At 54.1% G+C, this 57,008-nt stretch carries 55 protein-coding genes and 2 pseudogenes (2 of these 57 cut by a window edge); 14 read left to right on the forward strand and 43 right to left on the reverse strand.

Going from position 1 to position 57,008, the window contains the following annotated elements; all coding sequences use genetic code 11:
* Together ACFFSY_RS18270 and ACFFSY_RS18275 are read right to left on the reverse strand one after the other, a co-directional pair.
* Positions 1-1,100 carry the 5' portion of a sensor histidine kinase gene (locus ACFFSY_RS18270; protein ID WP_377496644.1) on the reverse strand. Its footprint begins 508 nt before the window's first position, so the window shows 1,100 of its 1,608 coding nt (coding positions 1-1,100); it begins with the start codon at positions 1,098-1,100; its stop codon lies beyond the left edge, outside the window.
* A 262-nt stretch (positions 1,101-1,362) separates the two neighbouring features.
* Complete coding sequence (locus tag ACFFSY_RS18275; protein ID WP_377496646.1) at positions 1,363-2,709, reverse strand: glycoside hydrolase family 30 protein; 1,347 nt, start codon at positions 2,707-2,709, stop codon at positions 1,363-1,365.
* A gap of 141 nt (positions 2,710-2,850) precedes the next feature.
* On the opposite strand from ACFFSY_RS18275, the gene ACFFSY_RS18280 reads away from it, so the two are divergent.
* Positions 2,851-3,759: an AraC family transcriptional regulator gene (locus ACFFSY_RS18280; RefSeq protein WP_377496648.1), complete on the forward strand. Its 909-nt coding sequence runs from the start codon at positions 2,851-2,853 to the stop codon at positions 3,757-3,759.
* A gap of 109 nt (positions 3,760-3,868) precedes the next feature.
* Here the strand turns inward: ACFFSY_RS18280 and ACFFSY_RS18285 are convergent, their stop codons facing one another.
* A complete protein-coding gene (locus tag ACFFSY_RS18285) occupies positions 3,869-4,954 on the reverse strand; it encodes an NAD(P)H-dependent flavin oxidoreductase (RefSeq protein WP_377496650.1) in 1,086 nt (361 codons plus the stop codon).
* Positions 4,955-5,233: 279 nt separating this feature from the next.
* On the opposite strand from ACFFSY_RS18285, the gene ACFFSY_RS18290 reads away from it, so the two are divergent.
* The gene (locus ACFFSY_RS18290; protein WP_377496652.1) at positions 5,234-5,692 is read left to right on the forward strand and encodes an OsmC family protein; all 459 of its coding nucleotides are present in this window, start codon (positions 5,234-5,236) and stop codon (positions 5,690-5,692) included.
* 69 nt (positions 5,693-5,761) lie between these two features.
* Here the strand turns inward: ACFFSY_RS18290 and ACFFSY_RS18295 are convergent, their stop codons facing one another.
* The 5 genes from ACFFSY_RS18295 to ACFFSY_RS18315 all read right to left on the reverse strand — a co-directional run bounded on the left by ACFFSY_RS18295 (position 5,762) and on the right by ACFFSY_RS18315 (position 10,431).
* Positions 5,762-6,604 carry an ATP-binding cassette domain-containing protein gene (locus tag ACFFSY_RS18295; protein ID WP_377496654.1) on the reverse strand — a complete coding sequence of 281 codons (843 nt, stop codon included), beginning with the start codon at positions 6,602-6,604 and terminating at the stop codon, positions 5,762-5,764.
* Positions 6,574-7,365 carry an aliphatic sulfonate ABC transporter permease SsuC gene (gene ssuC / locus ACFFSY_RS18300; protein ID WP_377496656.1) on the reverse strand — a complete coding sequence of 264 codons (792 nt, stop codon included), beginning with the start codon at positions 7,363-7,365 and terminating at the stop codon, positions 6,574-6,576. The genes ACFFSY_RS18295 and ssuC overlap by 31 nt, the downstream gene beginning before the upstream one ends.
* A gap of 14 nt (positions 7,366-7,379) precedes the next feature.
* On the reverse strand, positions 7,380-8,525 hold the full coding sequence (ssuD, locus tag ACFFSY_RS18305) for an FMNH2-dependent alkanesulfonate monooxygenase (RefSeq protein ID WP_377496658.1): 1,146 nt from the start codon (positions 8,523-8,525) through the stop codon (positions 7,380-7,382).
* 74 nt (positions 8,526-8,599) lie between these two features.
* Positions 8,600-9,619 carry a sulfonate ABC transporter substrate-binding protein gene (locus ACFFSY_RS18310; protein WP_377496660.1) on the reverse strand — a complete coding sequence of 340 codons (1,020 nt, stop codon included), beginning with the start codon at positions 9,617-9,619 and terminating at the stop codon, positions 8,600-8,602.
* A 437-nt stretch (positions 9,620-10,056) separates the two neighbouring features.
* The gene (locus ACFFSY_RS18315) at positions 10,057-10,431 is read right to left on the reverse strand and encodes an ArsR/SmtB family transcription factor (RefSeq protein ID WP_377496662.1); all 375 of its coding nucleotides are present in this window, start codon (positions 10,429-10,431) and stop codon (positions 10,057-10,059) included.
* 145 nt (positions 10,432-10,576) lie between these two features.
* Here ACFFSY_RS18315 and ACFFSY_RS18320 point away from each other — a divergent pair, with 145 nt between their 5' ends.
* Positions 10,577-11,977: an MFS transporter gene (locus tag ACFFSY_RS18320; RefSeq protein ID WP_377496664.1), complete on the forward strand. Its 1,401-nt coding sequence runs from the start codon at positions 10,577-10,579 to the stop codon at positions 11,975-11,977.
* A 73-nt stretch (positions 11,978-12,050) separates the two neighbouring features.
* Here ACFFSY_RS18320 and ACFFSY_RS18325 read toward each other — a convergent pair whose 3' ends face one another.
* Positions 12,051-13,082, reverse strand: coding sequence for a FecCD family ABC transporter permease (locus ACFFSY_RS18325; RefSeq protein WP_377496666.1), 1,032 nt, complete (start codon positions 13,080-13,082; stop codon positions 12,051-12,053).
* Positions 13,079-14,128: a FecCD family ABC transporter permease gene (locus ACFFSY_RS18330; RefSeq protein WP_377496855.1), complete on the reverse strand. Its 1,050-nt coding sequence runs from the start codon at positions 14,126-14,128 to the stop codon at positions 13,079-13,081. Before ACFFSY_RS18330 ends, ACFFSY_RS18325 begins: the two co-directional genes overlap by 4 nt.
* 177 nt (positions 14,129-14,305) lie before the next feature.
* On the opposite strand from ACFFSY_RS18330, the gene ACFFSY_RS18335 reads away from it, so the two are divergent.
* Entirely contained in the window at positions 14,306-15,277 is a 972-nt protein-coding gene (locus ACFFSY_RS18335) for an ABC transporter substrate-binding protein (RefSeq protein WP_377496668.1), read from the forward strand.
* Between the two features lie 182 nt (positions 15,278-15,459).
* Here ACFFSY_RS18335 and ACFFSY_RS18340 read toward each other — a convergent pair whose 3' ends face one another.
* Positions 15,460-16,929, reverse strand: a complete 1,470-nt coding sequence (locus ACFFSY_RS18340; RefSeq protein ID WP_377496670.1) for an arylsulfatase — start codon at positions 16,927-16,929, stop codon at positions 15,460-15,462.
* A gap of 350 nt (positions 16,930-17,279) precedes the next feature.
* On the opposite strand from ACFFSY_RS18340, the gene ACFFSY_RS18345 reads away from it, so the two are divergent.
* On the forward strand, positions 17,280-18,782 hold the full coding sequence (locus ACFFSY_RS18345; RefSeq protein ID WP_377496672.1) for an alpha/beta hydrolase family protein: 1,503 nt from the start codon (positions 17,280-17,282) through the stop codon (positions 18,780-18,782).
* A gap of 158 nt (positions 18,783-18,940) precedes the next feature.
* On the opposite strand, the gene ACFFSY_RS18350 is transcribed toward ACFFSY_RS18345, so the two are convergent.
* On the reverse strand, positions 18,941-19,504 hold the full coding sequence (locus ACFFSY_RS18350; RefSeq protein ID WP_377496674.1) for a GNAT family N-acetyltransferase: 564 nt from the start codon (positions 19,502-19,504) through the stop codon (positions 18,941-18,943).
* 31 nt (positions 19,505-19,535) lie between these two features.
* The gene (locus ACFFSY_RS18355) at positions 19,536-20,069 is read right to left on the reverse strand and encodes a DinB family protein (protein WP_377496676.1); all 534 of its coding nucleotides are present in this window, start codon (positions 20,067-20,069) and stop codon (positions 19,536-19,538) included.
* A 253-nt stretch (positions 20,070-20,322) separates the two neighbouring features.
* Here ACFFSY_RS18355 and ACFFSY_RS18360 point away from each other — a divergent pair, with 253 nt between their 5' ends.
* Positions 20,323-21,186 carry a LysR family transcriptional regulator gene (locus tag ACFFSY_RS18360; protein ID WP_377496678.1) on the forward strand — a complete coding sequence of 288 codons (864 nt, stop codon included), beginning with the start codon at positions 20,323-20,325 and terminating at the stop codon, positions 21,184-21,186.
* A 119-nt stretch (positions 21,187-21,305) separates the two neighbouring features.
* Here ACFFSY_RS18360 and ACFFSY_RS18365 read toward each other — a convergent pair whose 3' ends face one another.
* The 4 genes and pseudogenes from ACFFSY_RS18365 to ACFFSY_RS18380 form a co-directional block, all read right to left on the reverse strand.
* Positions 21,306-22,895, reverse strand: a complete 1,590-nt coding sequence (locus ACFFSY_RS18365) for a hypothetical protein (RefSeq protein WP_377496680.1) — start codon at positions 22,893-22,895, stop codon at positions 21,306-21,308.
* A 2-nt stretch (positions 22,896-22,897) separates the two neighbouring features.
* Positions 22,898-23,413 (reverse strand): sigma-70 family RNA polymerase sigma factor, encoded by a 516-nt coding sequence (locus ACFFSY_RS18370; protein WP_377496682.1) that lies wholly within the window; start codon positions 23,411-23,413, stop codon positions 22,898-22,900.
* A 161-nt stretch (positions 23,414-23,574) separates the two neighbouring features.
* Positions 23,575-25,128, reverse strand: coding sequence for a stalk domain-containing protein (locus ACFFSY_RS18375; protein WP_377496684.1), 1,554 nt, complete (start codon positions 25,126-25,128; stop codon positions 23,575-23,577).
* A gap of 30 nt (positions 25,129-25,158) precedes the next feature.
* Positions 25,159-25,818: pseudogene (locus tag ACFFSY_RS18380) on the reverse strand (HAD hydrolase-like protein).
* Between the two features lie 229 nt (positions 25,819-26,047).
* On the opposite strand from ACFFSY_RS18380, the gene modA reads away from it, so the two are divergent.
* The 3 genes from modA to ACFFSY_RS18395 all read left to right on the forward strand — a co-directional run bounded on the left by modA (position 26,048) and on the right by ACFFSY_RS18395 (position 28,594).
* The gene (gene modA / locus ACFFSY_RS18385) at positions 26,048-26,818 is read left to right on the forward strand and encodes a molybdate ABC transporter substrate-binding protein (RefSeq protein ID WP_377496686.1); all 771 of its coding nucleotides are present in this window, start codon (positions 26,048-26,050) and stop codon (positions 26,816-26,818) included.
* A gap of 24 nt (positions 26,819-26,842) precedes the next feature.
* A complete protein-coding gene (gene modB / locus ACFFSY_RS18390; RefSeq protein ID WP_377496688.1) occupies positions 26,843-27,508 on the forward strand; it encodes a molybdate ABC transporter permease subunit in 666 nt (221 codons plus the stop codon).
* 135 nt (positions 27,509-27,643) lie between these two features.
* The gene (locus ACFFSY_RS18395) at positions 27,644-28,594 is read left to right on the forward strand and encodes a helix-turn-helix transcriptional regulator (RefSeq protein ID WP_377496690.1); all 951 of its coding nucleotides are present in this window, start codon (positions 27,644-27,646) and stop codon (positions 28,592-28,594) included.
* Positions 28,595-28,612: 18 nt separating this feature from the next.
* Here ACFFSY_RS18395 and nudK read toward each other — a convergent pair whose 3' ends face one another.
* The 5 genes from nudK to ACFFSY_RS18420 all read right to left on the reverse strand — a co-directional run bounded on the left by nudK (position 28,613) and on the right by ACFFSY_RS18420 (position 32,951).
* Complete coding sequence (gene nudK / locus ACFFSY_RS18400; RefSeq protein WP_377496692.1) at positions 28,613-29,599, reverse strand: GDP-mannose pyrophosphatase NudK; 987 nt, start codon at positions 29,597-29,599, stop codon at positions 28,613-28,615.
* Positions 29,571-30,791 (reverse strand): MerR family transcriptional regulator, encoded by a 1,221-nt coding sequence (locus ACFFSY_RS18405; RefSeq protein ID WP_377496694.1) that lies wholly within the window; start codon positions 30,789-30,791, stop codon positions 29,571-29,573. The genes nudK and ACFFSY_RS18405 overlap by 29 nt, the downstream gene beginning before the upstream one ends.
* A gap of 221 nt (positions 30,792-31,012) precedes the next feature.
* Positions 31,013-31,879 carry a pentapeptide repeat-containing protein gene (locus ACFFSY_RS18410; protein WP_377496857.1) on the reverse strand — a complete coding sequence of 289 codons (867 nt, stop codon included), beginning with the start codon at positions 31,877-31,879 and terminating at the stop codon, positions 31,013-31,015.
* A gap of 16 nt (positions 31,880-31,895) precedes the next feature.
* A complete protein-coding gene (locus tag ACFFSY_RS18415) occupies positions 31,896-32,225 on the reverse strand; it encodes a PadR family transcriptional regulator (RefSeq protein WP_377496696.1) in 330 nt (109 codons plus the stop codon).
* Positions 32,226-32,489: 264 nt separating this feature from the next.
* A complete protein-coding gene (locus tag ACFFSY_RS18420) occupies positions 32,490-32,951 on the reverse strand; it encodes a VOC family protein (RefSeq protein ID WP_377496698.1) in 462 nt (153 codons plus the stop codon).
* 98 nt (positions 32,952-33,049) lie between these two features.
* On the opposite strand from ACFFSY_RS18420, the gene ACFFSY_RS18425 reads away from it, so the two are divergent.
* Positions 33,050-33,964 carry a helix-turn-helix transcriptional regulator gene (locus ACFFSY_RS18425; protein ID WP_377496699.1) on the forward strand — a complete coding sequence of 305 codons (915 nt, stop codon included), beginning with the start codon at positions 33,050-33,052 and terminating at the stop codon, positions 33,962-33,964.
* A gap of 36 nt (positions 33,965-34,000) precedes the next feature.
* Here the strand turns inward: ACFFSY_RS18425 and ACFFSY_RS18430 are convergent, their stop codons facing one another.
* A complete protein-coding gene (locus ACFFSY_RS18430) occupies positions 34,001-34,582 on the reverse strand; it encodes a TetR family transcriptional regulator (RefSeq protein ID WP_377496701.1) in 582 nt (193 codons plus the stop codon).
* 176 nt (positions 34,583-34,758) lie between these two features.
* Here ACFFSY_RS18430 and ACFFSY_RS18435 point away from each other — a divergent pair, with 176 nt between their 5' ends.
* Positions 34,759-35,631, forward strand: coding sequence for an NmrA family NAD(P)-binding protein (locus ACFFSY_RS18435; protein WP_377496703.1), 873 nt, complete (start codon positions 34,759-34,761; stop codon positions 35,629-35,631).
* A 151-nt stretch (positions 35,632-35,782) separates the two neighbouring features.
* On the opposite strand, the gene ACFFSY_RS18440 is transcribed toward ACFFSY_RS18435, so the two are convergent.
* From ACFFSY_RS18440 to ACFFSY_RS18460, 5 genes are all read right to left on the reverse strand, one after another.
* Positions 35,783-36,142: a hypothetical protein gene (locus ACFFSY_RS18440; protein WP_377496705.1), complete on the reverse strand. Its 360-nt coding sequence runs from the start codon at positions 36,140-36,142 to the stop codon at positions 35,783-35,785.
* Positions 36,143-36,329: 187 nt separating this feature from the next.
* Entirely contained in the window at positions 36,330-36,740 is a 411-nt protein-coding gene (locus tag ACFFSY_RS18445; protein ID WP_377496707.1) for a GNAT family N-acetyltransferase, read from the reverse strand.
* A gap of 218 nt (positions 36,741-36,958) precedes the next feature.
* On the reverse strand, positions 36,959-37,396 hold the full coding sequence (locus tag ACFFSY_RS18450; RefSeq protein WP_377496709.1) for a DUF350 domain-containing protein: 438 nt from the start codon (positions 37,394-37,396) through the stop codon (positions 36,959-36,961).
* Positions 37,397-37,420: 24 nt separating this feature from the next.
* Complete coding sequence (locus tag ACFFSY_RS18455; protein ID WP_377496711.1) at positions 37,421-38,653, reverse strand: glutathionylspermidine synthase family protein; 1,233 nt, start codon at positions 38,651-38,653, stop codon at positions 37,421-37,423.
* A 6-nt stretch (positions 38,654-38,659) separates the two neighbouring features.
* Positions 38,660-39,001, reverse strand: a complete 342-nt coding sequence (locus ACFFSY_RS18460) for an aminotransferase yhxA (protein WP_377496713.1) — start codon at positions 38,999-39,001, stop codon at positions 38,660-38,662.
* Between the two features lie 77 nt (positions 39,002-39,078).
* Between ACFFSY_RS18460 and ACFFSY_RS18465 the strand changes: the two genes are divergently transcribed.
* Positions 39,079-39,537, forward strand: a complete 459-nt coding sequence (locus ACFFSY_RS18465; RefSeq protein WP_377496715.1) for a response regulator — start codon at positions 39,079-39,081, stop codon at positions 39,535-39,537.
* Between the two features lie 203 nt (positions 39,538-39,740).
* Here ACFFSY_RS18465 and ACFFSY_RS18470 read toward each other — a convergent pair whose 3' ends face one another.
* The 3 genes from ACFFSY_RS18470 to ACFFSY_RS18480 are packed head-to-tail and all read right to left on the reverse strand — an operon-like array spanning position 39,741 to position 42,799.
* Entirely contained in the window at positions 39,741-40,706 is a 966-nt protein-coding gene (locus ACFFSY_RS18470; protein ID WP_377496717.1) for a 2,3-diaminopropionate biosynthesis protein SbnB, read from the reverse strand.
* Positions 40,694-41,689 (reverse strand): 2,3-diaminopropionate biosynthesis protein SbnA, encoded by a 996-nt coding sequence (gene sbnA / locus ACFFSY_RS18475; protein ID WP_377496719.1) that lies wholly within the window; start codon positions 41,687-41,689, stop codon positions 40,694-40,696. The genes ACFFSY_RS18470 and sbnA overlap by 13 nt, the downstream gene beginning before the upstream one ends.
* Before the next feature lie 12 nt (positions 41,690-41,701).
* Positions 41,702-42,799 (reverse strand): AMP-binding protein, encoded by a 1,098-nt coding sequence (locus ACFFSY_RS18480; RefSeq protein WP_377496722.1) that lies wholly within the window; start codon positions 42,797-42,799, stop codon positions 41,702-41,704.
* Positions 42,800-43,109: 310 nt separating this feature from the next.
* Here ACFFSY_RS18480 and ACFFSY_RS18485 point away from each other — a divergent pair, with 310 nt between their 5' ends.
* Complete coding sequence (locus ACFFSY_RS18485) at positions 43,110-43,904, forward strand: YheC/YheD family protein (protein WP_377496724.1); 795 nt, start codon at positions 43,110-43,112, stop codon at positions 43,902-43,904.
* A gap of 104 nt (positions 43,905-44,008) precedes the next feature.
* On the opposite strand, the gene ACFFSY_RS18490 is transcribed toward ACFFSY_RS18485, so the two are convergent.
* From ACFFSY_RS18490 to ACFFSY_RS18510, 5 genes and pseudogenes are all read right to left on the reverse strand, one after another.
* Complete coding sequence (locus ACFFSY_RS18490; RefSeq protein ID WP_377496726.1) at positions 44,009-44,635, reverse strand: nitrite reductase; 627 nt, start codon at positions 44,633-44,635, stop codon at positions 44,009-44,011.
* A gap of 35 nt (positions 44,636-44,670) precedes the next feature.
* Positions 44,671-44,922, reverse strand: a complete 252-nt coding sequence (locus ACFFSY_RS18495) for a glutaredoxin family protein (RefSeq protein WP_377496728.1) — start codon at positions 44,920-44,922, stop codon at positions 44,671-44,673.
* A 41-nt stretch (positions 44,923-44,963) separates the two neighbouring features.
* Positions 44,964-45,062 (reverse strand): annotated as a pseudogene (locus ACFFSY_RS18500) (cation transporter); the annotation flags it as partial.
* Positions 45,063-45,320: 258 nt separating this feature from the next.
* Positions 45,321-46,559 (reverse strand): YbfB/YjiJ family MFS transporter, encoded by a 1,239-nt coding sequence (locus ACFFSY_RS18505; RefSeq protein WP_377496730.1) that lies wholly within the window; start codon positions 46,557-46,559, stop codon positions 45,321-45,323.
* Between the two features lie 33 nt (positions 46,560-46,592).
* Complete coding sequence (locus ACFFSY_RS18510) at positions 46,593-47,678, reverse strand: polysaccharide deacetylase family protein (RefSeq protein ID WP_377496732.1); 1,086 nt, start codon at positions 47,676-47,678, stop codon at positions 46,593-46,595.
* Positions 47,679-47,807: 129 nt separating this feature from the next.
* Here ACFFSY_RS18510 and ACFFSY_RS18515 point away from each other — a divergent pair, with 129 nt between their 5' ends.
* Positions 47,808-48,713 (forward strand): LysR family transcriptional regulator, encoded by a 906-nt coding sequence (locus ACFFSY_RS18515; protein ID WP_377496734.1) that lies wholly within the window; start codon positions 47,808-47,810, stop codon positions 48,711-48,713.
* Between the two features lie 170 nt (positions 48,714-48,883).
* Here ACFFSY_RS18515 and ACFFSY_RS18520 read toward each other — a convergent pair whose 3' ends face one another.
* The 7 genes from ACFFSY_RS18520 to ACFFSY_RS18550 all read right to left on the reverse strand — a co-directional run.
* Positions 48,884-49,855 (reverse strand): glycoside hydrolase family 113, encoded by a 972-nt coding sequence (locus ACFFSY_RS18520; RefSeq protein WP_377496736.1) that lies wholly within the window; start codon positions 49,853-49,855, stop codon positions 48,884-48,886.
* A 69-nt stretch (positions 49,856-49,924) separates the two neighbouring features.
* Positions 49,925-50,908 (reverse strand): phytanoyl-CoA dioxygenase family protein, encoded by a 984-nt coding sequence (locus ACFFSY_RS18525; protein WP_377496738.1) that lies wholly within the window; start codon positions 50,906-50,908, stop codon positions 49,925-49,927.
* A gap of 64 nt (positions 50,909-50,972) precedes the next feature.
* Complete coding sequence (locus ACFFSY_RS18530; RefSeq protein WP_377496740.1) at positions 50,973-52,043, reverse strand: glycosyl hydrolase; 1,071 nt, start codon at positions 52,041-52,043, stop codon at positions 50,973-50,975.
* Positions 52,044-52,082: 39 nt separating this feature from the next.
* Complete coding sequence (locus ACFFSY_RS18535; protein ID WP_377496742.1) at positions 52,083-53,078, reverse strand: carbohydrate ABC transporter permease; 996 nt, start codon at positions 53,076-53,078, stop codon at positions 52,083-52,085.
* Between the two features lie 23 nt (positions 53,079-53,101).
* The gene (locus ACFFSY_RS18540; protein ID WP_377496859.1) at positions 53,102-54,001 is read right to left on the reverse strand and encodes a carbohydrate ABC transporter permease; all 900 of its coding nucleotides are present in this window, start codon (positions 53,999-54,001) and stop codon (positions 53,102-53,104) included.
* Positions 54,001-56,574 (reverse strand): DUF5696 domain-containing protein, encoded by a 2,574-nt coding sequence (locus ACFFSY_RS18545; protein WP_377496744.1) that lies wholly within the window; start codon positions 56,572-56,574, stop codon positions 54,001-54,003. Before ACFFSY_RS18545 ends, ACFFSY_RS18540 begins: the two co-directional genes overlap by 1 nt.
* A gap of 14 nt (positions 56,575-56,588) precedes the next feature.
* On the reverse strand, positions 56,589-57,008 hold the 3' portion of the coding sequence (locus tag ACFFSY_RS18550) for a Yip1 family protein (protein ID WP_377496746.1). It continues 201 nt past the right edge of the window; only the last 420 of its 621 coding nucleotides appear in the window; its start codon lies off the right edge, out of view; it ends in the stop codon at positions 56,589-56,591.

Here is a 57,008-nt window from a genome sequence, read left to right on the forward strand (position 1 = left end):
ACCCTAATATGCTCCCGGATCCGCAGAGCCATCTGCTGCAGCCGGTTCTCGAGCAGACCGATCTCGTCGTATCGGCGGACGGGCGTCATCTCCGTATCCCGGATCAAGTTCAAACCGCTCATGGATCGGACCAAAGTTACGATCGGCTTGGCCATCCGCCAGGCAATCAGCACGGCAAGGAGCAGCGACACGGCGGCGGAGATCAATCCGATAATGAAGCCGTAATGCGCCGTCGCACGCGAGCTCTCGTTAATCTCGCTCCTCGGGATGATCGTCACCAGCTTCAAGCCGATCGGATCGATCGCATTCGTGAACACATATGCCCCCGCCGTCTTGACGTAGGCAGGCTCGCTCCCGCTCGCGGCGATCACCCGGATCGCTTCATCGGATACCGGCGTATGCGACGGATGGTACATAATTCGGCCGTCCTTGTCCGCGATCATCACATCCTGCAGGTTGCCGCGTCCGATCAGTTCCATGGTCTTATCGAACAAGCCCCACTGCACGGATAGCGAAATTCCGCCGATTTTCTCCTGATTCTCGAAGCGGTTGATACTTCGCGTCAGCTGGAAGCGGCTTGCATCGTCAACCTGCGTCTCAATCGTGAAGTCCTCATGACGCTCGAACAGCTGCGCATATCTCGGCGGGATGCCTTGGACGGTGTCGATATCGCTCTGACTCGCATTGATCGTAAGGAGCATGCGGCGCTCCTTCATATACAGCTCCACGCCGAGAACATGATTGCCCGCGGAATAGAACAAGCTGGTCAGCGTATCGAGAATCGTCCGCTGTTCCGTGAAATCCAGGGCGTCGTTGTCGTCCGACGATAAATACGCATTCATGCTCGGACTGATCAGCATCGAATAGATCAGATTATTCAGCTGCGCGAACTGGTCGCCCAGATATGTACCTGTCCATTTCATATTGGACAGATTCGTCTTGATCACTTCATCTTCCAACGTCCGCCGGTTGTTCTCGGCCGCCAGCAGCGTCACGGACAAAGTGGGCAGAACGGTCAACAGCACCATGGTGAGAATCAGCCGGTTTCGGATGCTTCGGCGGAACGGATCGATGAGTAGTCGGAACCATTTTGACAACATTATTCCCCCTCTCCCCCTTGGTAAGCTCCTCCCCCTTCCCCCTCCGCTGAGGGGAACCATAGGACTTCGCCCTCTGGACTCCCGTTTTCGAGCAGGTATGCAGAGGTGGTGGACGGCGGGGGGTTCGAACGGAGCACGCTTTTGTCCTGACGGACAAAGCTTACGATTAAAGGGACTCTTCCCCGCAAACCACAACAGGCGGGAGCTTTGCTTCCACCTAGTCAAACAAACGCCGCCGCATTGCGGAGGCGTTTGTTCGTCATTATGATTTAGGCCATTTAATCGTATGGAACGACTCGGGTTCAAGTTCGAAGCGGGCTTCGTCTTCGCCATCCGACAGCGTCAGTACGCGCGTATCCCTGAACGGATTCGCGATGACGACTACCGTCTCGCCATCCGGATTCCGGAACGCCACGGCGTGACCGGCCCATGGCCCGCGCAGTCCGATTCGCTTCGATCCCGGGCGGACGGCGTTCGCGAAATGTTTCATGACATAGAACTCCGGATTATTCACCGCCTGCTTGGACGCCGGGTCGACGGTGATCATGGCATTCTGCTCCCAGCCCCACGTACTTCTGCCTTTCGGCTCGAGCGCCATATTCCAATACACATAGGCGTTGACGCCGTTGGTGAAATAATGCTGGTACAGGTTAAAGACGTACTTCGCATAGTCCCACGTGTTGTTGCCGTCGCCGCATTCGTTCTCCGTCTGCATATACCGCAGCTCCGGATAGCTTTGCACCGTCCGCTGAATCGCGTATTTGCCCGCCCATTGATAGCCGACGCCTTTGACGTATTTGTACGCATCCGGGTCGCTAAGCACGACGGCGGCGAACACGTCGTAATCCGAGGTGGTCTTTTTGGTCAGCTCCTGCCATGGGTCTGGCGCATTGATGGTCCCAAGCCAAATCTCCGTATCCAGCCCATGCTTCTCGAAAGCCGGGCCGAGGTAATCGCGGATAAATTCCTTCAGCTGCTCGCCCGTCCATAGGCAGGAAGGGAATTTCTGGTCGGCCGCAACTTCGTTCTGCACATGGATCTGATGGATCGTGATGCCTTCCTCGCGGTACGCTTGGACGAATTTGACGAAGTAGAGCGCATACGCTTCGAGCACGTCCTTCTCCCAGCGGAGCGTCCCATAGTTGTAGGCTTTCGGGAATTTCATCCACGTCGGCGGACTCCAGGGCGACGCGAATAGCGTAAGGTCCGGGTTCAGCTTCAACGCTTCTTTAATATAAGGAATCAAGTACTTGCGATCCCGCTCGATCGAGAAGTGCTCCATCGCATAATCGCCGTCATGCTCATTGTGGCTGTACCATTCAAGCGCATAGTCGCTGGCGCCGATCGGCAGGCGGCAGATGCTGAAGCGGTGCTCGCCTTCGGGATGGAACAGGGCGTGCAGCACCTCCCCGCGACCCTTGTCCGACAAATGCTGAAGCGCCGCATACCCAAGCTCGTTGAAACAACCGCCAAATCCTTCGACCGTCTGAAACGCCTCCTCCGTCAGCGTCAGATTCGAGCCATCGTTCGCTCCCAAGGGAGCTGCTTGCTTCGAGGTCCATCGTGCGCCTTGCGTACTTGCGGTCCATTGAATCGACGATATATTCATGGTCGTTAACCTCCAGGATGTTCTAGGGTTGGCTATATAGCTGCTTGCGCTATGATGTGCTCTTATTATAAATTGAAGTACATCGGGCAAGCGATTGTCCAAACCACGCAGAATTTACCCAAATCCAAGGCAGGGATGACCATGAACAGACCACCCGCTTATCCCGACTGGCAGCATGACGTGCAGTGGCTGCCGGCGATCGATTGGAACGTGAAGCTGTTCGGCGGACACGAGCAGCAAGTCGGCCGGGATTGGGCGATGCCGCCGGAATCCCATATCGGCTTCGAGATTATCCTTATTCTTGCCGGCAGCCAAGAGACGGTCATGGGCGGCAGACGTTATATCGCGAAGGAAGGCGATATCCTGCTCATTCCCCCCGGCATCTCTCACGTGAACCGATGCCATTCGGCGGACGGGATGCGGTACTTCTGCACGCATTTCAATGTTGACGATCCGCATCTGCGCCAGGAGATGATCAAGCATAACCGGGTCGTATTCGAGCAAGCCACTCCGGAGAACGCGAGCCTTCGCCCTATCTTGGACCAATGGCTGGCTATGGTCCGGCGCGGCGGAGGGCATGCGACCGAAGACCGGTTCCAGCTGCAGATCGGTTTGTTCGAGCTGCTCGGCAAGCTGGCCCAAACTGCCTTGCCCGCCGACAAGCCAACCACGCACGATCCGGTCGCCCCCGCTTCGGTGCAGTATGCCAAAGCGATCGCAGAAGCGATGAAAGCGAATTTCAACCCGCATGCGCCATTCGGCGAACATGACGAAGCGCCGGTGTTTCGGATCGATCGGATCGCCGCCTCCCTTGGGATCAGCACCGGTTATGCGCTCGAGGTGTTTCGGAAGGTATATGGCCTGTCCCCCCGGCAGTATTTGTCGGAATTGAAGCTGCATGAAGCCAAAGTTCTCATCCAGCAGCCAGACTTATCGCTCAAGGCGATCGCCGAGCGGCTCGGCTACGCGCATTTGTCCCACTTCAGCCGCCAATTCAAGCGCTGGACCGGGATGAGTCCGCTGCAGTATCGCAAGCGTCAAGACGAATAGGTCAGTTGGGCTCGCTGCTGCAAGCGACCCATCCGCCATATGTTATACGTTCCGACCGCTGGAGTGCCGACGATGCATAGGCTTCGTTCTTCCCGCGAAGACGCCCCGTTCATTCCTCTACCGTAACCAGACTACCCATGCTTCTGATCAAAAGGATGGCTTGGTCCATGCTCTGTTTCATGATTTCCGCGGCGGTGAGATCTTGGGCTAACCGAAGACCTTGGCCGGCCCACAACGACATGTATTCCGGGTTGCCCGCTTGGGCGGCCGCCCGGCGTATGTCGGTGGTCAAGGCGTGTTGTATTGGATAGTCGGGAACCGTCCCCTCATACTGACGCATCTCCCTCATAAAGTCCGTCAGAATGCCTCTCGCCGCCTTGCCCGAATAGAAAATCGTCACCTCGGTTGAATCTTCGTTGGAGGCAAGAATCTTCTGCTTGTGGAGGGCATGGGCGCCACTCTCGCGGCTAGCCAAAAAAGCGGTGCCCATCTGTACGGCGGAAGCCCCTAGCGCCAGGCTTGCGACAAGCCCGCGCCCATCCATGATGCCGCCCGACGCGATAACGGGCACCGACGTCTGATCCACAATTTGAGGAACTAGCGCCATCGTGCCGATCCGCGCGTCCGCGTCGCTCGTCAAGAACGATCCGCGGTGTCCGCCGGCCTCGCTTCCTTGAGCGGTGATCGCGTCGACTCCGGCGTGCTCTAACGCTATGGCTTCTTCGACGGTCGTGGCCGTGCCGATGACGAATATCCCGTTCCGGCTCATCGCGTTAATCACATTTTGCGACGGAATGCCAAAGGTGAAGCTAAATACGGCGACCTTTTCTTCCAGCACGACCTGTACTTGCTCTTCAAACGTATCCACGAATGCTGGAAGCATAGGATCGGAGGAAATCCCCAATTCCTTGCGATAGCGATCGAGACAACGATTCATGGCGGCAATGCTCTCTTCCGAACGAACAGACGGCTCTGGTACGAACAAGTTAACGCCGAAAGGCTGGTCTGTTCGCTGCTTAATCTCTCTTACTGCGTGTCGGATTTGTTCAGGCGTTAAATATCCCGCACCTAGACTGCCTAACCCTCCGGCATTCGAAACGGCGGCCACCAAGTCCGGCGTCGTCGGACCGCCTGCCATAGGAGCTTGAAGAATCGGATATTGAATCTTGAGTTTACGCGTTAGTTCGGTTTCCATCCTCTCGTACCTCCCTTATTGCTCCCTTATCCATTATCATCGTTCGAAGCGTCGTGAATAGGATATCACAAATTCGGAGCTGTTCACGATCGCAGCTCCCGTGTCGCCGATGAATGCGTAATCGCTTCCCATTTTCATAAAAAAGAATAATTTGACACCTCCGTTCTTTAATCCTACAATACATAGTATATTACTAAGAATAATGACATCACAGAGATTGAGCGTCATGCTTCGCTCAATCCTACACCAATAAATCTAGTACGCGGAGGGAGATGTCCGATGGCAGCGGTGCAAACGTTTAAGGCAACGGCGCATTTGCAAGAAGGCGTCAAAGTCGTCACACGCGCGAGACAGTTCGAATTAATTATCGATGAACCGGCAAGTTTGGGCGGTACGGATACCGGGCTGAATCCGGTCGAGGCGCTGCTCGCTTCGCTTGGCGCGTGCCAATCGATTGTAGCAAGAGTATATGCCCCGAAGTTTGACGTCAAGCTGGACGATTTCCGCGTCGAGGTGGAAGGCGACATCGATCTTGACGGCTTCTTTAACCGCTCGGAGGTTCGGCCGGGATTCTCCGACATTCGCTATTCCTTTCATATCCGAACCGACTCCCCGAGAGATAAAGTCGAGGCATTCATTCAGTTTCTGGAGAGCAAGTGCCCGGTAGGCGACACGATTGCCAACCCGGTCGCGATCAAATTACACAATCTCCACGTGGACAGCTCGATCGAAGTATAACTAAACCATCCGACCGAATGAAAGAAGACCGCTGCAGCCGGCAGGCTGAGCGGTCTTCTTTCTCTCTGTTTAAATCGTATATCCCGTTGCGCTGCCGGCCGACTCTTGTTTGGTCATGACGCGCTCCAAAATGATCCGCTCATAATGACTGAAGCCGCTGTCGCGATCGCGCGGGCGCGATAACGCGACTGGCGCGTCGAGCGTAATGCCGCCTTGTTCGACCAAGACGACCCGATCGGCCAATGCAACCGCCTCGCTCACGTCATGCGTGACGAGAATCGCCGTGAACCCCTTCTCCCGCCATAGACGTTCGATCAGCTGCTGCATCTCGATGCGCGTGAGCGCATCGAGCGCGCCGAGCGGTTCGTCGAACAGCAGCAGCTTGGGGCTGCACGCGAGCGCTCGCGCCAGCGCGACCCGTTGACGTTGACCGCCGGACAAGACCGCCGGCCATTCTTTTGCCCGGTCGGCAAGCCCGACCAGCGCCAGCGCCTCCCGCGCCTCGTCGCGACCGCCGCCCGGAACGCCGATGCGGACGTTATCCAGCACGCTCTTCCAAGGCAGCAGCCGCGCTTCCTGGAACATAATCCGGACATCGCTGCGCAGGCCGGCGGTCGGAGCCCCATCGAAGGCGACGGTGCCGGCCGCTGGCGCCTCCAGCCCGGCGATGAGCCGCAGCAGCGTGCTCTTCCCGCTGCCGCTGCGGCCGACGACCGCCAGAAATTCGCCGGACCGGATTTGGATGTTCAGGTCACGGAGAACCGTTTTGTCGCCGAAGCGAACGGTTCCCCCTTGAATATCGATTGCTGCTCCGAAACGTGAACCTGACGGGGGTTCCACCGCATGATGCGACGGTTGAGCATGCGCCTGATCGCGGCCTTTTAAGATTTCGGCTGGTACTGTGGATGCCATTTGAGCCAGCTCCTTTCCATCAACTTGGCGAGCCAATCGGACAGTTTGCCAAGCAGCGCGTACAACAGAATGCCCAGTACGACGACGTCGAATTGGAAGAACTCCCGCGCGTTCATCGCCATGTAGCCAATACCCGAATCCGCCGAGATCGTCTCTGCCACGATGAGCGTGATCCACATGATGCCAAGGGCGAAGCGGATGCCCACGAGCACCGACGGCAGGGCGCCGGGCAAAATGATTTTGCTGAACAACGCCCAGCCGCTCAAGCCGTAAGTACGTCCCATCTCGATCAAGCCCGCGTCGACGGAGCGGATGCCGTGCAGCGTGTTCAGATAGATCGGGAAAGTAACGCCAAGCGCAACAAGGAATACTTTGGCTTCCTCCCCGATTCCGAACCAAAGCATGACCAGCGGAATGAGCGACAGATGCGGAATCGTCCGGATCATCTGCATGCTCGTGTCGGTCAGCTTCTCGGCCAACGGCACGATGCCGTTCAAGAAGCCTAGCACGAAGCCTATGCTCCCGCCGATCAGGAAGCCGAGCACCGCGCGCTGCGTGCTGACGCCGACGTACTCGAGCAGCTGTCCGTTGCCGATGAGCGTAATGGCCGCCTGAACGACCGCAAGCGGAGTCGGCAGAATGCGATCGCTCATTGCGCCGAAGGTGCCGAGCAGCTGCCAGACGATGACGATAAGCACCGGCAGCAGCCATGGAAGACCATAGGACGACCAGAATGTTTGATAACGAATCGGTCTCTTCATGCCAGCCCCTCCTTCTATTGCGCGGATACAGTCCGCTCGGCCGGTTTAATCTCGTTGGCGATCAGCTCGCCGAACGGGCTTGTCGACGTCGGCCCATGCGCCTGCTTGCGTTCGATCGGCAGCAGCGGGAAGAGCAGATCCGCGACCCGATAAGCTTCCTCCAGATGCGGATAGCCGGAGAAAATGAACGTTTCGATGCCCAAGTCCGCATACTCTTGCATCCGTGCCGCGACCGTCTCCGGATCGCCGACGAGCGCGGTTCCCGCCCCGCCGCGAACGAGACCGACGCCAGCCCATAGATTAGGCGAAATTTCCAAAGCGGAACGGTCGCCGCCATGCAGCTGCGACATCCGCCGCTGCCCTTCCGAATCGAAACGGGCAAATACTTTCTGCGCGGAGGCAATCGTCTCGTCATCGACATATTGAATGAGCTCGTCTGCAGCCTTCCACGCTTCCTCTGCCGTTGGGCGGACAATGACGTGCAGGCGGATTCCGAAACGGACGGTACGACCTTGCTTGGCCGCAAGCTCGCGGACCGCCGCGATTTTCTTCGCTACCTCCGCAGGCGGCTCTCCCCATGTCAGATACACGTCGATATGGTCAGCTGCGACCTGAAGCGCAGCCTGTGACGAGCCGCCGAAATAAAGTGGAGGATACGGCGCCTGCACAGGTGGGTACAACACCTTGCCGCCTTCAATCCGGATATGCTCGCCGGCGAAATCGACGGTCTCGCCCGCCAATTCGCGCCGCCATACGTCCAGGAATTCGTCCGTCACATCGTAACGGGCATCATGGTCCAGGAATAGCCCGTCGCCAGCCAGTTCAACCGGATCGCCGCCGGTCACGACATTGACCAGCAGCCGTCCATGGGACAAGCGGTCGAACGTTGCCGCCATTCGCGCCGCAAGCGTTGGCGACATCAAGCCCGGACGAACGGCAACCAGAAATTTCAGCTTCTTCGTGACCGGAATCAGACTGGAAGCGACGACCCATGCATCCTCGCACGAGCTGCCCGTCGGAATGAGCACGCCGCTGAAACCGAGACGATCGGCAGCCTGCGCGATTTGCTGCGTATAGGAATCATCGACCGCGCGAGCGCCATGGCTCGTGCCCAAATACCGTCCGTCGCCGTGAGTGGGAATAAACCAGAAAACTTCCATGTTATCAACCTCTTTCTTCTATTTAATAAGGATGAGCGTAAAATAAGTGCATTCGCCATGCTGCTATAATGATTTCACTTCAAGACAGATTCCTTAACTTCGATTTCCTTCGGAATCAGCTTTAGATCGAAGAATACGTCAGCGATCTTCTGCTGGGCTTCGAGCACCGCATCGTCGATCGGCTGAAGGCCGTAGTCGCGGCGGCTGGAAGCAAGCTCAAGCGATGGCACATCGATGCCCAGCTGTTCGGACAGCAGCTTCGCAACCTCTGGCTGATTGTCCTTGGACCAGGCATCGATTTTGTCCAGCTCCTCGAGCAGAGCGTCGATAACGGGTTGGTTCTTCTCCGCGAACGGTCTTGCCGCAAGATAGAATTCATGGTTGGAGACGAGTCCTTCCCCATCGACGAGCAGCTTCGCCTGCGTTGCCGTCTGAGCGGCGGCGAGGAATGGATCCCAGATGACCCATGCGTCCACGTTCCCGTTCTCGAACGCGACGCGCGCATCGCCCGGCGGCAGGAACACCGTCTCGATGTCTTCATACTTCAGGCCGGCTTGCTCAAGCGCCTGGACGAGCAAGTAATGGACGTTCGAGCCTTTATTCAGCGCGACCTTCTTCCCTTTCAAATCCGCGACAGAGACGATCTTGGAGTCCTTGGGCACCAGAATGCCTTCGCTCTTCGGGCTGGCCGGCTCATGTCCCAGATAGACGAGCGGCGCTCCGGCTGCTTGGGCGAAGATCGGCGGCGCTTCGCCGGTGTGGCCGATGTCGATGCTGCCCAGATTCAAGGCTTCCAGCAGCTGCGGTCCGCCCGGGAACTCCGTCCAGCTTACGCTGTATCCCTCCGCTTTCAAGCGCTCGTCGAGCGTTCCTTTCGCCTTCACAATGTTCATCGTCCCGTATTTCTGATAGCCGATATGAACTTCTTTTGTTTTGCCGCCGCCGGGTGCTGGTTCATTTTTGCTTGACGATGCCTCATTGCCGCTTCCGCTTGCGGCGGTGTTATTGTTCGAACCGCATCCCGTAAGCGCCGCCGTCAAAAGCAGCATGATCGCGATCAGGGCCATAAAGCCGCGCGTAGACTTGTTTCTCATTAGACTCCACTCCATCTCGTGATTAGTGAAAATAAAAAGAGACCTCCCGCCAATTCCTAAAATACTGGAAAAGGAGGAAGGTCTCCGGTGATCCGGTAGTCCTGCCTGAAGAAGGCCTATTCGTTTCACGACGAAGCGCGCATGTGTGCCGTATCCGCCGTTCGTTTGCTTAAGCAAATGGGATGATGCCAGGTGATCGTTCATTCGATGACCAAGCCGACCTTCTTGATGGAAGGAGTCATGCTCGAATCGTTAGTGTTTAGTATATTCACATAATTCCTATGAGTCAACTGTGAATTTAAGTTTTTTCGAGTCGACAATTGTTCGAACGCGCCGGCGTGTTCGTACCGTCACGACAAAAAGACGCCCGCGGCGGCTCGCATTCTGCGACCGCAGGACGTCTTCTTACTACTGGAAGTTACGTTATGTCAATAATTCTACGCCTTCCCCTGCTGCTTGAGCTCGGCACATCCTTCCGGCAGCGGATAAGCCGCAGCTTCGCCCGTCGAAGCTTCGTAGGCTTGCAGCACGGTATGAAGCAGTCCCGGAAAACGCGCTTCCAGGTCTTCATGCCGGATGCTCTGCATCCGAAGCGTCCCTTGAATCCGCGTTCGGGTAATGCCTGCCTCGCGAAGCGTTCGCATATGATGGGATAACGTAGATTTGACAATGGGCAATTCAAGACTTCCGCAAGACCCTTCCCCCATCTTCACTAATGTAGCCACCAGGCGGATCCGGATAGGATCGCTTAGCGCGTATAGCACCGAGGTGAGTTGAAGGTCCGATCGATCGGGATGATGTAATGCTTTCAAGTAGAGCAGCCCCTTCCGCCGATAAGGTGTAATCGCTGTGCGTGAATAATTTGGAAAAGTAATAATTGCATCGTATCATATTCCATGCTATATTTCTAATGTTCGATTATAATCGAACATTAGAACAAAGGGGAAGAGGGATATTATGCCAACTACAGAGATCACCCATCACGCAAGCGGGGAGAAGGCGCAGATTCATGAAGGCGTCTTAACACTCTTGCTCGGGTTTACTATCGTGCTCGTCATTATGAATACAATGATGTTTAACCTCGCCTTGCCCGATGTCGCGCATGATTTCGGGCTTTCATCCTCCTCGGTATCATGGATCGTGACCGGCTATTCCATCCTGTTCGCCATTTCGTCCATTACGTACAGCCGGCTGTCCGATTTTGTTCCCATCCGAAGATTGTTTGTCGTCGGCCTTGTTTCGTTCGGCGGCGCCGCCATCCTAGGCTTATTTAGCAATAGCTTTATTCCGCTCTTATTCGCGCGTCTCATACAAGCATCTGGCGCAGGCGCGATTCCCGCGCTATCCATGGTCCTTATCGCCAGATATGTGCCCGTGGACAGACGGGGCAAAGCGATGGCCGCCATCATGTCGGCCGCCTCGCTTGGGCTAGGCTTAGGTCCCGTCATCGGAGGGATCATCGTCGAATATTTGGGCTGGCATTATCTATTCGCCGTAACTTCCCTTACCTTGCTGCTCATCCCTTTCTATATTCGGCTGATGCCGAGAGAATTACCAACCAAAGGAAGCTTCGATCTGCTTGGCGCGTTGTTCGCGGGGATTGGTACGACGGGACTGCTGCTCTTCCTGACCAGTCAAGTCTGGTATTGGCTGGTTGCCGGCTTGGCCGCCGTCTTCTTGTTCGTCGTGCGTATCCGCACGGCCCGGGATCCATTCGTCCAACCCGCCCTGTTCCGCAATGCGCGTTATTTGACCGTTAGCGCTGTCGGGATCGGCGCATATCTATGCAGCTTTGCCACCTTGTTCATTCTTCCGCAAATTCTGGTCCATCAATTCGGCCTTACCGCCAGCCAGTCCGGCTTCATTATCTTCCCGGGATCATTGCTGGCCATGATTCTCTCGCGCTTAGTCGGCCGAATCATCGATCGTTACGGCAACCGCGGCATTATCCAATACATTCCGCTGCTCATGCTCGCTTCAGCCTTGTTATTCGCGCTCTTCGCCGCGCAATCGTCTTGGGCGATTCTATTCATCTATATGATCATGAGCGTCGGTTTCACCTTCCTATCCAGCAGCGTCTCGAACGAGCTGTCGCGATTGCTGCCCGCCGCCCAAGTAGGCTCGGGACTCGGATTGTTCCAATTGCTGCAATTTTTCAGCGGCGCATTCGGCATTGCGGCCACGGCTACAGCGCTCGAATGGCAGCATGCCCGTACGCTTGCCGCCGCTTACAGCAGCATCTTCTGGGGCATGGTACTGATCGTTCTGCTCGCCATGGTCTGCTCCTACTTCTATACCCGTCGTGACAAGTCTAGCAGGCAGAATGTGAATTCGTCTGTATCTTCCACGCATTTATAGCTGCTGCACAAGGAGAAGGCCTCCAACGTCATTACGGATGACGTTGGAGGCCTTCTCTCTCCTTCACAGTAACTTACCGCGATCTAGCGAGCAAATATAGGAAATAAGGAGCGCCAATCACGGCGACGACGATTCCGGTCGGTATCTCCGATGGCTGGATCAACCAACGCGCCAAAGTATCGCCTACAATTAGCAGCAGGGCTCCGGCCATTGCTGACAGAGGAAGCAGCAGCTGATGCTTCGGACCGACCAATCTTCGAGCTAGATGAGGGCCGATCAGGCCCACGAAACCGATCCCGCCTCCAACCGCCACGCAAGCGCCTGTAAGTCCGACAGCCGAGGCGACCAGCAGCAACCGTTCTCGCTCCACCTTGGCGCCAACGCCGGCAGCCAGCTGATCGCCAAGATTGAGGATATTGAGCACGCGCGATTTGTAGAACGCGAACGGCAGGAGCACGAGAATCCAAGGCAGAAGCGCTCCAACATAATCCCAGTTGGTTCCCCAGATCGTACCGGAGAGCCAGGTGGAGACGAATTGGAATTGTCTTGGCTCCAGACGAAGCGTAAGCACCGTCATAGCCGCTCCAATACCCGCCCCGACCGCGATCCCCGTCAGGATCAAGCGCGACGGCGTAATGCCCTCCCTCTTTTTGTAGGCGAGAACATACACGAGTGCAGCCGTTCCGCCTGCTCCGATCACGGCGAGGACAGGCAGGAAGAATAGAGAGGCGCCGAAGTGAGGCGCCAGATAAATGACATACAGGATGACCATCACGCCCGCCCCTGCATTAATTCCGAGTATTCCAGGGTCGGCAAGCGCATTGCGGGTAACCCCTTGCATGATGCACCCCGATACGGCAAGCCCCATGCCGACGAGGACGGAAATCACAATTCGCGGGAGGCGGAACTCGAATAGAACCATCCCTTGTCTATCCGTTCCCCCGCCAAACAGCGTGCGTACAACATCGAGCGGCGATAAGCGGGCAAATCCGGTGTTCATGCTGATGATGAAAGTCAGGACGATCAGGACGATGAAAACAGCCGAAATGGTGGCATAACGGACCGCCCAGCCGGAGCGATTGACATGCTGCTGCAGACGATTCATTCCAATTCCCGCCTCCCTTTCCGCGCCAAGAAGAGGAAGAACGGGATTCCAATCAGGGCAATCAAAGCATTAAGCGGCGTTTCGTAAGGAGGGTTCACCATTCTTGCCCCTAGATCAGCCAATACGACGAGCAGTCCACCCATCACTGCTGAGCAAGGGATGATCCAACGATAATCGACGCCAACCAAATACCGTACCACGTGAGGGATAAGAAGTCCGACGAAACCAACCGATCCGATCGCCGATACCGCTGTTCCGGCCAAGATGAGGACGACGATGGTGGCGAGCAATTTAATTCGCGCCGTTCGCTGCCCTAATCCTCTGGCCACCTCTTCCCCGAGACTAAGCATCGTAATCGGCCGCGACAGCACCATTGCGCCAATCAGAGCGGCCGCGACCCAGGGGAACATCCATTGCAGCTGGAACCACTTCGTCCCCGCTAGTCCGCCGGCGTAGTAGAACGCCATATCCTGCGCAACTTGATAATAGTTCGCAATGCCTTCGCTAAGCGCCACGAGCAGCGCGCTCACGGCCGCCCCAGACAGCGCCAAGCGGATCGGCGTCATCCCATTTCGCGCGAAGGCGCCTATGCCGAATACAAGCCCGGACCCGAGTCCCGCCCCCAGGAAAGAAAACAGGATCAAGTAAATATAAGGAAGATCCGGAAAAAAGGCAAAGCAAAGCGCGATTGCGAAAACCGAGCCCGCATTTAGACCAAGAAGACCGGAATCCGCCAATGGATTACGAGTCATCCCTTGCATGAGCGCACCCGCAACGGCGAAACAAGCACCGACGATTGCACCCGCAACAGCGCGAGGCAGACGAAGTTCCCAAATGATTTGATGCGTAGTCAAATTCGGCTTATAGAAGAATACCGCCGCCCATACCGTCGACAGCTCTATATTCGCCGCCCCGACGGAAATCGATAGTCCCAAACCGAAAATAAGCGCAACAATACCGCCGACTAATACGATGCTGGCGGTTATTGGCCTGGAACGGCTCCTAAGCACAGACGTTGCCGACGTTGCTGTTTGTGACAACTTCATCACGATCCTTTCACGCTGACAAGCTTGTAGAATGTAAACTATGGAAATTTTAATTGATAATAATTATCATTGTCAACAAAGTTATTTCTCCAATTGATATTGATTATCATTTTCAAGTGTTGTAAGATCACTTCAGGATTTGAGTCGTCATGATAACCATATAGGGGGATTTTTACGATGTACAAGAAACAACGTCTGGCAGGTATTACGCTTAGCTTTATCATCTCAGCTAGTCTCCTGGCTGGCTGCGGCAATGAATCAAACTCAACCGCATCCACGGCAACCGCCACAACGGCGAATGCTGCTGCCAAACCTTTCGAACGCGTGATCCAGCATGCGGCCGGCGAGACGACGCTGACCAAAGAACCAAGCCGAATCGCCCTTCTCGACTATAGCTATGCGGATTACGTGGCAGCGCTTGACGTAAAGCCGACGGCAACGGTTACTTTCGTCGAGAATGAAATGCCGCCTTATTTGGCTGACCGCCTAACGGATGTCCAATCCATTGGCGCAATTAACGCCATCAATCTGGAAGCGCTCATGGAGACGCAGCCTGATCTCATCATCGGCGTCTCCCCTTCTCAGGAGAAGACCTATGATCAAATGTCGCAAATTGCGGATACGATTCTGCTGGATCAGGCAGCGTTCGACTGGCGGAAATCCCTTACCGAATTCGGCACTATTCTCGGTAAAGAAGAGAAGGCGCAGCAAGTCATAGCCGATTATGACAAGAAAGCGGAAGAAGCACGCGAAGAAGTCGCGCAAGCCGTCGGCGATCAGACGGTCATGTTCCTGCGCGTAACCGCCAAAGAATATCGCGTTTATGGCAATATAAGCCCTTCTGGCTCCGTCCTCTACGGTGACCTCGGATTGAAGGCCGTGCCGGGCGTAGATATGAATCAAAAGCAAGCCGCGATCTCCATGGAGATGCTGCCGGAGCTTAATCCCGATCATATTTTCCTGCTAGCAGGCGACGACAAGAAGATCAAGGAATTGCAAGAGAGCGCCCTCTGGAAAAACTTGAACGCCGTTAAAAACAATCATATTTATCCGGTCGACCAACGGCTATGGATTCAAGGGGAAGGCCCCCTCGCAAGTGAAACGATGCTGGAAGAAGCCGTCCAGGCGCTCACAAACAAATCCGAATAATCGGCGGACGACCGTTGGATTAGCACTCCGATAAGGTCCATACACAGCAACAGGCCATTGCGGACGGGGATTCCCGCCGAGAATGGCCTGTTTGACGCCTTATTCGATGATGCCTTATTCCATGCTGTTCGACCAATGCCTCGACGGCAGTAGCTGCTGGTCCTTAAGATGATACGACTGATTCAAGGCAATATATGGCGAAGGCACGTTACCGGACGCCTTCCAATGACGAGCTTGCCGTCTTGCACATAACCTTCCTCTCGTCCGTCCAGCTCGCGCACGAGGCGGTCGCGCCACATCTGCCTACTTGTTGCGTACGCTTCCTCTCCTGCCCTATTAGTTAGCTCGCTCGGATCACGCTCCAGATCAAACAGCTGCTCTTCCCCCGTCTGCGTAAACCAAATATACTTCTGACGGCCATCGGTCAAGTACTGGTGCGACTGTTCGCCATAAGCATGCTCGCCATGGATATAGGGCCGCCAGCTGCCATCTTGAACTCGCGCCGGCGCGCGCAGCAAGCTCTCGCCGTCCACAACCGGAGGAATGGCCGCGCCGGCGCAATCGAGCAGCGTCGGCATGATGTCTCGCAGTTCAGCGACTGCGTCGACGACCCTCCCTTGACCGACTCCGAATTTGGCGCCAGGATCGGCTACGATTAACGGGACCCGCGCGCTTCCTTCGTATGGGAGCGCTTTGCGGAAGAGATGATGGTCGCCGAGCAGCTCTCCATGATCGGACGTGAAGACGACGATCGTCTTATCCAGCACCCCGAATTCCTCCATCGCGTTCATCAGCCGCCCCAACTGATCGTCGATATGGGAGATGAGCGCGTAGTAGGCGGCCATCGCACGCCGTAAGCGTCTTCGCGGCACGACGCCCGACCGGGTCACGGGATCGAGACCGTTGCGTGCCGGATCGTCCTGCGCCGCCCACTCGCCGACGACCGGATCAGGGAACTCCGCCCCGTCATACCGGTCCCAATACGCTTGAGGCGGATCGAACGGCGGATGCGGCCGAACGAACGAGCTCCAGAGGAAGAAAGGCTTGCGCGGGTCGCGTCGGCGCAAAAAGTCGATCGATTGTGTCACGACCCAGTTCGTCGGGTGAAGCGCCTCCGGCAGATGCCAGGGCCGGGCGACGGTCGAGGCATTGCAGTCGAGGCCAAGATCGAGTAGATCCACACCGGCGCCCGCACGCTCGCGAAGCCACGGCAAATAATCGTCGCAGCTATCGTGCGACTCCGTTACCGTGTTCGCATGCTTGAATCGGTTATGGTGCAAGTAGCCGTCGTGCAGCACGACGTTATGAAAGCCGCACAGACTGCGCGCCGGATCGACGTGCATCTTGCCCACGCACTGCGTATGATAGCCGGCTTTCGCCAATTCGCCCGGCAGCGTATGCTCGTAATTCCATGGCACCTTCTCCTCGTAACCGACGCGTCCATGCGAACGCGGACTCATGCCGGTAAATATAGCCGCCCGTGCCGGTACGCATGTCGGCGTTGACGAATACGCGTTACGGAACAGTATCCCCCTACGAGCCAGCTGATCCAAATTCGGCGTCTCGACGATCGGATGTCCCAGGATGCTCAGACAATCGCCTCTCATTTGATCCACGGTAATCAGCAGCAAATTCGGCCGCGAGTCGGTCATTGTAATCCCTCTCCTCCTTACCTGTTGCAAGCTTCAGCCAGCTCGAGCTAGCACCATTATCCGAATCGCCCGTCCTGTCGTCCATCGCCAAATGGTGCATTTTCTATACCTTTGGGCATCCAATCATCAAGTAACATTGGACAATATGTAGTCGTGGCCGATACAGGCAGCATTGAAATGTTCGAAACCGATGTGCCGGGAAGGACGGGATCGCGCTCTTTTCCTTTACCGCAAGATTGGATGACAAAAATGTAAGGTTAGATGTAAGGCAAATCGATAGCTTAGGCTAGCCTGAAAGAACAATACTGGAATAAGCAAGAAATAGAAATTTTTCTAAAAGGAGAATCGTGATGAGGCTATTTGAACTGTTGCTTTTGTTGTCAAACATCGGCTTATTTGCATTAACAGTCTTATTGAAAAAAGGACGGCGTAGAATTCCAGTGTACGTTGCAAGCGGGATCGCCACGCTTCTACTGGTCATTCATTGGATGGTGGAAGGATACCGAGTTCAGTTATTACTCCCTTATTGCATAACGATCCTTTTTTTAGCCATCTCAGGCTATAGCTATTTTAATAAGAGCGGCTCTCTTAAAATCCCACGATTCCTGTTAGGTTCAGCTTATACTGCTCTAGCGATCATGCTGATCGTAACGGCGGGTCTCCTGTATGCTTTCCCTGTATTTAAACTACCTGAACCGACAGGCGAATTTCAGGTAGGCACGCAAACTTTTCATTTCGTGGATCCGAGAAGGGAAGAGATATTCGACGAAGCCAGCGATGGCAAGCGAGAATTGATGGTTCAGGTGTGGTATCCGGCTCAAGCGGGCGCCGGCAAGTACGCCCCCTTGATTCCCGATCCCCCGATTCTACGTTATATGGCTGCGGACTATGGCCTCCCCGCGTTTACACTTCAACACCTGAAGTACGTATCCAGTCATGCCTATTCGGGGGCTGAAATCTCTTCGGCGCAGACTTCATACCCGCTTATCCTTGCGAATCCCGGCAATGGCTCTTCCAGATTCCTCCACACGTCGCAAGCCGAAAATCTCGCGAGTCACGGCTACATCGTGGCCGTAATCGACCACACCTACAATACATTTGCAACCGCGTTTCCCGACGGGCGGATCACGACCAGCACAACCAACGACTTATTCTCGCCAAACGACGATTACCAGACAAGTCGAGCAAATCGCGACAAGTTGGGGAAAGTGCTAACGGACGATGTGGCGTTTGCGCTGGACCAATTCGAGCTCATCCAATCGGGGCAAATGCCAAGTGATCTCAAAGGGAGGATCGATCTCGATCATGTCGGGGTATTCGGTCATTCCATCGGCGGAGCGACGGCCTATGACGCTTCTTACGATCCGCGAATTACGGTTGGGATAGACCTTGATGGAGGGCTTTATCGATTGCGTGACAGAGAGGATCTGCAGAAGCCGTTTTTGTTCATCAACTCGGCAAGCTATTTCGAACAATTAAAAAGGGTGATGGATAACCGGGTCTACACGGATGCGGAGCTTAACCGCATGGACTCTACAAGAGAGTGGGAGGATCAAGTAACGGAAGACAAAAAGTTGGAGCTTGAACGGATGCGTGAATCGGTCGACGATGGGGGACAGGTCCTCTATATCGAAAATACGGAGCATTTGAATTTTACCGACGTCCAGTTCATTTCTCCGATGTTCAACCGGCTGGGCCTTACAGGAAAGATTGCGCCCGAAAGAGCGAGCTCCGTTATCAATGCCTATATGCTGGATTTCTTTGACCTGCATTTGAAAAATAAAGGCGGAACCTTAATGAAGGGACCGGATAGCCGCTTTCCGGAGGTGAAGTTCGTCGCCTCGCAATTCTAAATGACAATAGACGCACATCATGAAGTCTGAGTAGAACCCTTCAGGGATGATCGCAGGTGACGGTGCAAATAAAAGCGAGAAAGGAGCGCAACTGTAACTTGTGCTCCTTTCTGGCTATTATCCCGTCGCTGCCAATTTCCAATCGAACAGGTTGCAGATCACCGCACGCCATCACGCTTTAGCGAACGCTCCGTGCGACTCATTTCTAGCCATTCTTCTTCTAACATGCTCATTTCCCATACGCTGCAGAATTCGTCGTCCATCTTACGTTTATCTCGGATAAGTCCTTCTTTGACAAAGCCAGCCTTCTCGTAACAAGCAAGAGCCGCATGATTAAAATCCAACACGCCTAAACTGACTTTATGTAATCCTAAATCTTCGAAGGCAATAGCGAGAACCTGTCGGATCATCAATTGCCCGATGCCTTGTCCTCTCCTGCCTCTATCGCCAATCAAAACCTTGCCGATCCGTGCGGATTGATTCATCCGATCGATATGCAAATTGATATGCCCGATGACCTCGTTATTCTCTTCTTGCACGACTCTATAAATTAATGCATGAGCATCATCTGTGTTCGCATCTTCGATGTATTGCTCCAATTGCTGCTCAGTCAATGGATGGCGAAACGACTGACCTCCCCATTGAAATAGAAAACGGGGTGAATCCATCCACGCTATGAGCTGCGTGAAGTCGGCACGTTCGAAAGGTTCCAATCTGATCACGGCAAGTCGCTCCTCTCTCCCACATTTAAGCTTAATGATATTGACCCGTTAGATGCTCGTTCGTATCGATTAACTGTTTGGCTAGCAGGACAATTTGCCCTGCATGGTACCCATAGTGCGCGGCAACCTGAACAAGCAGCCGGCCAATGAATCGGGTATCGCAGGGTTCATGAGCAGAGGAATCGATCCGGTGCATTCGCTTCCAATCCTCCCGATCGTAACGGATGACAACTTCCCGCGATAGATCATCGGAAGACAAGGCCGATAAGACGCGTTCAGACTCGGATCGTGTTCTGCGCAGCAGGCTGATCAGCTCATCCTTGGATAGTCCCCCATCCGTCGTAAATTCGCGGGAGCGCTCTCGGACGAACGGTTCGTTGCCGATGGCGCTCGCGATATTCTGATATTCATTCCCCGCCAAGTGCAAGCAGATATTACCAATGCTATTCATGGAATCTTTCGAACGCTTCCAAACGAGTTCATCGTTCAGCAGATTCAGACTGCGTTCGATTCGATCCAGCTGCTTATTCATGTCTTCCATGACGTCCTTCGCCAGTCCCACCATACGCATCCCTCCAAAAAAGATTGTAGCTCATTTTTACGATAATCGCAGCTCGGTCACAAGTAGTCCGTTGGCAATTTATTGCCTTTGCGTTACGCTTAATTCACCTGCATCCGGCACGACTTTAGCGGGATTGCCTGCTTCATCGCCATGAATCACTCTGATGTCTTTCATGATAGTGAAGTTCTAATTCGAGGTAAAATGAAAATTCACCATGCCCTGCATGAAAAAAAGTTCATGGAAGCGAGGGGCGAACATGACCCTTTTTCAATTCGAAATATTTCTAGCCGTCGTGCAGACGGGCAGTTTCACCCGGGCAGGGGAGCTATTGAACGCAAGCCAATCAGGCGTTAGCCACAGCATTGGCGATTTGGAGAAAGAACTGGGCGTTACTCTTTTTGCGCGTAATCGTAATGGCGCGAAGCTGACGGATGCGGGCGAACAAATCTTGGCGCATGTTCGCGAGATCCTTCATCATACGGAACAGATCAAGCAAGCTGCCGCCGCGTCAAGAGGCGTGAATGGCGGGACGATACGGATCGGCGCTTTCCCCAGTTTCTCGGCGAACGTGCTTCCGGGTATTCTCCAAGCATTTCGCGGTCATTATCCGGGTGTGGAGCTGCTTCTCTTTGAAGGAAGCTATGCGGAGGTGGAAGCCTGGATCAAGGCCGGCGTCGTTGACCTTGGGTTTCTGGCTGATCCAAGCGATGACGTAGACAGCGTGCAGTTGCTTCGCGATCCTTATGTCGCGGTCCTCCCCGCCCTTCATCCGTTGCGGGAGCTCGACATCATCTCCATCGAGCAGCTTGCCCACGAACCCTTTCTCTCGCTGAAGTCTGGATGCGAACGTCTTGTCATGCATGCTTTTCAAGAGAGAGGCGTCAGCCTGAATAAGCAGTTCGAGGTGGCCGAGAATTCGACCATTCTCTCCATGGTCGAGGCCGGTATCGGCGTGTCCGTCGTTCCTTCCATGATTGTGCCGGCCGTGCCAGCCAATATCGCGGTCAGACCGCTGAACCCGCCTCTCCATCGCATAATCGGACTAGCTGTCCGCTCGCAGCACGAGGTCTCGCCGGCCGTAGCCGCCTTTATTCAAGAGGCGAGAAAGCATCTGGCGTAGCGACGGGTTCACCGCAGATATATTCCGCAATTCCCCTTCGTTAAATGACAAGAGGAGCAGCCGAAGTGTTGATGGCAGACTGCTCCTTCGCAAATCCGAAAAAAATTGGATTTGTATGCTTAATGAGAACTAAGCTTAATCGGAATCGATATATCCACATCAACGGGATCGTCGAACCGGACGATGTCCAGCTTGTAGCTGCTTTGCTCAGGCGCCGGCACCCTAATCTCGTATGCGCTCTCGTCATCCGACGGCGCTTCCGTCAGATTCGGCCTAAAGAATCCGAGATGACCGAAGCTTACGTTTGTAAGGGGGACATAAAACTTGTATTCCGGCCGATCCGGCTTCCGGTCCGCCTCGGAGCGCTGGAAATCCTTCCAGTAGTCCGAAGCCATAAGCAAGGTTCCGCCGCTTATCCCCGGTTCGATGCCGGGCTCGTCGACATAAAAAGGCAGCTGCTTGCGGTCTCTCTCAAGCTTCAGCACTAGGCAGCCCTCCTCATAACGTGCACCAAGAATCTTCAGCGGCTCTCCTCGGTAGTCGATCGTTTGCGGGAATGGTCCTTTCATCGAAACCTCGATGGAGCCCGCTATCGGTCCGCTCACCCACACTTTTTGAACATGCAGCGTCAATTCCTTGAAATCGTCAAAATAAACCGATGGGACGAAGATGAGGTCGTCTTTTCCATCCCAGCCCTCGTTAATCTCGTTAACGGGATAACGGTTCCCGTTCTCATCCGTTAAATAAGGGAGTTCCTCCTCGTACGATCTCGTCTGAGATTGAAAGGCTACGCGCCCCGCCGATTCGATATCGAGGCCGGATGTCAGAAAATACGGCCGTCCCGCCTGCTGCTTCACAGCTGTATCCACTACCGCGGTCATGCGCATCGGATCGATCGTAAAGGATTGGAGCGTCGAAGCCGCGATATCGGAATCCGCTCGCTCCAATCCCAAACCGGCATGTACGGCAGCAGCCTTTTCCTTCAGCACGTCCCTTGCTTTGAACGGAACCGCAAGCTCCAGAATCGACTTCACCGTCGGTTCGGTCCTGCCGTATTCGCCCTGTCCGATCTCAAAGGTAAGCCGCGACGGATTGCTTGCAAGGAAAGCGTCCACTTCGTCTTGCCCCAGATTCAACTGTTCTTGAATGACGCGATACACCTTGCCCGTCTCTTCATCCCTTTCTGTCCGTTCGCTTCCCCTTCCGGCTTTCAAACCAAAATCCTTGCTGCGAATTTGAATGAGCGGCTTACCGGGTTCGTTCAGTTTGCCAGCATCCTCCCATGCCTGAATTTCATCGCTCGTGACCGAAGCCGTATAGATCAGCGAACCCTCGAACAAGTATAGATTGTCGAGCGTTATCGCAAAATCGCCTTGCGTCGCCGTCACTGGCTTCATGGGCTCATATCCGCGCTGCTGCGCGTGGTTTAAACCGGCGAAAGCGCCCCACTGCTTCAACTGCCCGGCTACGATGCGAAATCCAGGGATCCTCTCGGCGAACGTCGCGACCGGCGGCAACGCCATCAGCAGCACGCTGACCCCGATAATCGATGCGATGCAGGCAGCCGTAGCAGTACGCAACCTTCTCCTGCGCATTCGCGCTCGCGCGGCTTGCTTGATGGTATCCGAAATCCGATCGTCCAGCTCGACTGGCACCGGGATTTGCTTGAGGCTAAGATGCAGCTCGTTTGATTCCGTATGGTCGTTCACCCTTATCCCTCCCTCGGCTCAAAGGCTACCTTTAATTTCTTGATCGTGCCGTACAGTTTCGTCTTGACCGTCCCTGAAGGAAGATTCGTCATCGTGGCGATCTCCTCGAACGTAAACCCGGCGTAATACTTGAGATGAATCAGCATTCGTTCAAGTGGCAGCAGTCTGCCGAGCTGCTGCTCCAAATCGAGATGATCCTCTAGCGGCGAAGAAGCAGCCTGCAGACCGGCGCCCGGCTCCTCCATGACCTGCTCTCGCCGACGATTTCGCAGCAGGAGATGGCATTCATTGATCACGATGCGGATAAACCATGTCTTGAAATATTCCGTCCGCTTCAGCTTACGAATGCCGGTTAATGCTTTCTCCACGGCGCTGCATACCGCATCCATGCTCGACGGTTCGTCCCGCAAGTACGACCAGGCGATACGGTAGGCGTCATCCTTTAGGGCAGCGATCGCCTCGGCGAAGCTGTCCAGATCCCCGCGCCTGGCTTTGTCGATCAATCCGTCGGTTATCATCGCGCTGCTCCTCCTTTTCCCAGATTAGATACATGAGCGGGCGAAAAAGTTTGAACACCCGAAATTTAATAGCAAAGAAAAAAGACAGTCTGCCTCATTCGACACCCTGCAGAAGCAAGGATATCAAGTGCAGAGCTGTCTTTAGTTATTTTCTGCCCGCGCTAAAAGTTCACGTTCACGCTCATGGGCTCCCGTGAGCTGACGCCACCAAGGGTACCCGCCTTCCGGCTGGCTGAGCCGTCGTTCTTCACCACATAAACCTCGTTGCCGAACGTATAAGAGACATACTCGCCTACCGTCTTCACGTTCAAGATGCGCACCCATCCATAATTAAAATCCAGCGCGGCCTTTGCCAGCTGCCGATTCGCCCCCGTCACCGGGTCCACTTGAATGAGCCATTGGGTCGAACCCCCAAGCTGCTGATCCTCCTCGGTGACAAAGATGCGACCGTTGTCTCCCGCGAAAATACCAGCGCCCGGGTTCGTCAGCTTGAGCACCCCTCTCTGGCTATAGCCGTCTAGCGTCATCTTCCGCAGTGATTGCGTTTTATTATCGATGAAATAGATGGAGTTCTGAACCAGTATGGCTTCCGCGACATCAGCTTCCCGGGATAGCTTCGTCTTCTTGGTGCCGTCCGTCGACATCCGATAGAGCGAATGGCGGTTATTCTCATAATGGGTGTAGTAAATCCAATTGTCCGCGCCGAACTTCAGAAAAGCGTCGTTGCCGGAGATCTTCGTCTTCTTGCCGTCCTGGAGTTTGTAAATCGCGTAGCCTTTGTCGTCGTAATCCGTAAACCAGATGACGCCACCCCGGATATAAACCGCGTCCTTCGTCAGACGGCCTTTCCCGAGAACTTTCTGGCTCGCGCTATCGTCGTTTGCGATCCGAACGATGCTGCCTTTCGTGTTGTAATACTGGTCGCCATCCTGTGCCAGGATGAATTCCATTTGCGAATCCGAGTTGAACTGGAGCTTCTTCGCAATCTCGCCATCGGCCGATACTTTATACAAGCGTTCATAATTGACCGAGAAATTGTCTTCCGAAATGTAGAAATATTCGCCATCCTCGTCGACTGCATGTACCAGCCCCGGACCGACCGAATCGCTAAAGGATTGCTGAGCGCTAGTTCCGTCCCCATACACATAGATAAGGTCCTCTCCGCCGCTGAAGACGACGCGCGGCTTCAGTACGTTCGAAAGTTCGGCCAGCTCGTTCTCGGCAATCGTGGTCGCCTCTTGGCTGATGACGATGATCCCGTTCTTGTAATACAGCTGCTGGTGCAGCAAATCTTCCACCACGTGCCGAAGCGGTAGGAACGTAATGCCCTGCCTCGTCTGACTCGGCACATTCATCGTTATCGTCCGGTCATTGATGCGAAGCGTGCGTTCGCCGACCCGCATCGTGGCGGTCTCGGTGCCCGCCTGCAGCTTGATTTCTTGAGTCTGTGGCGTCCACGTCAGCTTCGCGCCCAGCTTCTCGGATATGAACCGCAGCGGGACGAGCGTCGTCCCTTGGTCCACGAAAGGCGCGGCGGCTTGGCCGCTATCGCCAATGCGGCCCAGTTTCCCGTTCACGTAAACTTTCGAACTGCCTACGCTAAGGATGATGGCCTCATGTAATACGGGGGTAATGGCTTCGGCTGCCACGGCGGGATACGCGGCGCCAAAACTGCTTGTCATCAGCGCTGCCGTCAAAAGTAGTTTCTTTAGCATGGATGATCCTCCTCATTGGGGGGTACTCGATCACGATCGATGTACGATTTCCTGAAGCTCAACCAAGTCATCGATGACGAGATCGGCTTGAGCCAGCTCCGCCGGTTGCGCGAAATCAAAATTACATCCGATCGCAACTAGCCCGTTATCTTTGGCAGCATGGATATCCGAAAGGCGGTCCCCGACGACTGCCCCTTCCGTAATACCGTACTTCTCCACAATCGACTTGACCAGATCGGATTTATGCAACGATTCAATCTGCTGGATACTAAACGTCTCCGTCACCCAACGATCCAACCGATAGTGACTTACAATGGTATTCAAATATTCGGTCAACCCGTTGCTTGCTATGTATATGGAGCAATCATTCTCGATTAAATAGCGGAAAACGTCCTCCACGTGAGGGTACAAAGCTCCTTTTCCATCTCGTATGTTGTCAATTAATCGTTCCAAGAAATATTGATCCGCTCGTTCTCGAATTTCAGCCGAATGGTCGGGCAACAGCGTCTCCCATACTTTCGGCAGCGGTACGCCCATAATTTTGCGATACTGATCGATTGGCGTAGGCGCCTCTTCCTCCCATTGCTTTTGCGCTCTCAAATGATTGAACAAATCTTCAAGGGATAGCTATAAAATTTTATCGGTTTGAAAAAGCGTCCCGTCCATATCAAAGATGAATGACTGAATCATTGGTTGTCCCCCTACGATCTCCAGAAATAAATAAAAGCTTACTTTATCTTACTCAGATCAACCATTCCTGTAAATGTGTGGGGGTTAACTAACTGAAGGTTAATCTACAATTTATAATAGATATAACATAACTAAACATCACTAATTATATCAAAACACTACTAAACCATATTTGGATATGTTACTATAGTTGACATATTGTACATTCATGTATCTGGGGGCGTTGAAGATGAAGAACGGGATCCTTCCTCTAGCTGCCGTGCTCGCTGTCACAACTTTATCGGTGCCGACACAACCGGCTCACGCAGCCAAGAAGACGGAGCTGATTATTTCTGCTGCAGCCAGTCTGAAAGACAGTCTCGAGGAGCTCGAGAAACTTTATGAGAAGAAACATACGGACATTGATCTAACGTTCAACTATGGTTCTTCCGGCACGCTTCAGAAACAGATCGAGCAAGGAGCTCCCGCCGATGTGTTTTTCTCCGCGGGCCAAAAGCAAATGGATGCGCTTGTGAAGCAAGATTTGATCAAGGATAGCAAGAACATTTTGAATAACGATCTGGTCATGGTCATTCCCTCCGATTCCAAGCGCGCCTTCACAACGGTCAAAGAATTAACCGCCAAGGATATCAAGAAAGTCGCGGTAGGCCAACCGGAATCCGTGCCGGCCGGTCAATACGCGAAAGAAACGTTGACCGCGCGCAACGTGTGGGATACGCTTAAGGATAAACTCGTCTATGCGAAGGATGTGCGCCAGGTTCTGACTTATGTCGAAACCGGCAACGTCGATGCGGGATTCGTCTACAAGACGGATGCGCTCACGTCCGATAAAGTGAAGATCGCCATCAACATTCTTCCTAGCGTTCATGCGCCGATCGTCTACCCTGCCGGCGTATTGAAGGAATCGGAACACGCAGCCGAGGCAACCGAATTCTATCAATACCTTCAATCCCAAGAAGCCGACACGGTCTTCAAAAAGTACGGTTTCGCCCTGCGTTAATCTCCATGAGTCAGGAATGATCGCTTGGACTGGACAACATTTTTCGAACCGATCTGGCTTTCCGTGCAGATCTCCATCGCGGCCAGCATTATCGTCTTTATTTGTTCGTTAGCGGTAGCCTATAAGATGTCGCGAACGCGCTTTGTCGGCAAAAGCATCGTGGAGACGATCCTGCTCTTGCCGCTCGTCTTGCCGCCTACCGTCGTCGGCTTTATCCTGCTCGTCTTGCTCGGCCGGCGCAGCTGGATTGGCCAAACCTACGAGGCTATTTTCAACGGGCCTATACTGTTCACTTGGGGTGCTGCGGCGATTGCGGCAGTGGTAGTCGCCTTCCCGCTTGCCTATCGCTCCATGAAAGCCGGCTTCGACAGCATCGATATCGACCTCGAGGATTCCGCCCGGGCTATCGGAGCCAACGATTGGCAGGTATTCCGGTTCATCTCGATCCCATTGGCCAGCCGCTCGCTTACCTCTGCCTATATTCTTAGCTTTTGCCGGGGATTAGGCGAGTTCGGCGCGACGCTTATGATTGCAGGCAACATTCCAGGCAGAACACAGACGATCCCCACGGCTATCTATGTAGCCGCGGATGGCGGAAGCATGCAGATGGCCTGGGCTTGGTCCGGCGTCATGCTGTTGTTATCGTTCGTCATGCTGCTGCTCTCCAACCGAATGACAAGAGATTCCTAATCGAACAGCCCTTTCTCGTCCGCATGCTGCCGGACGGCGAAAGGGCTTTTTGACTGCCTATAAGCGTTTACATTTGGAAGTGTGCTACAATGGAGTGACCTGAATCGATCGTTACCAGCAGCAAGGAGGACTCGGATGACAAGCGAAATATCCTACACGACCGAAGAAATCGCCAAACTTTTGAAAATATCGAAGCTGACCGTCTATGATCTGATCAAAAAAGGAGAGCTGCCCTCCTACCGGGTCGGCAAACAAATGCGCGTGGACGCCTCCGATCTCGAAGCCTACAAACAGCGGGCAAAGGGTCATCATAGAACCGATCTGAGTGCCGCAACCGCTCATGCTGCCCCCGCGAACCGACAAGCGGCGGGTATTAGCGCGTCTACGATTGTGATCACCGGACAAGATATCAGTCTGGATATTCTGTCCAAACATATCGAGCGACATATCCCCGGTTACCGCCCGCTGCGCGCGTATGTCGGCAGCATGGATAGTCTGGTCTCGATGTACCGCGGGGAATCCGATATCGTGAGCACGCATCTTCTGGATGGGGACACCGGAGAGTATAACCTCCCCTATATCCGCAAGTTATTCGTGGGCTCTTCTTATATGGTCGTGAATCTGTTAGCCCGCCATGCAGGCTTCTATGTGCAACAAGGCAATCCGCTCCGTATTCAATCGTGGGAGGACGTAAGTCGGCCTGGAGTTCGCCTTGTCAATCGGGAACGAGGTTCCGGCGCTCGCGTTCTGCTGGACGAGCAGCTCCGATTGCGCGGAATCGCACCGCATCAGCTCGATGGATATGCTAACGAACAAACTAACCATCTCGGCGTTGCCTCTCAAGTGGCTATGGGTGAAGCGGACGTTGGCGTGGGGATCGAGAAGGCCGCCTCCATCGTCGGCCAGGTCGACTTCATTCCGCTCATCCAGGAGCGCTATGATCTCGTTGTGATGAAGAATAACGAGACGCTGGCTTGGCTTCCGGCATTTTTGAATATATTACGCTCCGAAGCGTTCAAGAAAGAGCTTCAGGCCATCTCGGGATATGACCTGTCGCGTACCGGAGAAATTTTATTCGAGACATAGGGCAGGCGGATTTCAAAGCTACGGCAGCCGAACGCATTGAGGGAGATCTTCCAATCGCTCAAAGGTCAGCTTCCCTTTCTCCTTCGCAATGCGCACCATCTCATCTGCGCCTGCGGATGGGCCGCCAACTCGTAATACAGCATCGCAATGCGCGAGCAGTCTTTCGGAGGACGGATGAAATATACGGGTAAACGTCTCGTCTCCGATTGACGTTGAACCTGCCGTAGCGATTAAGGGGAGCGCATACCATTCTCCCAGAACCGGCATATGTCCGGTTTCATAGACCTGCAGTGCAATTTCATTCATGAATCGAACGTTCTGATCGATTCTCTCATGGTCGTCGCCGGTACCCGACCGATAAGGCCCTGCTACAAGAATATGCAGCGGTTTATCGGCGGTTCTGCGGCGAGACGCTCCCTCAAGAAGTCCGTGAAGCGCTGCATATTGGAGCAGCATCACGGTCTTGCCGTCCCGAATCTCCCCGGTCCGGATCATCTCAAGCGCTTCAAGGAAGGGAAGCTCCAACACTTCGATATTTTCCTGCTCTTCTTCGAGTCCCCCTCCCTTGCTTGCGGCCATTGTATCGTCGTACTCGCCGACATAGAAATGAATGAGCTCCGTGACGGAACCTGGGGACATATAGGCTTCGCCGATTTTTTGAACCTCCCGGAGCTTGTACCCCGTCTCTTCCTCCGTCTCGCGAATAATGCTGGCATCCGGCGACTCTTGATCGAGCAAGCCTGCGCAGGTTTCGATCAGCATGCCAGTGGCGTTGTGATTTTTATAGGTAGGCATCCGAAATTGGCGGGTCAACACAACCGTTTGCTTCTCCCGGTTATACAGAAGGATGGTCGCGCCATTGCCGCGGTCGTACACTTCGCGCGACTGCGCCTCCCATTCCCCATTCTCCTTCTGATACTCGAAGGTGACCTTCTTCAGCACATACCAATTGTCCGATAACAGCTCCTCGGTAATGTTACGGAGCCTTGGTTGATTCTTCTCCATTCGAATTCTTCCTCCCTATATACATGCCGTTCTCTTTGGTCACCCATATTGGGCCTTGACGTTCCAGAATGTTCTCGATGTAGACGCGAAATCGTTCCCGTTCCTTACTTTGCAAGATCGACCGTGCATTCATAGGCGTGGAAGTCATGTAATCGATCAACGGCTCTGCCTCGGTGATGAGTAAACGATCCTCATACAAGCAAGATCTCAACTCCTGGAAGTAAGGCAAGAGCAGCTCAGGCGCATTGTCTAGATTGAATCGCTCGATGACCCGGTCCAGCACTTCCATGTCGGGATCGAATGAGGCACCCAGCTGCTCCACCTCCTGCAGATGTCGCAGGCTCATCGTCGTGGTATACAATTCACCGCCATGCTTCAGCACACGGTAGAGTTCATGGATGGCCCGTGGAATGTCCGGCACATGATACAGCATGTTATTCGCGATCACCTTATCGAACATCTCATCATGGAAAGGAATATCCTGAACATCCATCTGGATGAATTTGAACTGAGGTTGGCCTTTGAGCCGGTTCCGCGCTTCCTCCAGCATGCCCATGGATTGATCGGTCAACGTAATGCGCCAGCTCGGCGGAATACGGTCGATATTGCGCAGCCACAAGGAACCGTCGCCACAGCCGACCTCCAGCAGATGTATTCCCTGCTCTTCGCCCAATTGATCCAATACCCAGTTGTGCCATCCCTGCGGATTCGTACTAAATCGATCATAGAGATGGATGCGGGTTTGCAGCCGAGCGGCGCTTCGATACTGCTCTCCCCACCCTTGCTCGATCTGTACGGCTTGAATAATCCGTGCGAGCTGTGACCAAGTCCCGCCGCCCACACCGTCGTCTACATCCAATGCTGTCCGGATCGCCTTGGCAACGTTCTCGGTATGAACCATTTTTTGACGCAAAATGTCCAATTGAGACAGAAGCGAATCGCGAATGGTCCGCTCCGTCTCTGCTTCAGCAGCCAGTAGACCTCTGATCTCGTCGAGCGAAAGACCGACATACTTTAAGGTTTGAATTTGCTGCAGCCGCCTTAGATCGTTCGTGTCATACCGCCTTGCTATTCCTGCTTGGTCCTTCGCCGGAATTAACAATCCGATCTGGTCGTAATATCTCAAGGTACGAAGCGTAAGGCCCGTCAATTTCGCAAGTTCTCCTGTCGTGAAATAGGTCGTTGCTTGCATCGTCCCCTCCTTCCAGCTTGAAAAGCTTCTTCGGGTTCCTAGTATAAAGGGTTACGTAACGTAACCTGCAAGCGGTTATTTTGAGATGGGTTGTACGTAATGGACTCCTGCAATCGTGCTTACCGTAGACAATACCACAAACAGCGCTTGGCTATCATCGTTGTATATAACAAAAAAAGCCGCAGCTAGGCGGCTTTTAAGCAATTATAATCTTGTTACCATTATACGACGGTCACATTCGACAAATTGGCTTCCATGCCTTTGAGCAGCGCGAAGGTTAGTTTATCCATCGTCGCGCCGTCGAAGTCGATGGTCTTGATCGCACGGTAATACTTCTTCGAGAAGATCGACATCGACTGGAAGGATACGTTCTTGAGCGTAGCGCCCTTGAATGACACGCCTTGCAATCCCGATTTGTCAAACTTGACGCCGATGAACGTCTGTCCGTCGAAATTCTGCCCGCTTAGGTCGGAATAGGTGAAGTCCACGCCATCGAATATGCAACCTTCAAAGCTGACTTTTCTAAGATCGGTCGTCGTGAATGTCGCGTCGGTTAGTCGTGCACCCGTGAATTGGGCTCCCTCAAGGCCTGCCGCGCTGAAGTTAGTGCGTACCAGTATCGCCTTCTTGAAGCTTGCCTTCGTCAGGTCCAGAGCCGATAGGCTGCAGTCCGTCAGATTCGCGCCGTCGAAGATCGCTTCGCGCACATCGCTGCCCTTGAACGAACTGCCGGTCAGATCGGCGCCGGAGAAGTCGGAGCCGCGCAGCGCGCTGCCGTTGAACTGTCCTTTGTGGGCTGTCACGCCCGCGAAGTCGCTCTGTGCCAGGTTGCTCCCGCTAAAGTTGGTCACGACTTGCCGTTCCAGCGACCGGGAGAGGTTGGCGACCTCCAGAATCGTTTGCTCGATATCGCCGATGCTTTCGACCGTCAGCTGGAACGCCGTCTCATCGTCCTTGCCCTCGGCACGGAGTTCAAGATACCGCTCCTGTAGATCGGAGAGCAGGTCGGCCTTTAATTCGGTGACGCTCTTCACCCCGTCGTATGGCGTGAACATACGGTTCAGATAGTCCGACAATCTTTGATTCATCATCGCAAACCTCCCCTTATAGTAGGTTTTCTAGCACGCGCTTGGCATACTCCCAGTTGCTCTTGTTGCGGGTGTATGTATCCTTGCCCTTGGCGGTAATCCGAAAATACTTGCGCCGTCCGCCCTGGGATTCATCGCCCCAATACCACTCGATGTCGCCGTCCGCTTCAAGCCGCCGGAAGCTGGAGTACATCGTCGCTTCCTTCAATTCATACTCGCCGCCCGAGCGCTCGGCAATGAGTTTGACAATCTCATAACCGTAGCGATCGGCTTCGGACAAGAGCCGTAACACCATTGTATCCGTATGTCCGCGAAGCAGGTCGGATGTGATCTTGTTCTCGCTCATGTCGTCACCTCCATAGTTGTATAGTACGACTCGGTACTGTGACTGTCAAGGTAATACTCTCGACGAAACACTTTGACTGGCATCTAATAGGCATATGTAACCCATACTTTGCATCCCCCTCATACTAATGGGCATCGTCCTCTTTTAACAAGAATTCACTTCCCTTGCCCCACATAAACCAAAAAAATGACAGCTGCTCTTATTGAGCGACTGTCATGGATAGATTGAAGGCATCATAAATCAAGGCCATTTCTCGTCTAGCTTCTATTTGCTAGCAATAACTTGATCAAGAAAACGATCGGCGTCACGATTAAACTTCCACACTACACCAAACTTATCGACCAACATGCCGAAGCAGGAAGACCAAGGCATTTCGGATAAGGGCATGATCACATACCCACCTTCGGACAAATTAGAGAAGTAATTGCCCAGTGTCTGTTTATCATCCATAACGATGCTAATCAGTATGTTGTTCCCTGTCACCAACTCGCCTGTTACACGCTTCATCGAAGGTAGAATGTCCGACATCATGATTTTCCCGCCAGCGAATTCGATGGAACACTCCATGATCATGTTCAATTCATTCTCTGGCAATGGGTAGTTCGGATCTTGCGGAAAATCGCTGAATTTTACCTTCTTCACCTCGCTTGCTTGTAACGCCTCCGAATAAAATTCAATTGCTTGTTCTGCGATTCCATCCCAATTTAAATATGCAACTGCTGCCATAAAGTAATTCCTCCTTCTTGTGATAAATGAAGTATAATGTATAATCGGTGACATCTTATTGTCACCTTTTAAAACAAAGCACAAAAAAAGGGGAACTTATGGAGAAGGTTGAGCGATTAATATCGATCATTATGATCTTGCTGAAAAAAGATATCGTGACAACAACAGAATTCGCCCAATTATTCAATGTGTCCAAACGAACGATTCTTCGGGATATGGAAACATTGAGTTTATCGAACATTCCGATCTACGCGATCCATGGCATGAATGGCGGCTACGGCATTATGGATGAATACAAGGTGGATAAACGGCTTTTGAGCAGCTCCGACTTGGAGAATATATTGACTGCGCTCGGAGGGTTGGAACAAATTCTAGTTAGCGAAGAAGTTGAAGTGACCCTCAGAAAAATAGAGGCCATGGTGAGCCCCTTGTCTCCAAAAGGTCCAATCCAACTGTCATTTTATGAATGGGAAGGACGGTCGGAGGTTCTTCAAATCTTGAGAATCTGCCAACAATCGATCTTAAAGAGAAGGTTAGTTTCATTCGATTATATCGATCGGAATGGGAGCATGACGAATAGAATCGTCGAGCCCTATCAACTTCATTTTAGTGAATCGAGCTGGTACTTGAAGGGATTCTGCTTACAGCGTCAGCGATATCGAACATTTAAATTATCCAGGATCGATCATCTTCTAATGGATGACAGCACCTTTAACCCTAGAGATGATGGACTAGAGCAAGAGCACGAAACAGGTTATCAACCTCAACTCGTCACGATTAAGGCGTTGATTTCGCCTATCATAGCCGATCACTTCATTGAGCGGCACGGTCGGAAGAGTATTGAACCCTATAGTGCTGACTATTTCTTAGCGACCGTCCATGTTCCACAGAACAGTATTGGCTTTCAATTCTTAGCGAGCTTCGGGACAAATCTGGAAATCGTAGATCCGAAAGCCTACGTTGAAGATTTTCGGGATTATTTGAATCAAATGGTCGAGAAGTATACCCGTTAACGTAGTAAAGCTGCCATCGCGGCAGCTTTCCGTTAGTTACCCTAGCACAGGTGCCAAAGCCGCCGCCACAACCACCAAGACTTCCCGCGCCATGGCTTCCGCCGTTTTATTATGCGGTTGTCTACTCCACTCGAACGCTGCCCCGAATATGCCCCAGCTTGCAATGAGGGCTGTAGTCTCCACCGTTTCTCTTGAAACAGATGAGTCCGTTTGTTTGCTTAACCAGGCTAATAGTTGGTCATACAATTCCTTTTGCATCGCAATCTCAAACAACGGTTCAAACTGACGGTCTCCTACCGTCATATACTGGCGAGTACGGACAAGAAAATCGAAAACGATTAAAATAAGCGCTCGCAGGCTCCCCATATCGGATAAAGCAGCATCTGGCAGCTCATTCATCAGCTTTCTCTGAAATTTCTCTCTCATCCAGCACTCAAGAAATGCATACTTATCTTCAAAATGCGCATAGAACGTAGCCCGATTTACGGTCGCGTGAGCCGTAATATCCTGTACGGTAATGGAATGGATATTTCTCCTTTGTTCAAGCAGCTCCATAAAAGCTTGCATCAACAGTTGGCGTGTCCGTTTTACCCGAGGATCTTTCGCATTGGTCGGCATATTATTGTTCTCACCTCAAAAATTGAATAATCAACACATAGGTACTTATGTTGTCTAAGCTACGAAAGCGTGTGATTGCTGGTTGTGCAGCTTAAGTCGCTATCATAAGATTATCACTGACAGCGTAGTTTAAACAACACTGTTGGTTTTTAGTAATAACAGAAAGGATGAATGGTATGATCGTTATCACCACTCCCACTGGTCAGATTGGACACCAAGTCCTCGACAGCGTCATCGATAGCGGGGAGGCTATCCGCGTAATTGCGCGGGATCCTTCCCGATTGTCGCAGCGCGTGCGCGAGCATGTAGAAGTCTTTCAAGGATCACACAATGACTTCAATGTCCTAACGGAGGCGTTCGCAGGTGCAGACAGCGTGCTCTGGTTGGTACCTCCGAACCCTAGAGTCGAGAATACCAGGGATTATTATGTGGAATTCACCCGGCCAGCTTGTCAAGCAATTAAGCGTCACGGCGTGAAACGAGTTGTAGGCGTGTCCAGCATGGGGCGTGAGTTCGGCCGTAACGCCGGGCTATTATCGGCGGCTTTTGAGATGGACGGCCTACTAGAAAGCTCGGGCGTGAGTTACCGATCGTTGCGCATGCCGTACTTTTTAGAAAATTTGCTTCTCCAACTCAAGACAATCAAAAACCAAGGGATGTTACTTATGCCCAACACCGGAGAACGCAAGCTCGTTACCTGCGCCACCCGAGATATCGCCACCGTGGCTGCCAAGCTTTTGCTCGATAAATCCTGGAGCGGCCAAGACAGCGTCCCGGTGTTTGGTCCCGATTCTTTGTCACCACATGAAATGGCGCAGGTCATGTCTGAAGTGCTAGGCTGGTCTATCCGTTTTCAACAAGTCTCGCTAGCCGACTATAAAGCAACATTAACGCAATTCGGGACGGTGGCATGGGCACAGGACTATATGGATATGGTGCATGCCCAAAACGAGGGTATCTACGACATGGATTGGCAGCAGGCACAGCCTGCCGGCACAAGCTTTCGGCAATGGTGCGAAGAAGTGCTCAAGCCAGTAATTCTAGCTTAAACTCAGGTCTATTCTACGTTATCCGATCAGCTCCTGCGCAGAATCTCTCGGCTAACCGGGCACTCAGGCAAAAAAAGCCGCGATTACGCGACTTTTAGGTATATATGTTTTTGTCATCCGACACTTGCCTTCCCGCCGAATCCGAAGGTCTTCAAACGCGCGCAAGTTTCAACAACCAACAGGAGTTGCGGTCCAATGTGCGGGTATTTTTCGCTTTATTGATGACGGAGATGTTTAGAAAGATCCGGACGCCGTCTCCGGTCTTGTTGTTGAAGAGCACTTTGTTCGGCTGCAAATCACCGGAACCCCCACGAGCAATGAACGTTCCGGTTGAAGGCAATGCCTCCACCTTGAAGACGAATGCATCGTTGGACAACAAGAAGTTCAAACTTTTCAACACGAGCTTTTTTCCGTTAGGCACATCAATCACAATCGTCTGCACATCGATACTTTGTCCGGGCTTTAACTGAATCGGCTTACTCCCGCCGACAATTCCGTTTAGTTGAAGCATACCTACACCTCCAGATCGAATATACGACAGTATATGTCACGCGCATCGGACAAGATTGGATGATTATCCAATGCGTTCGCCAATTTGATGTCAGAATACTATCTATCAATCATGTTGTATCCACGCCGAACAGCAGCCGATCGCGGATCGGCTGCTGTCGTGGGTTCATTATGCTATCGTATTTCATTTAGCTGAACTTCTTGGTAAGCAGTATTTCCATTGGTTGTGAATCAAGTAGTAAGCATCCAGCATCTCGATAACCTAGTTTTCTATAAAAGTGCTGAGCTCCTTCATCTGCCTGAGTGGATGTCATCATCATATTGAAGCCACTCAGTCTCATCTGCTCTTCCCAGAAGAGGACCGCTTGCATTCCCGCACCTTTGCCCCGATATGGTTCATCGATCCAAATCAAGTTCATAAAAGGCGTGTTGTCCCAAAAATATCCATACCTCATCCATCCAATCGTACTTTCGTCTTCATCGCGAAGCATGTATATTTCTTTTCCCATTATTTTCGACCCAATTAAACGCTCAACAATATGACGGTCTCGTTCTCGTATGTACTCATAGTCAGAGTCCGTTGCAAAAACGATCCTCATCTTTATTCCCCCTTGTTTCTATTTATTCGCTAATCGTATATTAACCGAACCTCATTCCACTCGGTCAATAAATAACATCTATATTCGAACGCTACCCCCGTCAGCATAATGCTTGCAGCCAGCCAAAAAGCAAAAAGACCAGATTGGAGCTCCGCTCCTCTGGCCCTTCTCTGCCAAAATGATAGCAATGGCTAGACTAGCCTCAGCCATCCTTCGTGCTAGTGCAATTGCGGATCATACGAGAGACAACCGGCGATCACTAGTCCGACGCTGACCGAGAGCAGCAGGATCATGATTCCGACCGCAATATTATTCTGATCGACCGCCTTCGTAATCGTCACCGGTACGCCGATCGCTCTGCCGAACAGCAGGGCTAATAATTCGGCGAGATAGAACAAGACAATGAGCGAGACGATGCCAATGATCCCCCACAACAGCATATCGGATAACGAGATCGAATTCTCGGCGGCCGCGCGAACGACGATCGCCAGTCCCGCTAGTCGACCGCCAAGCGACAGTCCCGCTGCGGCATTGCCGCTGAAGATCAGCCGGAATTCCTTGTTCTTCGTCGTGAGTTCAAAGAGAATCAAGCCGACGATCAGTATCGCGAATCCGAGCGCCGAATAAGAGATAAAATCCACGTATAAATTGTTCATGACCAGACATTCACCTTTGCTTTCCTATTTTTTCGCTAGACCTGCCGGCAAGAAATACGACAGATTATCGGTAATGGTATTCCCTGCGCGAAGGCCGATCGCCCCCGGCTTGCCGTCGATCAGGAAGCTGCCGATCATATAAGCCCCTTCGCGTTCTCCTTGCACGGTTCGGAACGAAACGGACGGCATATCGAGACAGCGTTGATAGACCGGCAGGTAATGCTCATAGCTAGCCTGCGGATCGGCGAGTTGAAGCTTCCCGTCGCCGTCGTAGATTTTGACCGAATTGCCTTCCCGCCCAAAAGACGGCTTCCTCACGTACCTCTCCATTCGTTCCAGGAACGGATCGGGTTCCAGATAGGTCGGCAAGAAGTGATCTCGGATCCAGCCATGCTCCTCTGCCGAGAAATACGCGCTGCCCTCTTCGTGAAGCCCCCAAATCACGGCCTGCACCGACTTCGCCTGCAGCAAGAACGCTGACAGCGGATTCAACATGGCCACCTTGCCGCCCCGTACCAACTCCAGCAGCCACAGTCCGATCGGACGCCCTTCCGCATCGGTATCCTCGATCATCTGCTCGATCGGATAGGTTTGCCGATACAGGACGTCAATTCGCACACCCTCCTCGTCAAACAAGCCTTCCCCTTGAATGATTTGCAGCTTATGAAGGGGAACGAACCGCGAGGGAAGTCCGGACAGCTCCTGCAGATATAACGCCGTATTCGCATCTTCGACGTTGTCCTCGTGCGCCGTGAATGCAATGACCGGTAACCCTTCCCCTTCAAGCGCCTCCCAGGCAGCGAATATCCTTCTTCTGACGGCAGCCGCCAGCTGCGCGTCCAGCCCGGCATTCGGGTCATGAAGTCCGAATTGTTCACAGACCAGACCGTTAACGTGATACAGCTCTTTAATGAAGGTTGGCGTATCCGCATTGATCTCCATGACCCGATACGTACTGCCCTCCGGGACCAAATCCAACCGGGCAATGACCGGGAGAGTCGAACCGGCGGCTTGAAGATACGGAACCGAGCTTGCAGGAAACCCAAGATCGAGCAGCGTCCGTCCGTCCACCGACTGGAGCAGTTCTGCGACTCTCCGATAAATATGACCGATTCGCGCCGTAGCTTCCCGAATGGCTTCGATCTCCTCGTCCTTCACGATATGGGCATCGAATAGAGAATACTCTTCGCCATAAAGATCCGCCCAATACCGGTCGAGCTGCCCATAAAACAGGCTTCGACGAGCGTCATGTCGCATGGCGTGTCAGCCTCCGCTGCTCGAGCTGCCCGATCCGAAGCCGGAACTGCTTTTGCTCTTGATATACTGGGCATGATAGCTTTGATAATCGCTGTTGCTCTTCAGGGAATTCTTGGTCTTATAGTACTTCCCGTTGTAATAATAAGAGCCATGGTGCGAGGAGGAAGAATCGTCGCATTCGTAGACGCCTTCCGAAGCATCGTAATCCCAATCCAGGCAGCTGCTGTCATTCGGCTTTGGCGGTTTCGCGTACCCCGTGCTGGAGCATCCTGCTGTGGTTGCGGCGAGCGCGGCACCGGAAATGCCCAACATCACCTTTTGTGTTAAACTGATTTTTGAAGACATCATGACCTCCAAGTTGATTTCTACTTCGCGTCTTCCATCTTCCAAGGCGCCGAATTGGCCAAAGAACAGGAGTGAGACGAATGCAATCCTTCACGTACTTCATCGACCGCGGCAATGGCAGGTACGATCCGTTCCTGTCTTACGAGATTGCGCCCGACGAACGCTATGCCCGGCAGCTGTGCACCTATCTCGTCGCCGGAGAACGGCAGTATAAGCTGCTTGCCAACGAGATGGACGGTGATGCCGAGATCCTGGTTATCGAGGAGATGGGCCCGAATGTGAGGTATCCGGACGAGAAGCATTACCGGGGCAAAGGCATATTCATCGAATTCCGCCATCCCAGCCGATCCGGCATGCTGCTAGCCGAGCTGCCCTGCGCGACCCACTTCGACGTCATTCGCTATCTGCTCAAGGACGTCGTCGATGTTACAGGCCAAGGGCAGATGTACACCACCTCCACCGAAGTGGATGAAGATCGTGGCTGCTACGTCATCTACGTCCGCGGTCTGCAAGAACCGGAGCTAGATTCGCACGCGTAAAGCGGCTGCGCGATCCATTTTCTAACAACTTTACCGATATTCATACGCACACCGGAAGCCAAAAGTTGCGGTGCCCGAAGTTGCAAATGCCGCGCCGCTGTTGTCAATACGCCTACTTGAACTTCTATCATCATGAAAACAAAAAAAGCTGCAGCTTCGCAGCTTCTAAGTATACAGGCTCTTGTCCCACGAGCGCACCATAATTATGCAAGCTCGATTCCAATTCCGCTTAACTCCGCCTTGCGCAGGAAGTACGCGGCAATCCCAATATCGAAGGCCGCGAGCCCCATTGGACTAAAAAATACGGTTTCGTCCGTTCCGTAGTCCGCGAGTCTGCCCCGGCATACGACGTCGGTGATCGTCAACACATCCGACTGCTTCAGGCCATGCTCGAGATGAAGCTGCTCAATATCGGTATTCTCCCGGCAGACCTCCTGCCAATCATCAACAACGACGGCGCGTACAGAACGAATGCTCTCCGGCTTATAATCCCGCAGCGAGATATTAAGCAGCAGTTTCCCGGCATCTGGAGTTTCATCGATATAGCGTGATTTAGACACCGTGCTGGTAATGAACACGTCCGACGCCCGGAATGGCGCTTGCCAGCTGGTTTCGACATCGATGAAGGGCCGTAGAGCGGGTTCGATCGTATCGGGATCAACCCCGTTTAAGTCAAACACCGTGATGCGCTCGAGCGCTGTACCGAGCACGTCCTTAGCCATTGCCGCATGCAGCCGGCCGATCGGCCCCCAGCCGACAATGCCGACCTTTCGAGCAGTATGCCCACGAACCGCCTGATAATGCCGCATCATCAACCCGCTGACCGCGGCGGTGCGTAAGCCGCTAAGCAGGCCGCCTTCGAAGCAGGCTGCCGGCTTGCCCGTAACAGGATCGTTCAAGATGACGATGCAATGCGCCCGCGGCAGCCCACGTTGATGGTTGCCGGGGAAGCTCGCAATCCATTTGATCCCCGACATGTCGACCTCCCCGCCGACGAAGGCCGGCATCGCGATGATCCGATTCGCTGGATCGCCGAACCGCAAATAAGGCTTGAGCGGCTGCGCAAAATCCCCAACATCGATCGTTCGAGCGACCTGCTCCACAACGTTGATCAGCTCGTTCCAATCGATCCCCAGCTCCTGGATATGCGCATCATTCACATATCGCATAGGCGAACACCTGCACTTGGATGCGTCGGACTCGTTCGTAATTCCTTCTCCACCCATTCGTCATCATAGACAGTCGATAGGTATCGCTCGCCGCTATCCGGGAGAATCGCCGCACAGACCGAGCCCTCCGGTATCGAATCGGCCAGCTTGCGAATGGCCGCAACAATGCCACCGGAGGAGCCGCCGGAGAGGATCGCTTCGGAGCGGACGAGATCTCTGCAGCCCTGCACGCATTCCATATCGGTGACCGCCACGACATGATCGGCCATATCCGGCCTGTATTGGCCCGGAACGATGCCCGCCCCTAGCCCCGGCAGCCGTCTTTTCCCTTTCTCCCCGCCGAAAATAACGCTCCCGACTGCGTCAACCGCCACGATCTTCGTCTTCAGCCCCTTCTCCCGGATATATTCAATACAGCCTCGAACCGTACCGCATGAGCTGACCCCGCAAAATAAATAATCGAGCTGCGGAAGGGATGCTGCGATTTCCTTCATCGTCGTGTTGGCATGTGCCCGATAGTTGTCCGGGTTCGCGTACTGATTCGTCCAGTAGCTGCCGGGAATTTGCGCGAGCAGCTCATTCACCCTTCGAATGCGTGCCGGAAGGAACTCGCCCGTGTCTGGATCCGGTTCCGTGACGAGATCAATCTCGCCGTTATAACTGCGAATAATCGCCATATGCTGTTCGGTCGTTCGCGGATCGACGACACATATGAAGCGTAAGCCCAGATAACAGCAAATCTGCGCCAGGCTTATGCCCAAATTGCCGGAGCTCGATTCGATCACAACCGACTTCGCATGGACATCGCCCCGCCGGATGGCTTCTCGAATCATGTAGAGAGCCGGTCTGGCTTTAACGCTCCCTCCGGGATTCATAAACTCAAGCTTCGCGTAAACCTGAAATGGCAGACCGCTGTACAAACGCCGAAGCGGAAGTAATGGAGTCTCGCCTACGAATTGAAAGATGCCCTCCTCTGTATTCATCCCGACACGCCCCTATGCCTTATGGATCTTCTTCCCTTTGACCGTCTGACGGTGTACCGTATCATCGAAGGAGTCTGCGACCACCCGGATTTCCCGCAGAATGCCACCCTCGATCATGATGCCGATCTCGGGGATGCTGCCCGCGATTTCCCGCTTAATCGCTTCCAACACATCAGGCGCGGTCGTCTCGCCCAAAATATGCACCGTCAGCGCATTGTCTTTCGCCACCACCCGGATGGCAGCATCGCGAATGTGACGATAAACAGCGTCTTCAATATCGTAAACGCTTATTTTCTCCCCATGCTTCAGCTCGTTGCCGACTCGCTTCACAAGACTCTTGAAGCTTGCCCTGGTTGCGCCGTTCACGACGATGAATTGAAAATCACGGACAACGTCATAGGTTACGAAACGCACGGCCGGAAACAAGTCGCGTACGGTTGAGGTGAGGACAAGAATCCGCTCGTCGACTCCGAGCTCGGCCGCCTCTACGCCCGCTTCCTCCGCACGCAAGCCTTCCGCGATCAGCCCTTCCGTCAACACATATCTGCCAAGCTCATGATCATAGTGCGCAATGGTGCCAATCTCAATGGAGCCGTACGTATCCGTAATCTCGTCATGGCGAATGCCTAGACGCTCTGCGACGCGCTGCTGCCAGGCTGGCGGCGCCGCTTCGCCGACGAGAATAACTTTACGAATCCCATAGCTGCTCGGGTCCGGCGAAGCCATCAAGATCCGGTCCAGGATGGAGGGCATCGTATACAGCACCTCGGGACGGAAAGCGGCAAGCCGTTCCAGATGCTGCTCGATCGGCTGCTGGAAAGGAATCGACTCCACCTCCATGCCAAGCTGTCTGAACACAGCCTCTGCTGTTGCGGCTGCATGGCCTGTGCCCATATCCGCCATCGCTCTGGTCAGGCGAGAACCCGAGAGAATCGTTTGAACGACGTTTAATTTGATGGCTAAGTATCTCTCTTCATCCTCGTCGGAATAGTAAATGCTCTTCCTTCGTCCCGAGCTTGTTCCGCTCGTCTTATAGCAATACACATCCGTTCGTCCGGCGAATGGCTCATCCGCAGCATAATAATACTGCTCCAGCACTTCCGCCGTCATAAGCGGCAGCTCCTCTAGCCTGCACGCATGGGGGAGTCCACCAGCTTCTGCGGCTGGGGATATCAGCGATTCATACCAGGGGAACAGAAGCCTAGTTTGACGAAGTTTCTCTACCAGCACATGATCAGCATTCATATGGAGCCCCCGCTTTCAGTCGTTAATTCAAGCTATGAGCGTCAACCGTGGACGGTTCAATAAACGGGCATCCATAACGGTTCGTGGTCTAGGCGGACAACTATCACCACAAATACCCCGCATTCGTAAACTAGAGGAGTCCGTAGAAGTCATGAACGGGAGAGGAGCAATGGTCATGAAACGTAGACGTACGAAGCTTATTAACAAGCTCGTCAAAACTACAATCATAATGAAACACGGCGATCTAGCCCAGTATGTCCCCAGCACGGTGCCCATGTCGAGGAAGAGTCTTGCCAGTATGCTCAAGCAATACGGCATGGTGTATATCAAGCCGGCCGTCGGAGCGCTAGGCATTGGGGTCATGCGGGTCGAGCGGACACGAAACCAAGAATACCGTTATCAGAACGGCGAGGCGAAGTATGTCTTCCCTTCCTTCCCCTCCATGTACGCCTCCATTCGCCGCCAGGTCGGAACAAAGCCGTATCTTGTGCAAAGAGGCATCTATATGCTGAAGCACCTCGAGCGTCCGTTTGATTTTCGGGTTATGGTGCAGCGGAATCCGCGGGGCAAATGGGAGTGCACCGGCACAGTCGCGAGGCTCGCACACCCCAAAAAGGCCGTCACGAACGGCAGTCAAGGCGGAACGATCTATCCTTCTGCCCAGCTGCTCCAGAACGCGGCAGGCAAGAAAGAGGCGAGCCAGCTGATCAGGAGGATGGGTGACATCTCCATCCAAACCGCACGTCTGCTAAGCAAATCCGACCCCGCCCTGCACGTGTTCGGTCTTGATATTGCGATAGACCGGAGGCTGCGGCTCTGGATGCTGGAGGTCAACACCAATCCTGATCCTTGCCCGTTCACGAAGGTGCAGGATACCTCCATGCTCCGCAAAATTTTGCGGTATGCCAAAGCTCACGGACAAACGTATACCTTGCGTTGTATAAAAGCTCGTCGGGCTCCCACGCCTTAAGACGGTTAGAGAAAACAACAGCAAATAAGCCTATCGCGATCTGACGCGATCGCGATAGGCTACGTATCCGGGAATCCCCCGAATCAGTCGATCACATCAATCTACTAACCTTTACCTGCGAGCAGCTGCAGCTGCTCGAGTGTAACACGTTCCACGAATTTGCGGAACTTCTCTTTCCCTTTAGCATGGGTCTTATAATAATGGATAATGGCGGTTACGACGGGGACGAGACGGTCCTCCGTTAATCCGGTAAGGAGCTGCGTGGCGAAGGCGCTTTTCAATCCTTTCGGCTCTCCTCCAACGTATACGTCAAAGGTATCGCGCATTTTAACAACGGCGATATCTTTCAGCAGCGGCTCGCTTGTACCGAGCGCGCAACCTGCATATCCGATCTTTAGCGGCATGGGCGTTTCTATACCGGCAATCGCCTTATTCAGAGTTTGTGCCGCTTGCAGACTCGCTTCCTCGGCACCTTTGCAGAAATTGCAGGCGATTAGACTTTTCGTGGCGAACCCGGCAGGATATACTTCCAGGCCCTGTCGTTCAAGCTCTTCCTTGATCGCATCCCGCCGATCGGTCGATACGTCCGCGTAAAGCTGTTTGAACGTCGTCATCTCAATTTTCGCATCTACCCCGACGACGGTGCCGATTGTTGAAAGCTGCTCCGGCGTGAATAGACTGCCCCCTACTTGGATCGGAGCGTTTATTGCGAGTTTGGTTCGATCCCCCATGTTCCACCTCTCTCCTCTTCATCCTATCTGGGTTGTTATCTTTTAGATATCCCAAGCTGCTCCTTGATTGCGACCAAGTTCTCTGCAAATCCAACATACACTCTATCCCCTATAACAATCGTCGGAACAATTTGTTTACCCGTCAGACGGAGAACGTCTCTCGCATAATCTATGTTCTCTTCGCAATTGTACTCCGTATATGCGATGTGATTGTCCTGAAAGAATCGTTTCGCATAGTTACAATCACTGCAGGTCGGAATTGTATACAAATCAATCGTGAATGCCATCCCCAATCGCCTCCGCTTCTTGATTTACATGAAGTCGTATTCTAGATCTTCACATTGACACGCTGTAATCGCAACGCATTCAGGACAACAGACGCGGAGCTAAGCGCCATTGCCGCCCCTGCTAGCCAAGGGGCGATGAAGTCGACGATACCATCCGCATGCCCATCAAGGATTTGATGGCTTCGGAAGAACGCCCCTCGTCTTCCGATATACCCCATTCGGGTATATTCTTTGTTGGATTCATTTTATTATACCCCAGTGGGGTATGTCAACAAGAGAATGAGCCTAAACTGCAACGGCTCCTTTGTCGATCACCAGGTTGATCGACTGCGCCGTTAGAACAGCAAATAAGCCCGCCGCGATCGTTCGTCATCGCGACGGGCTTTGGTCCTTGCGTTTCAACCGTTGATCGTTAATTCCCGGCGCTCAAGCTTGCGCTGCCGATGTCCGAACAGACCAGCCAACGCGGCGGCAATCGCCATGAAGATCGCGCTGGAGGCCACGCCGAATTGCAAGCCGTACCGTTCGACCACCACGCCTCCGACAAGGGGACCGAATATTTGTCCAGCGGCAAAAACGGCAGTGGCTAGGCTAAGACATGACGCATAAGCGCGGTGAGGGACATGACGCCGAAGCAGCGCGGTCGTCATCAGCGGCGGGGTAATAAAGGAGACCAATCCAATCATGGCGGCACCGAGCACGGTGAACAACATATTGTTGGCGGTTACCCCGCATACGCCGATTGTCCCTAAGGTTAACCCCGATGCAAGCGTATACCCGCTTGGCCATCGGTCGATGGCTTTGCCTCCGATCCATCCGTTAAACAATCCCGCAAATCCGATTCCGGACCATATCAACCCGGCATAGAGGGACGGAATGCCTTTACTCACCAGATAGGGAATCAAATAGGTGAAATAGACGATGTATCCCGCGCCGAAGAAGAAGTATGAAGCGATAAGGAACAAGAGTTTCTTCGGATTCCACAGGAGACGATGCACAGGTTCGACTTCCTTCTCCTGCGGCTTCGATCCGTTCTGCGAGCATGCGAGTTCGTTCCCCCTTGTTCTCGAGACGAGTGCGAAACCGCACGCGGCCATGATACCGAATACGCCCATGATCGCCCAAGCATATCGCCATCCCTGCAAGTGTGAAGGATCGATGGTCAAGGGGGCGAACAGTCCCGTCGCGAGAATGCCGGCAGACCCGCCCAACCAGATAAGACCAGACGCCGCACCTCGCTCCGCCGGTCGAACGGCATCCAGTGCAATGGACAGAACGAACACGGTCGCGAAGGCCGACAACCACCCGATCGCGAACCGCCACAGCCCAAGCTCGATGACATGATCGCTAGTCGCCGAGCCGATCAACGTGATACCGAGCAATAGGCACGTGATCCAATTCATAATAACGGTGCGCGCAGGATACCGCGTGATCAAAGGAGGCAGACACAACGTCCCGACCAAATAACCGATAAAGTTGACCGTACCCAATATACCCAGCTGTCCGTAGCTTCCTCCGATCACCCTCTGTATCCCAGGCAAGAACATGCCGTAGGAAAGCCGGGAAAAACCGAGTATGACGACAAACAATAACGATGCCCATAGCGTAATCCAATTCATCGCGGATTTCGTGCCCATTGTCCCCATCTTCCCCCAAGCGCCTCTTAGCCGCTACCCTTCTTGGAAAACAATCTCTGCTTCAAAGCCCAGCTGTTCGCACAGCTTGTGAATACGGCGCATGTCCCGCATGCTCGTAACCCACTCGCAGCCCGAGGCTGCCGCCTCGTGAGCAGCCCATTGCAGCACGTACACCAGAGCATCCGCATGGGATTCCTTCGTAGCGAAATCTTCCAGCGCAAGCGTGCCAGCGCGGACCGAAGCGTGCGCGTATGCCCAATGCTGGCCGGCGAAACTGCGGGCGACGAAATGCGTCGGGCCATCGGATCGAACCCGATTGGAGAGTTCTTGCAGCCATTGGCCATAGGCGTCGGCCCCCTTCGGGGCTTCGGGGTTCCCCCATTCCAGCGAATCGGCGGCCAGCTTGCGCAGTTCATCTTCCCCGGCCACGCTCTTCCACTGCTCAAGATGGGATGAACCTTGGATCGTCGGTTTGAAGCGGACTTGCCAGCTGCGTTCGCCAGGCGAGATGCCCGCCGCATGAAGCAGCTCGGAGACGGGCACCATGGCAAGACCTTTAGCGTGGGCTTGGCGGACAAGCGATTTGACGGCCTGCGGCGTCTCTCTGGCGATTTCATTGGCATGGAACATCAAGATCGATCCGTTAACCAGCTTCGGATTGACCCGTTCGATCAGCTGCGCGCTAGGCGGCCCCGACCAGTCGACGGTATCCTCCCCTTCGACGACCACGTAGTTCCATTCCCGAAGCCAGGCCAAATTATCCTCCCGATAGGAAGCGTAAGGAAAACGCAGGAAGGTAGGCACCGGCCTTCCCGTCGCTTCTTGGTATGCGAGCTCCGCCAGCTGCAGCTCTTCGAAGAATACGGCTTTGGTCACGTCCGCCATTCGGCGGTGATGATAGGTATGCGTCGCGAGCTCATGACCCCTGGCCAGCATCTCCCTTGCTTTCGCGGGGTGCCGATCGAACCACTCGCCCGTCAGAAAAAACGTCCCGCGCGCGCCTCCCTGCTCCAAGGCATCCAGCCACGCGTCGATTGAAATCCGCATCGGACCGTCATCGAACGTAAAGGCACAGTGAGCAATCGCCGGATTGCCGCGCGAAATGACCAAAGCTGTCATCCTATCTCCCCCTTATTTGGTATCCTTCCGTCCTGATACCGTTGAACCTATTGTAGAATCATGGAAATGTTTTGTAAAATTGAATAATATGAATGAATGATTCGAATATCGCAAACAAAGGTGATGACAATGGATTTTCGCGCTTTAAAAACCTTCGAGGCCTGCGTGCGTCACGGACATTTTCTAAAAGCAGCCGAGGAACTCCAGTATGCGCCCTCTACGGTCACGCTTCAGATTCAGCGTCTCGAAACGGATCTAGGCGTTTCCTTGTTCGTGCGCGACGGCAAACGCGTCACCGTGACCGAAGCCGGCCGTTGGCTCCAACAGGAGGCTTCGATTCTGCTGAAATCGATCGGCGCCATGAGGCAGACCGTCGCGGATATTGCGTCGGGCAATAACGGCTCGGTGCGATTGGCCGCAATCGAGCCCGTCGCTAGCCAACAGCTGGCGTCCGTTATAGCCGACTTCTGCAACATCCGTCCGAACGTGGAGTTGACAATGGAAGTTGGCGGCAGCAGAGCGATCGCGGAGAAGGTGCGGGCGGGCGAACTGGAATTCGGAGTCTGCTCCGCCCCGCCGTCGAAACTCATGCTGGCGTTCGAGCCGCTGTTCGAAGAAAAATTGGGGGTCCTGTTGAACACGAATCACCCCTTGGCTGAGCGGGAGCATATCGCGGCGAGCGACCTGGCGGGGCTAACCGTACTCGTCAAAGAACCGACTTGCATCTATCGGGAGCTCTGGGATACGGCAATCGACTCAACGGTGCCCATAGAGCTCTCCTATATGGAGGTTGGGAGCTTCTTCGTCATTCAACACATGGTAAAGGCCGCCTTCGGCGTCGGAATTGTTCCGATGTACAGCGGGCTGGAGCAAGAAGGCGCCCTGGTTATCAAACCTTTGGCGGATTTAAACCCGTCGGTTGCGATTGGCCTCGCTTATAAAGACAAAAGCCTCCTAGGCAAGGCCGCGATTTTATTGATGGAAGCCATTCGAGCATCCGTGAACCCGGATCTGCGCGACCAAGCGATTAATTAAGACGCCTGCCGCCCGTTCATCGGCGCGGTCCAGTACTAGCGGCTCCCGCAATAGGAAGAACAGACCGCAAACGGCAAACGGCGCTGCAGGGATAAAACCCTGCAGCGCCGTTTTTTGTGTACGATTAGGGAGCTTGACTTCCTCCCGAATCGCCCCGGAGTATCGTCACATTACCGGCTGGTATACCATTCGGTCAGAATCTGACCTGCGCGCTTGCCGTACACGTCGAATCCTCGGTTCGTCTTGGCTTCCGAGAGCGGGTACAGGTTCACGCTCCAGTCCCACCAGAAGAACCCGCCGAACCATGGCTGATCCCAGAACACCTGCATGACGGAATGATAGAAACTGGCCTGCTCCTCTTCGGAGAACGGCAAGTCCCGGTGCTTGAAATCCCATGGCATCGTCGCGCAGCCATGCGCGCTGCGGCAACCGATCTCCATGAAGACGACCGGCTTGTTGAACCTCCGATGCAGCCGCTCCATCTTGTCCCGCACCGGAAGCCAGTTGGCGATCATGTTCTCTTCCGTATCGCCTGGCACGCTGCCGACCGGATAGTAAGCGCTCGTGCCGATGAAATCGACCAGATCGAACCAAGCCACGCCCTCTTCGCTGCCATGGTTGGCGTTATAGATTAGCGGTCCCGCGTATACCTCCCGCACGCGGGCGATCGTCTTCGTCCATCTGGCCGTCTGCGACTCGGTCTTGACCATCTCGCAGCCGACGCAGAACATCTCGCAGCCCAGCTCCTCTGCCAGCTCCGCGTAATGGACCAGAAAATTCGTGTAGGATTCGAACCAGCGATCCCAGTAGGAAGGACTCTCGTTCTCCTCTTCCGGAAACCCGATATGAGCTCGCCATAAGCCGTCCCGTGAATTGACGACAGGCTTCAGGCATATTTTCAGCCCATTGCGCCTTGCTTCGCGCACGGCGGCTTCGATGTCGCGATCCGTTACCGTATAGCCGTAGTCGAATGGAATCTGCATCGAATGTACCGTATCCTGCCACGTCCAGAAGGACAACGCGATCCATTCGCACCCGGTCTCACGCAGCTTGCGCATGGAGTCAGCCGCGGCTTCCGTCCGGTAGTCGCCGCGTTTTGCGCTCCAGCCCCATGTCATGCCTTTGATGAACAATCGTTCCATGCCGTCCCTCGTTTCTATGATGCTGATGCCGCTTTCGGCTTTGAAACTGTTGAACCATTAATTGCCGTTCTATTGACGCTCTAACGCCTTGCGGATGCTAATCTCCAGCGGCGAATAGTCCGCCTCGTTCTCCCGCTTCAGGTTCAACCTCTCGACGACCGGCGTCGTGCGGTTGCACATGAACCGGGGAACGCCGATCAAGTTCTGGGAGGACGAATGGTAGAGGAACGGATGACAGAGAATCGCGTCGCCGGCTTCTCCCGTCGTCTCCAGCACGCGCAGCGTGAAGCCGTCCGCATCGATATAGTTCTCGTTCATGAACGTGTCAATCCGCGCCTGCGCGACCGCTTCCGCGGCAGAACCGTCCGGCGTCCCGGCCCCTTGCATCGGGTCGGCCGGGATCGCGTCGGCCTCCTTATCCTTCTTCCTATCCGCGCCGGTCAGTTCGCGCAAATACGGATGCTGGCGATTGAGCGTACGGATTGCTTCGCCAATCTCCAGCCCCTCTGGATAGCCTTCCAGGAATCGGGCGACAACCTTATGCGAGCCTTCCACGATGAACGTGCCGCCGCCTTGATGCGCAACGTCGGAGAATAGGCATAGACACAGTAACCCCTGATCCGGGCTGTCGACGAAATGCTTGAAGTGGATGCCGTCCCAATGCCAGCCGTTCAGCGGAACGGTCCACGGCTTGTCGGCGTCCAGGGAGAAGTTGACGGGCCACCAGCCGAAGCCGCTCAGCTTCTCGGTCTCGCCGTACACGGTACGGTTCGCCCACCGTCCATGGCCGATCAAGTCCTCAATGGCGTCGCCAAGCCGCTCGGTGTTGCAGCGGGCGAAGGCCGGCGTCAAGAACACCTCGTTAATCTGCACCAACGGCTCCGTCCACGTCGCGCGGTCGTCCTGGCGAACGCCGCTGCGCTTCTCCACCTCCGTCCACAGAAATTCCTGTGCCTCCAGCGCGTCTTGGCGGGCGTAAGCGCCCGCAAGCTTGACCCAGCCCTTCTCGATGAAATGCTCGACCTGCTCTTCTGTCAACACTTTATACGTCATAGACCGCACCTCCGAGATTCGAAGTATTTGCCTTTCAACCGCGCTTCCCTATCAGCCTGTTATTTCAAGCATTTGCTGTTCGATCTTCCGTATTTTCCGGATCAGCTTGCAGCGGATATACGGTTAGATCGGGCAATTCGTCCCTCGTCACCGTGAGCGGATGCCCGTAATACTTGAGCAGCATCTCCCGCTCCGTGTACTGCTCGCCGACGCCCCATTCCCCGCTTGCGTCTTGTTCACATACGAAGCCGCCGTACCAGGTACAGTTCCACAGCCAGGGCGCTCCCTCGTCGACCATTTGGTCGGGATCCGGCAGCGGTCCATTCTCCGACAAGGCAATCAATTTGTTCGCAGCCGTGTAGCCAAGCGCTTGTCGGAACCGCTCGACGTTGGAAACATACGACCGCTCCGGCGGATAGATGTCCTCGCCGATGATGTCGACAACGTCATCGCCGGGGTACCAATCGCGATGCTGGCCGTTCCATACCCAGATCAGATTGTTCAGTCCGTGCCTATTCGTAAGCCTGTCGTACATGGTCTTCCACAGCTTAATGCAAGGGTCCGGCCCCTTCGCTCCCCACCAGAACCAACCGCCGGACGCCTCGTGCAGCGGACGCCACAACACGGGAATTCCTTCGTCCTGCAGGCGCTTCAGATTGACGGCAATTACATCGATATCGCGCATCAACAGCGCGTAGTCTTCGGATGTCTCGTCGTTCATGGCTCCCGCGATATCGAAGGTCGTAGCCGTCGTATAGAAGCCTCGGTGCCATCCGTTGTCAGGCGGCTCGTCGATCAGATCTTTAGGCGCATTCCAGTGCCAGCAGAACGTGACGATGCCGCCGCTCTTCCACCAGTCGATGGCAAGCGGTGTGTCCGTCGGCACGGAGCCGCGTTCGACGCGGGACGGCGAGTCGTTCATGAAGTCGAAGCCGCCAACCGCCGGGTAATGGCCGGTTGCACGGCGAATGACCTCCATCTCGGGCGTCGAGACGACGCCAACCTGCTGTCCGGTCAGCGTTCGCGTGCCGTAGATGCTGCACAAATAGGTCATCAGCCGTTTGGCGTTGTCGCTTGCCTTCGGATTAATAAGCTTCGGCTCGACTGCTAATCTCCCTTGCAGATGCTCCTTCATTGCCTATGCCCTCTTCCCTAATGAAGTTATGCCAATCGATTACCCGACGACGCCTGTACGCTCCACGCTCTCGACGAAATATCGCTGTACGAACAGGTACATAATGATGAGCGGCGCGATCGTCAGCAGAATGCCGGTATCGACGATCATCGAGACGTGGTTCGGATCCGCTCGCGCCTCCGTCCCTTCGATGCCAAGCAGGCGAGGAAGGAACTGATTGACATCTGCCGGGAACGAAGCGATCTTCACGGCCATGAGATTGCTGTCGCTCATGAACAACGACGTATAGAACGTGTCGTTGTACTGCCAGACGAAGGAGAACAGCAGCACCGTGATGATCGGCGGGACTGCATTCGGCAGCATGATCGAGAAGAAGGTGCGCAGCCCTCCAGCTCCATCGATAAGCGCCGATTCCTCGATCTCCTTCGGCAGTCCCTTGAAGAACTGCCGGAAGATATAAATGAAGAGGCCTGCTTTCAAACCAATGGCCAATGCAGAGGTGATAAGCGAAGGCCAATATGTGTTCAGCAGATTGACGCCTTCCTTGCCCGTGATCAGCGTGATGAGTCCCAGCACGTCAAACTCCCGAAAGTGCAAGTACATCGGGACCATAAGCGTACTGGATGGAATCAGGATCGTCATAATGACGAGCGCGAACAAAATATTGCTGCCCGGAAAGGTAAACCGCGCGAAGCCGTACCCGGCCAAGGCGCAGGATATGGTGGCAAGCAGCGTCGTCGACACGACGAACAGCAGCGTGTTCTGAAGAAGCGGCCAGTAGTCCAGAATGTCCATCGCCAGCCGGATATTCTCCATCGTATAGTGAACTGGAATCATATATATCGTAGGGTCGTAAATATCGAGCGGATCTTTGAAAGCGACGGAGATTTGCTTCAGAATCGGCAGCACGATAACGAACGACACGCCGAGAATCAGAATGTAGCGAAATATCGACCACAGCAGCTCGCCGCCTTGGTTTCGCGCACGCTGGTACCGCAGCAGGACCGCTTCGTTCTCCCGTATTTTTGCGGACATGGTCTTCCCCCCTCTTCCGGAAATCAGTTGTAATAGAACACCCTTCTGGAAATAAAGAAGCCGACCACGACCAGAATAAGGCTGACGACAAGCGTATACATCCATGCCATCGCGGCGCTTAGTCCGAAATTCTGGGAAGTGAACGCCGTTTCATAGATATACTGCGTCACTTGGCTGTCAGAGAACGAATCAATGATCGTATAGATGACATTCGTTAAGATAAGCGGGCTGACCATGGGGAACGTAATTTTCCAGAACGACTCATACGCGGTGGCCCCTTCCATCTTGGCGACTTCGTACATCGTGGAAGGAACCGATTGCAGCGCGGCGAGGAAAATCAGAATCTGGACGCCGGAGCCGCGGATAATCTCATAAATCCGATTGACGGCCGTCACGATATATTCGATGAACCAGAGCGGAATGCCGCCATTGCCGAGCATACTGGCGAGAATCATCGGATCGAAGCCGTTCTGCTGTTGGCCAAGCTCCTGCGCGATCTGGGAGCTCCCCGTCAGCTGGATCAAGCCGGCCGACTGCGCCTCCGCGATCGCGCCCGAAGCGAGAATGACGGGCAGGAAGAACACGGCACGCGCGAGCGCCCGGCCCTTGAACTTCGAGTTCAGGAGCGTAGCCGCGAACAGACTGAAGAAAAGGATCATCGGCACGTTGTAGGCCATCTCGGTCACGGACTCCGTCAAGATCCGGTTAAAGTTCGGGTCGACGCGAAGCGCGTTCGTGTAATTATCGAGGCCGATAAAGCCTAGTTCATACCCGCTGGGGGCCACCTTCAGTTCGCTGAAGCTGAAGCGGATGGACTGAAGGAACGGCGATACGAACAGGAAGAGGAATCCAAGCAGCCACGGCAGGATGAAGAGGATCCCGAGAAGCGCCCGCTTCTGCGTCAGTGTCAAACTTCTCTTGATCAATTGCGCTCACTCCCCACCGTGAAATTATTCGCTTCTACGCTCATGCCGCCCACCGTCGCCGGCTTGTCGGTATAGTTGACGTACACCGAACTCCCATTGCCGTAGCGGACCTCGACGACACCTTCCTGATGGACGATTCGATCGATGATCGGCTGCGTCCTCAGACCCCCAAGCGCTTCGTTCGCCTTGGCGTACATCTTGGCGGCATCCGCGATCCAACTGGTGTATTCGGTAGAGAACAGCGAGTCGTATGCCGTGAACTTCAGCTCCGAAGACGATTCGTATGTCCACAGGAAGTGCGGCGCCGCGCCGTATTCGACCGAACGAAGCAGTTGGAACTGGAGATCCTGCTCATCGCTTAGGTTGATCGGCGTACCCGAATAGTCGATATAACCATGAATGACCATTTGGTAGAAAGGAACGGCCTCATCGACAATGTTGAAGCCGCTGCCTTCCATCGGTACGTTGACCAGCTTATCCGCGTACGGGAGCGCATAGGCGTTCCCGCCGGTCAGCAGCAAATTCGGGAATTGCTGATTCAATTTGCCGAGCTGCTCCGTCACGATGTTCTTGGCCGTGTCGCGGAAGATGACCCGGCTGGCGCGATAGTCGGCATGGAGCAGATCGCCCAGATCGCGGAGCGAGACGGAATCGATGTTGTAATCCTCGTAGCTTGCCATGAAGCGATCGACGAAGTACGGAAGCTTGGCAGGCGACAGCAGCCAATAGACGCCCAGATCGTAATCCATCGTATTGAATGCGCGGTTGTACGGCGTCCGCATCGCTTGCTCGCGGGTAATGAACCGGGCCGCATCCGAGGCAGGCTTGAACGCGAAGCTGTCCTGCAGCACGTGCTGGAAGGCCGTATCCGGATACAGCTTGCCGCCAGCCGACGCTAGCTTCTCTGCCAGCAGTCGGAGCTCCGACTTGCTGCCGAGCTTCCCTTCCATGTCGACCTCGGAAGGAACGGAATGCTTCATCCCGCCGTTATACCAGCCGAGATATCGCATCTGCACGTTGGAGATTCCATTCTCCTTCAATGTATCCGCGATTTCGTCGGCCTGCTGGACGGTCGTCATTGGCACGATCCCTTTGTACGGCACGCCCAGGAACGACTTACGCTTGTCGACCGCGCCAAGTACATCCACGAAGAACGGCAGGCCTTCTTCATCTTCGGCTGCGATTGCGTTCAGACGGCCGTCCGCGGCCATTCGCTCGCGGTAGATCTTGGCCATCCCGGCATAGGTGGCATCCGAACCGTCAAGGAAGCTGTACCGGACCTGGATGTCGCCGGTATAACGCGCTTCGGACAAGAGCTGGATTTCGTCGACCTTATTGCCCTTGTACAGCTCCAATTCGTCTTCGCCGCGAAGGGCGAAGCTGGCATGAATGTGGTTGAACGAATTTTGCCGTCCGCCGATATCAGCCGTAACCGTCGCAATCGATTCGCCTTTCTCGATTTGCGCGAACCACGCGTTCTCCCCCGATTTAAGGCCGAATACCGGCAAGCGGGCACTCTCCGCAACCTGGCCGCGCCGGCCGCTGTTGTCGTTATAATCATCGCCGTAGATGCGTTGGGCGTACACTTCCGCATTCGATTTGCCGTTGTTCAGATGGATGAGACCCCCGGAGCCGTCCGGTACCAGCATATAGCCTTGCTCATCCAGCCCGGCTGCGCCGAAGAAGTTCAACAGCTCGAGGTTCCGGATCTTGAACCCTTGGCTCTCCGCAACCTGATCGGCCGGTACGTTTACGACGAGGCTGTCGCCATCGATCCGGTATTCGATGACGACCGTGAAATTCGGCTTCTCCTCGCCGCCTGCGCCGATGCCGTTCTCTTCATTGTCGAATGCGAGATCTTCTTCCGTATAGCCTGCTTTGGCGAAAGCATCCAGCACGCGCTGCAGCACAAGCGGGCGCGCGACCGCGGTATCCAGCCGCTCCAGGACGTCCGGTTTCGTGTCCGACGGAAGATACGCCCGATTGATGGTCACCTTCGTCTGGTCGTCCAAGTGGCTGAGCACTTTCTCTTCCATCCGCTGCTTGCCGATGTACTTCGGAAGCGCGTCGATGCCAAGCGACATGTCTCCGATCGTGTAGGTCAGACGAAGTCCGCTCTCGATCATCTCGACCTTGAACTGTTTATTCAGGATCGAATGCGCATAGTTGGTAAAGGTATCGAGCGTCCCGATGCGGTCGCGGTAGTTGACGGTCACCTGAGAGGATAGCCGTTCCTTCTCGATAGGAGACGCTTTGGCATCATCGTTCCGCGATTCGGGATTGGTGCGCCATACTTTGCCGCTCCGTTTGTCCACCACGGCGAGCTCGGTCGTCTCTTCATTGAAATACAGGGCCAAGGCAGCCGACTCCGCGGCAAGCTTCATCCCCGGGACGGCGTCGCCTGGCAGAAACTTGGGCTCGGAAGCCGCTGCCGGTACAGCCTCCTCCTCTACATAGGCGGAGACCCGAATCGCCGGCGCTCCCTTTGTCAGCGTGAAATAGAGCAGCGCGCCGATCCCGACTACCGCGATACAAGCCAGCACCGCATAAAGTTTTCGTCTCTTGTTCACTGGTGCTGTCCCCCTTACGTTCGGAAAATGAGTTCGCGGTAGATATCATAGATGAAGTACCAGATCTGAGCGCCGAGGCTAAGCGCAAGCGTGCCCAGAAAGACGACGATCCCCATGGCGATGATGGTCAGGATCATCGTGATCACCGTCTTGGAAGCCGTATACTGGTGGACGGTCATGATGCCGGCGAACAGCAAATAGAGGAACCAAATGCCGGCGAAGCTGTTCATCAAATAATAGAAGGCCGTCTCCTCCTGTACCATGATTCGGCTGATGAACGTCATCGGGAGGTTGATCAGAATGAGCGGCAGCATCGCATAGCCGGTCGCCATGACGATTTCTTTGAATTTGCCCTCGCCTTCCATCAAGGTTGTAATCGACCAGTTCGCCACGCAGAACAGCAAGAACGGCAGCAACGTGTAGATGATGTCGTT

The sequence above is a fragment of the Paenibacillus aurantiacus genome (assembly GCF_042431225.1).
Lineage (GTDB): Bacteria > Bacillota > Bacilli > Paenibacillales > Paenibacillaceae > Paenibacillus_Z > Paenibacillus_Z aurantiacus.

Coding starts and splice junctions, on each gene's coding strand:
- ACFFSY_RS18275 (WP_377496646.1), bottom strand. CDS start 2,709: ATGAATATATCGTCGATTCAATGGACCGCAAGTACGCAAGGCGCACGA.
- ACFFSY_RS18280 (WP_377496648.1), top strand. CDS start 2,851: ATGAACAGACCACCCGCTTATCCCGACTGGCAGCATGACGTGCAGTGG.
- ACFFSY_RS18285 (WP_377496650.1), bottom strand. CDS start 4,954: ATGGAAACCGAACTAACGCGTAAACTCAAGATTCAATATCCGATTCTT.
- ACFFSY_RS18290 (WP_377496652.1), top strand. CDS start 5,234: ATGGCAGCGGTGCAAACGTTTAAGGCAACGGCGCATTTGCAAGAAGGC.
- ACFFSY_RS18295 (WP_377496654.1), bottom strand. CDS start 6,604: ATGGCATCCACAGTACCAGCCGAAATCTTAAAAGGCCGCGATCAGGCG.
- ssuC (WP_377496656.1), bottom strand. CDS start 7,365: ATGAAGAGACCGATTCGTTATCAAACATTCTGGTCGTCCTATGGTCTT.
- ssuD (WP_377496658.1), bottom strand. CDS start 8,525: ATGGAAGTTTTCTGGTTTATTCCCACTCACGGCGACGGACGGTATTTG.
- ACFFSY_RS18310 (WP_377496660.1), bottom strand. CDS start 9,619: ATGAGAAACAAGTCTACGCGCGGCTTTATGGCCCTGATCGCGATCATG.
- ACFFSY_RS18320 (WP_377496664.1), top strand. CDS start 10,577: ATGCCAACTACAGAGATCACCCATCACGCAAGCGGGGAGAAGGCGCAG.
- ACFFSY_RS18325 (WP_377496666.1), bottom strand. CDS start 13,082: ATGAATCGTCTGCAGCAGCATGTCAATCGCTCCGGCTGGGCGGTCCGT.
- ACFFSY_RS18330 (WP_377496855.1), bottom strand. CDS start 14,128: ATGAAGTTGTCACAAACAGCAACGTCGGCAACGTCTGTGCTTAGGAGC.
- ACFFSY_RS18335 (WP_377496668.1), top strand. CDS start 14,306: ATGTACAAGAAACAACGTCTGGCAGGTATTACGCTTAGCTTTATCATC.
- ACFFSY_RS18340 (WP_377496670.1), bottom strand. CDS start 16,929: ATGACCGACTCGCGGCCGAATTTGCTGCTGATTACCGTGGATCAAATG.
- ACFFSY_RS18345 (WP_377496672.1), top strand. CDS start 17,280: ATGAGGCTATTTGAACTGTTGCTTTTGTTGTCAAACATCGGCTTATTT.
- ACFFSY_RS18355 (WP_377496676.1), bottom strand. CDS start 20,069: ATGGTGGGACTGGCGAAGGACGTCATGGAAGACATGAATAAGCAGCTG.
- ACFFSY_RS18360 (WP_377496678.1), top strand. CDS start 20,323: ATGACCCTTTTTCAATTCGAAATATTTCTAGCCGTCGTGCAGACGGGC.
- ACFFSY_RS18370 (WP_377496682.1), bottom strand. CDS start 23,413: ATGATAACCGACGGATTGATCGACAAAGCCAGGCGCGGGGATCTGGAC.
- ACFFSY_RS18375 (WP_377496684.1), bottom strand. CDS start 25,128: ATGCTAAAGAAACTACTTTTGACGGCAGCGCTGATGACAAGCAGTTTT.
- modA (WP_377496686.1), top strand. CDS start 26,048: ATGAAGAACGGGATCCTTCCTCTAGCTGCCGTGCTCGCTGTCACAACT.
- ACFFSY_RS18395 (WP_377496690.1), top strand. CDS start 27,644: ATGACAAGCGAAATATCCTACACGACCGAAGAAATCGCCAAACTTTTG.
- nudK (WP_377496692.1), bottom strand. CDS start 29,599: ATGGAGAAGAATCAACCAAGGCTCCGTAACATTACCGAGGAGCTGTTA.
- ACFFSY_RS18405 (WP_377496694.1), bottom strand. CDS start 30,791: ATGCAAGCAACGACCTATTTCACGACAGGAGAACTTGCGAAATTGACG.
- ACFFSY_RS18410 (WP_377496857.1), bottom strand. CDS start 31,879: ATGAATCAAAGATTGTCGGACTATCTGAACCGTATGTTCACGCCATAC.
- ACFFSY_RS18415 (WP_377496696.1), bottom strand. CDS start 32,225: ATGAGCGAGAACAAGATCACATCCGACCTGCTTCGCGGACATACGGAT.
- ACFFSY_RS18420 (WP_377496698.1), bottom strand. CDS start 32,951: ATGGCAGCAGTTGCATATTTAAATTGGGATGGAATCGCAGAACAAGCA.
- ACFFSY_RS18425 (WP_377496699.1), top strand. CDS start 33,050: ATGGAGAAGGTTGAGCGATTAATATCGATCATTATGATCTTGCTGAAA.
- ACFFSY_RS18430 (WP_377496701.1), bottom strand. CDS start 34,582: ATGCCGACCAATGCGAAAGATCCTCGGGTAAAACGGACACGCCAACTG.
- ACFFSY_RS18435 (WP_377496703.1), top strand. CDS start 34,759: ATGATCGTTATCACCACTCCCACTGGTCAGATTGGACACCAAGTCCTC.
- ACFFSY_RS18440 (WP_377496705.1), bottom strand. CDS start 36,142: ATGCTTCAACTAAACGGAATTGTCGGCGGGAGTAAGCCGATTCAGTTA.
- ACFFSY_RS18445 (WP_377496707.1), bottom strand. CDS start 36,740: ATGAGGATCGTTTTTGCAACGGACTCTGACTATGAGTACATACGAGAA.
- ACFFSY_RS18450 (WP_377496709.1), bottom strand. CDS start 37,396: ATGAACAATTTATACGTGGATTTTATCTCTTATTCGGCGCTCGGATTC.
- ACFFSY_RS18455 (WP_377496711.1), bottom strand. CDS start 38,653: ATGCGACATGACGCTCGTCGAAGCCTGTTTTATGGGCAGCTCGACCGG.
- ACFFSY_RS18460 (WP_377496713.1), bottom strand. CDS start 39,001: ATGATGTCTTCAAAAATCAGTTTAACACAAAAGGTGATGTTGGGCATT.
- ACFFSY_RS18465 (WP_377496715.1), top strand. CDS start 39,079: ATGCAATCCTTCACGTACTTCATCGACCGCGGCAATGGCAGGTACGAT.
- ACFFSY_RS18470 (WP_377496717.1), bottom strand. CDS start 40,706: ATGCGATATGTGAATGATGCGCATATCCAGGAGCTGGGGATCGATTGG.
- sbnA (WP_377496719.1), bottom strand. CDS start 41,689: ATGAATACAGAGGAGGGCATCTTTCAATTCGTAGGCGAGACTCCATTA.
- ACFFSY_RS18480 (WP_377496722.1), bottom strand. CDS start 42,799: ATGACGGCGGAAGTGCTGGAGCAGTATTATTATGCTGCGGATGAGCCA.
- ACFFSY_RS18485 (WP_377496724.1), top strand. CDS start 43,110: ATGAAACGTAGACGTACGAAGCTTATTAACAAGCTCGTCAAAACTACA.
- ACFFSY_RS18490 (WP_377496726.1), bottom strand. CDS start 44,635: ATGGGGGATCGAACCAAACTCGCAATAAACGCTCCGATCCAAGTAGGG.
- ACFFSY_RS18495 (WP_377496728.1), bottom strand. CDS start 44,922: ATGGCATTCACGATTGATTTGTATACAATTCCGACCTGCAGTGATTGT.
- ACFFSY_RS18505 (WP_377496730.1), bottom strand. CDS start 46,559: ATGGGCACGAAATCCGCGATGAATTGGATTACGCTATGGGCATCGTTA.
- ACFFSY_RS18510 (WP_377496732.1), bottom strand. CDS start 47,678: ATGACAGCTTTGGTCATTTCGCGCGGCAATCCGGCGATTGCTCACTGT.
- ACFFSY_RS18515 (WP_377496734.1), top strand. CDS start 47,808: ATGGATTTTCGCGCTTTAAAAACCTTCGAGGCCTGCGTGCGTCACGGA.
- ACFFSY_RS18520 (WP_377496736.1), bottom strand. CDS start 49,855: ATGGAACGATTGTTCATCAAAGGCATGACATGGGGCTGGAGCGCAAAA.
- ACFFSY_RS18525 (WP_377496738.1), bottom strand. CDS start 50,908: ATGACGTATAAAGTGTTGACAGAAGAGCAGGTCGAGCATTTCATCGAG.
- ACFFSY_RS18530 (WP_377496740.1), bottom strand. CDS start 52,043: ATGAAGGAGCATCTGCAAGGGAGATTAGCAGTCGAGCCGAAGCTTATT.
- ACFFSY_RS18535 (WP_377496742.1), bottom strand. CDS start 53,078: ATGTCCGCAAAAATACGGGAGAACGAAGCGGTCCTGCTGCGGTACCAG.